This window comes from Micromonospora sp. NPDC047738, from assembly GCF_040642675.1.
Classification (GTDB): domain Bacteria; phylum Actinomycetota; class Actinomycetes; order Mycobacteriales; family Micromonosporaceae; genus Micromonospora.
Genome location: NZ_JBEYSO010000021.1, coordinates 1 through 57671, shown reverse-complemented (window position 1 = coordinate 57671; position 57671 = coordinate 1). Strand labels below are relative to the sequence as shown.

48 protein-coding genes (1 of these 48 running past the window's edge) are annotated in these 57671 nt (G+C 72.6%); 6 read left to right on the top strand and 42 right to left on the bottom strand.

Features of this window, described 5'->3' with window-relative positions; genetic code table 11:
• The 3 genes in view from ABZ783_RS26765 to pyrR are tightly spaced (each overlapping or abutting the next) and all read right to left on the bottom strand, a layout consistent with a single transcriptional unit that may run on beyond the window.
• Positions 1-206: the 5' end (the start) of a dihydroorotase gene (locus tag ABZ783_RS26765; RefSeq protein WP_357442649.1), read on the bottom strand. 1126 nt of this gene lie to the left of the window's left edge; the window shows 206 of its 1332 coding nt (coding positions 1-206); the start codon lies at positions 204-206; its stop codon lies beyond the left edge, outside the window.
• Positions 203-1129 carry an aspartate carbamoyltransferase catalytic subunit gene (locus ABZ783_RS26760; RefSeq protein ID WP_357442647.1) on the bottom strand — a complete coding sequence of 309 codons (927 nt, stop codon included), beginning with the start codon at positions 1127-1129 and terminating at the stop codon, positions 203-205. The genes ABZ783_RS26765 and ABZ783_RS26760 overlap by 4 nt, the downstream gene beginning before the upstream one ends.
• Positions 1126-1710 (bottom strand): bifunctional pyr operon transcriptional regulator/uracil phosphoribosyltransferase PyrR, encoded by a 585-nt coding sequence (gene pyrR / locus ABZ783_RS26755; protein ID WP_357442645.1) that lies wholly within the window; start codon positions 1708-1710, stop codon positions 1126-1128. The genes ABZ783_RS26760 and pyrR overlap by 4 nt, the downstream gene beginning before the upstream one ends.
• Before the next feature lie 283 nt (positions 1711-1993).
• Here pyrR and ABZ783_RS26750 point away from each other — a divergent pair, with 283 nt between their 5' ends.
• Positions 1994-2482, top strand: a complete 489-nt coding sequence (locus ABZ783_RS26750) for a helix-turn-helix domain-containing protein (protein ID WP_013285505.1) — start codon at positions 1994-1996, stop codon at positions 2480-2482.
• Positions 2483-2553: 71 nt separating this feature from the next.
• Here the strand turns inward: ABZ783_RS26750 and nusB are convergent, their stop codons facing one another.
• The 28 genes from nusB to ABZ783_RS26610 all read right to left on the bottom strand — a co-directional run bounded on the left by nusB (position 2554) and on the right by ABZ783_RS26610 (position 39874).
• A complete protein-coding gene (gene nusB / locus ABZ783_RS26745) occupies positions 2554-2964 on the bottom strand; it encodes a transcription antitermination factor NusB (RefSeq protein ID WP_357442783.1) in 411 nt (136 codons plus the stop codon).
• Between the two features lie 23 nt (positions 2965-2987).
• Positions 2988-3545, bottom strand: a complete 558-nt coding sequence (gene efp / locus ABZ783_RS26740) for an elongation factor P (protein ID WP_357442643.1) — start codon at positions 3543-3545, stop codon at positions 2988-2990.
• Between the two features lie 472 nt (positions 3546-4017).
• A complete protein-coding gene (gene aroQ, locus ABZ783_RS26735; RefSeq protein WP_357442641.1) occupies positions 4018-4458 on the bottom strand; it encodes a type II 3-dehydroquinate dehydratase in 441 nt (146 codons plus the stop codon).
• The gene (gene aroB, locus ABZ783_RS26730) at positions 4455-5534 is read right to left on the bottom strand and encodes a 3-dehydroquinate synthase (RefSeq protein ID WP_357442639.1); all 1080 of its coding nucleotides are present in this window, start codon (positions 5532-5534) and stop codon (positions 4455-4457) included. The genes aroQ and aroB overlap by 4 nt, the downstream gene beginning before the upstream one ends.
• The gene (locus ABZ783_RS26725; protein ID WP_073835332.1) at positions 5531-6052 is read right to left on the bottom strand and encodes a shikimate kinase; all 522 of its coding nucleotides are present in this window, start codon (positions 6050-6052) and stop codon (positions 5531-5533) included. The genes aroB and ABZ783_RS26725 overlap by 4 nt, the downstream gene beginning before the upstream one ends.
• Entirely contained in the window at positions 6052-7230 is a 1179-nt protein-coding gene (gene aroC / locus ABZ783_RS26720; protein ID WP_357442637.1) for a chorismate synthase, read from the bottom strand. Before aroC ends, ABZ783_RS26725 begins: the two co-directional genes overlap by 1 nt.
• Before the next feature lie 122 nt (positions 7231-7352).
• Positions 7353-8258 (bottom strand): hypothetical protein, encoded by a 906-nt coding sequence (locus ABZ783_RS26715; protein ID WP_357442635.1) that lies wholly within the window; start codon positions 8256-8258, stop codon positions 7353-7355.
• Between the two features lie 134 nt (positions 8259-8392).
• Positions 8393-14362 carry an RHS repeat-associated core domain-containing protein gene (locus ABZ783_RS26710; RefSeq protein WP_357442633.1) on the bottom strand — a complete coding sequence of 1990 codons (5970 nt, stop codon included), beginning with the start codon at positions 14360-14362 and terminating at the stop codon, positions 8393-8395.
• A 341-nt stretch (positions 14363-14703) separates the two neighbouring features.
• Positions 14704-15597 carry a sulfotransferase domain-containing protein gene (locus ABZ783_RS26705; protein WP_357442631.1) on the bottom strand — a complete coding sequence of 298 codons (894 nt, stop codon included), beginning with the start codon at positions 15595-15597 and terminating at the stop codon, positions 14704-14706.
• A 13-nt stretch (positions 15598-15610) separates the two neighbouring features.
• Entirely contained in the window at positions 15611-17149 is a 1539-nt protein-coding gene (locus ABZ783_RS26700; protein WP_357442629.1) for a polysaccharide biosynthesis C-terminal domain-containing protein, read from the bottom strand.
• A complete protein-coding gene (locus ABZ783_RS26695; RefSeq protein ID WP_357442627.1) occupies positions 17146-18687 on the bottom strand; it encodes an O-antigen ligase family protein in 1542 nt (513 codons plus the stop codon). Before ABZ783_RS26695 ends, ABZ783_RS26700 begins: the two co-directional genes overlap by 4 nt.
• A 73-nt stretch (positions 18688-18760) precedes the next feature.
• The gene (locus ABZ783_RS26690) at positions 18761-19708 is read right to left on the bottom strand and encodes a glycosyltransferase family A protein (protein WP_357442625.1); all 948 of its coding nucleotides are present in this window, start codon (positions 19706-19708) and stop codon (positions 18761-18763) included.
• Positions 19701-21329 carry a lipopolysaccharide biosynthesis protein gene (locus ABZ783_RS26685; protein WP_357442623.1) on the bottom strand — a complete coding sequence of 543 codons (1629 nt, stop codon included), beginning with the start codon at positions 21327-21329 and terminating at the stop codon, positions 19701-19703. The genes ABZ783_RS26690 and ABZ783_RS26685 overlap by 8 nt, the downstream gene beginning before the upstream one ends.
• 175 nt (positions 21330-21504) lie before the next feature.
• Positions 21505-23418 (bottom strand): delta-60 repeat domain-containing protein, encoded by a 1914-nt coding sequence (locus tag ABZ783_RS26680; RefSeq protein ID WP_357442621.1) that lies wholly within the window; start codon positions 23416-23418, stop codon positions 21505-21507.
• A 220-nt stretch (positions 23419-23638) separates the two neighbouring features.
• A complete protein-coding gene (locus tag ABZ783_RS26675; RefSeq protein WP_357442619.1) occupies positions 23639-24586 on the bottom strand; it encodes a glycosyltransferase in 948 nt (315 codons plus the stop codon).
• Positions 24587-24671: 85 nt separating this feature from the next.
• Positions 24672-25505, bottom strand: coding sequence for a phosphatase PAP2 family protein (locus ABZ783_RS26670; RefSeq protein ID WP_357442617.1), 834 nt, complete (start codon positions 25503-25505; stop codon positions 24672-24674).
• Positions 25506-25804: 299 nt separating this feature from the next.
• Positions 25805-27040 (bottom strand): hypothetical protein, encoded by a 1236-nt coding sequence (locus ABZ783_RS26665; protein ID WP_357442615.1) that lies wholly within the window; start codon positions 27038-27040, stop codon positions 25805-25807.
• A 105-nt stretch (positions 27041-27145) separates the two neighbouring features.
• Positions 27146-28048, bottom strand: coding sequence for a glycoside hydrolase family 16 protein (locus ABZ783_RS26660; RefSeq protein ID WP_357442613.1), 903 nt, complete (start codon positions 28046-28048; stop codon positions 27146-27148).
• A gap of 87 nt (positions 28049-28135) precedes the next feature.
• A complete protein-coding gene (locus ABZ783_RS26655; RefSeq protein ID WP_357442611.1) occupies positions 28136-28945 on the bottom strand; it encodes a shikimate dehydrogenase in 810 nt (269 codons plus the stop codon).
• Positions 28942-30165 (bottom strand): endolytic transglycosylase MltG, encoded by a 1224-nt coding sequence (mltG, locus tag ABZ783_RS26650; RefSeq protein WP_357442609.1) that lies wholly within the window; start codon positions 30163-30165, stop codon positions 28942-28944. Before mltG ends, ABZ783_RS26655 begins: the two co-directional genes overlap by 4 nt.
• Positions 30162-30623 (bottom strand): Holliday junction resolvase RuvX, encoded by a 462-nt coding sequence (ruvX, locus tag ABZ783_RS26645; protein WP_357442607.1) that lies wholly within the window; start codon positions 30621-30623, stop codon positions 30162-30164. The genes mltG and ruvX overlap by 4 nt, the downstream gene beginning before the upstream one ends.
• A 74-nt stretch (positions 30624-30697) precedes the next feature.
• Complete coding sequence (gene alaS / locus ABZ783_RS26640) at positions 30698-33376, bottom strand: alanine--tRNA ligase (RefSeq protein ID WP_357442605.1); 2679 nt, start codon at positions 33374-33376, stop codon at positions 30698-30700.
• The gene (locus tag ABZ783_RS26635; protein WP_073835241.1) at positions 33373-33678 is read right to left on the bottom strand and encodes a hypothetical protein; all 306 of its coding nucleotides are present in this window, start codon (positions 33676-33678) and stop codon (positions 33373-33375) included. The genes alaS and ABZ783_RS26635 overlap by 4 nt, the downstream gene beginning before the upstream one ends.
• Positions 33679-33702: 24 nt before the next feature.
• The gene (locus ABZ783_RS26630) at positions 33703-34164 is read right to left on the bottom strand and encodes a DUF948 domain-containing protein (RefSeq protein ID WP_073835240.1); all 462 of its coding nucleotides are present in this window, start codon (positions 34162-34164) and stop codon (positions 33703-33705) included.
• A 147-nt stretch (positions 34165-34311) separates the two neighbouring features.
• The gene (locus ABZ783_RS26625; protein ID WP_357442781.1) at positions 34312-34941 is read right to left on the bottom strand and encodes a hypothetical protein; all 630 of its coding nucleotides are present in this window, start codon (positions 34939-34941) and stop codon (positions 34312-34314) included.
• Between the two features lie 2507 nt (positions 34942-37448).
• Positions 37449-38939: a replication-associated recombination protein A gene (locus tag ABZ783_RS26620; protein WP_357442603.1), complete on the bottom strand. Its 1491-nt coding sequence runs from the start codon at positions 38937-38939 to the stop codon at positions 37449-37451.
• 75 nt (positions 38940-39014) lie between these two features.
• Positions 39015-39218, bottom strand: coding sequence for a hypothetical protein (locus tag ABZ783_RS26615; protein WP_357442601.1), 204 nt, complete (start codon positions 39216-39218; stop codon positions 39015-39017).
• Positions 39219-39307: 89 nt separating this feature from the next.
• Positions 39308-39874: a GNAT family protein gene (locus tag ABZ783_RS26610; RefSeq protein ID WP_357442599.1), complete on the bottom strand. Its 567-nt coding sequence runs from the start codon at positions 39872-39874 to the stop codon at positions 39308-39310.
• A 26-nt stretch (positions 39875-39900) separates the two neighbouring features.
• Here ABZ783_RS26610 and ABZ783_RS26605 point away from each other — a divergent pair, with 26 nt between their 5' ends.
• A complete protein-coding gene (locus ABZ783_RS26605; RefSeq protein ID WP_357442597.1) occupies positions 39901-40641 on the top strand; it encodes a GNAT family N-acetyltransferase in 741 nt (246 codons plus the stop codon).
• Positions 40642-40873: 232 nt separating this feature from the next.
• Here ABZ783_RS26605 and ABZ783_RS26600 read toward each other — a convergent pair whose 3' ends face one another.
• The 5 genes from ABZ783_RS26600 to ABZ783_RS26580 all read right to left on the bottom strand — a co-directional run bounded on the left by ABZ783_RS26600 (position 40874) and on the right by ABZ783_RS26580 (position 46946).
• On the bottom strand, positions 40874-42271 hold the full coding sequence (locus ABZ783_RS26600) for an MFS transporter (protein ID WP_357442595.1): 1398 nt from the start codon (positions 42269-42271) through the stop codon (positions 40874-40876).
• Entirely contained in the window at positions 42268-42888 is a 621-nt protein-coding gene (locus ABZ783_RS26595; RefSeq protein ID WP_357442593.1) for a helix-turn-helix domain-containing protein, read from the bottom strand. Before ABZ783_RS26595 ends, ABZ783_RS26600 begins: the two co-directional genes overlap by 4 nt.
• Before the next feature lie 87 nt (positions 42889-42975).
• Positions 42976-43785, bottom strand: a complete 810-nt coding sequence (locus ABZ783_RS26590; RefSeq protein ID WP_357442591.1) for a sugar nucleotide-binding protein — start codon at positions 43783-43785, stop codon at positions 42976-42978.
• A 98-nt stretch (positions 43786-43883) separates the two neighbouring features.
• Positions 43884-45689, bottom strand: coding sequence for an aspartate--tRNA ligase (gene aspS / locus ABZ783_RS26585; RefSeq protein ID WP_357442589.1), 1806 nt, complete (start codon positions 45687-45689; stop codon positions 43884-43886).
• Between the two features lie 201 nt (positions 45690-45890).
• The gene (locus ABZ783_RS26580) at positions 45891-46946 is read right to left on the bottom strand and encodes a S1 family peptidase (RefSeq protein WP_357442587.1); all 1056 of its coding nucleotides are present in this window, start codon (positions 46944-46946) and stop codon (positions 45891-45893) included.
• A gap of 246 nt (positions 46947-47192) precedes the next feature.
• Between ABZ783_RS26580 and ABZ783_RS26575 the strand changes: the two genes are divergently transcribed.
• Positions 47193-48020, top strand: a complete 828-nt coding sequence (locus ABZ783_RS26575; RefSeq protein WP_357442585.1) for a GDSL-type esterase/lipase family protein — start codon at positions 47193-47195, stop codon at positions 48018-48020.
• A gap of 57 nt (positions 48021-48077) precedes the next feature.
• Here the strand turns inward: ABZ783_RS26575 and ABZ783_RS26570 are convergent, their stop codons facing one another.
• On the bottom strand, positions 48078-48551 hold the full coding sequence (locus ABZ783_RS26570; protein WP_357442583.1) for a helix-turn-helix domain-containing protein: 474 nt from the start codon (positions 48549-48551) through the stop codon (positions 48078-48080).
• Positions 48552-48607: 56 nt separating this feature from the next.
• Here ABZ783_RS26570 and ABZ783_RS26565 point away from each other — a divergent pair, with 56 nt between their 5' ends.
• A complete protein-coding gene (locus ABZ783_RS26565) occupies positions 48608-49117 on the top strand; it encodes a PaaI family thioesterase (RefSeq protein ID WP_357442581.1) in 510 nt (169 codons plus the stop codon).
• Between the two features lie 187 nt (positions 49118-49304).
• Here the strand turns inward: ABZ783_RS26565 and ABZ783_RS26560 are convergent, their stop codons facing one another.
• The 3 genes from ABZ783_RS26560 to ABZ783_RS26550 are packed head-to-tail and all read right to left on the bottom strand — an operon-like array spanning position 49305 to position 52408.
• Positions 49305-50240: an acyl-ACP desaturase gene (locus ABZ783_RS26560; protein WP_357442579.1), complete on the bottom strand. Its 936-nt coding sequence runs from the start codon at positions 50238-50240 to the stop codon at positions 49305-49307.
• Positions 50241-50291: 51 nt separating this feature from the next.
• Positions 50292-51632, bottom strand: a complete 1341-nt coding sequence (gene hisS, locus ABZ783_RS26555) for a histidine--tRNA ligase (protein WP_357442577.1) — start codon at positions 51630-51632, stop codon at positions 50292-50294.
• Between the two features lie 56 nt (positions 51633-51688).
• A complete protein-coding gene (locus tag ABZ783_RS26550; protein WP_357442575.1) occupies positions 51689-52408 on the bottom strand; it encodes an MBL fold metallo-hydrolase in 720 nt (239 codons plus the stop codon).
• Positions 52409-52669: 261 nt separating this feature from the next.
• Between ABZ783_RS26550 and ABZ783_RS26545 the strand changes: the two genes are divergently transcribed.
• Positions 52670-53521 carry a peptidylprolyl isomerase gene (locus ABZ783_RS26545; RefSeq protein ID WP_357442573.1) on the top strand — a complete coding sequence of 284 codons (852 nt, stop codon included), beginning with the start codon at positions 52670-52672 and terminating at the stop codon, positions 53519-53521.
• 60 nt (positions 53522-53581) lie between these two features.
• The gene (locus ABZ783_RS26540; RefSeq protein WP_357442571.1) at positions 53582-54421 is read left to right on the top strand and encodes a peptidylprolyl isomerase; all 840 of its coding nucleotides are present in this window, start codon (positions 53582-53584) and stop codon (positions 54419-54421) included.
• Positions 54422-54487: 66 nt separating this feature from the next.
• Here the strand turns inward: ABZ783_RS26540 and ABZ783_RS26535 are convergent, their stop codons facing one another.
• Positions 54488-56941, bottom strand: a complete 2454-nt coding sequence (locus ABZ783_RS26535) for a bifunctional (p)ppGpp synthetase/guanosine-3',5'-bis(diphosphate) 3'-pyrophosphohydrolase (protein WP_357442779.1) — start codon at positions 56939-56941, stop codon at positions 54488-54490.
• Between the two features lie 217 nt (positions 56942-57158).
• Complete coding sequence (locus ABZ783_RS26530) at positions 57159-57668, bottom strand: adenine phosphoribosyltransferase (protein WP_357442776.1); 510 nt, start codon at positions 57666-57668, stop codon at positions 57159-57161.
• Between the last annotated feature and the right edge of the window lie 3 nt (positions 57669-57671).

Here is a 57671-nt window from a genome sequence, read left to right as displayed (position 1 = left end):
GTCTCGGCGTCCTCCCGGCCGGGCTCGCGCAGGTGGGTGTGCAGGTCGACCAGGCCGGGCAGGGCGACCAGGCCGGTGGCGTCGACCACCGTGGCGTCCGGCGCGGTCAGCCCCGCGCCGGTCTCCGCCACAACGCCGTCGCGGATCAGCAGGTCGGTCGGCGCGCCGCCGACCACACTCACGTTCCGGATCAGGTACGCGGTCACCGGTTGTTCCCTCCGAGCAGCAGGTAGAGGACGGCCATCCGCACGGAGACCCCGTTGGCGACCTGTTCGACGATGGTGGAGCGGGGTGAGTCGGCGACCTCGGGCGTGATCTCCATGCCCCGGTTCATCGGGCCGGGGTGCATGACGATCGCGTGCTCGGGCAGCCGGCGCAGGCGCGGCCCGTCGAGCCCGTAACGGCGGGCGTACTCGCGGGCCGAGGGGAAGTAGGAGTCGTTCATCCGCTCCCGCTGCACCCGCAGCATCATCACCACGTCCACACCGGGTAGAACGGCGTCGAGGTCGTAGGAGACGTCGGTGCCCGGCGCGAGTGCCGGCGAGATGTCGACCGGGATGAGGGTGGGCGGGCCGACCAGGGTGACCTTGGCACCGAGGGTGGAGAGCAGCAGCACGTTGGAGCGGGCCACCCGGGAGTGCAGCACGTCGCCGACGATCGCCACGTGCAGGCCGGCGAGCCGGCCCAGCCGGGCGCGCATCGTGTACGCGTCGAGCAGCGCCTGGGTGGGGTGCTCGTGGGTGCCGTCGCCGGCGTTGACCACCGACCCGTCCACCCAGTTCGCCAGCCGGTGCGGGGCGCCGGAGGCCGGGTGCCGGACGACCACCGCGTCGGCCCCCATGGCCTGCAGGGTGAGGGCGGTGTCCTTCAGGCTCTCGCCCTTGGTGACGCTGGAACCCTTCGCGGAAAAGTTGATCACATCGGCGCTGAGCCGCTTGGCGGCCGCCTCGAACGAGATCCGGGTCCGGGTGGAGTCCTCGTAGAAGAGGTTCACCACGGTCCGGCCGCGCAGCGCGGGCAGCTTCTTGACCTCGCGACCGGCGACGGTGGCCATCTCGGCCGCGGTGTCCAGGATCTGGGTGGCGGTGGCCGCGTCCAGGTCGCCGCCGGAGAGCAGGTGCCTGATCATGACGGGCTACCCCCGTAGAGCTTGACCTCGTCGGCGCCGTCGGTCTCGGCGAGGGTGACCTTGACGCTCTCGGCGAGCGCGGTCGGGATGTTCTTGCCGACGTAGTCGGCCCGGATCGGCAACTGCCGGTGGCCGCGGTCGACCAGGACGGCGAGCTGCACGGAGGCCGGGCGGCCGACGTCGCTCAGCGCGTCGAGGGCGGCCCGCACGGTACGGCCGGAGAAGAGCACGTCGTCGACGAGGATCACCCGCCTGCCGTCGATCCCGCCCGCGGGCAGGTCGGTCGGGCCGACCGCGCGGGTGGCATGCCGGCGCAGGTCGTCGCGGTAGAGCGTGATGTCGAGCACGCCGACCGGGACGGTCACGTCCTCGAAGGTGCTGATCCGGGCGGCGAGGCGCCTCGCCAGCGGGACGCCGCGGGTGGGAATGCCCAGCAGCACGGTCTCGGCGGCGCCCTGGGTCTTCTCCAGGATCTGGTGGGCGATGCGGTCGACCACCCGCGACACGTCGGCGGCGGTGAGGATGACCTTCACCGAGGGTTGTCGTGGCGGCGACGTACGGGCAGCCGGTGGGTAGGCCACGGCGGACCTCCTTCCCCGCCTCACGGGACGGGTCGTTAAAGGATGTCTGGTCTTCCGGCGGGCCGCAGGCGGCCCGGACCGGGGCTTCACGCCACGTTACCAGCGGTCACCGGGCCGACCGTCGGCGGTACTGACCCCCGGGTCAGGCCGGCGAAACCGGGACAAGTCCCCCGCCTGCCCCAACGGTAACGTCACGAGCACTTGACCCGGTGTCCCAATCCCCGTACCGTCACGCTCCGTAGCGATAGCTGGGAGAACCCCGAGCAGCACTGGGAGTGTCCGAATGCCCTCTGAATACGCCAAGTCGCTGGGCGCCCGCCTGCGCTCCATCCGCCAGCAGCAGGGCCTGTCCCTGCAGGGGGTGGAGGAGAAGTCGAACGGGCGGTGGAAGGCTGTGGTGGTCGGCTCGTACGAGCGTGGCGACCGGGCCGTCACCGTGTCCCGCCTGGCGGAGCTGGCCGACTTCTACCGCGTTCCCGTCTCGGAGCTGCTGCCCGACGGCAGCGGGGTGCGCCACGAACCCACCAGCAAGATCGTCCTGGACCTGGAGCGGCTCTACGACGAGGCCTCCGAGGACCTCGCGTACGTCGCCCGGTACGCCCGCGCCATCCAGCAGCAGCGCGGCGACTACAACGGCCGGGTGCTCTCCATCCGCGCCGACGACCTGCGGGCCCTCGCGATCGTCTACGACGCCTCGCCGTCGGGTCTGATCGAGCGGCTCACCGAGCACGGCGTGCTGGTCGCCGACCCGCGCGCGTTCTTCGCGTCCTGACCCGCTGTCGCCACGACGAGGGCCCGTGCCGGACGGCACGGGCCCTTCGTCGTTCGTGGTGACGCCGCCGGTCAGCGGGTGGCGTACTCGGCGATCCGGCCGAGGATGCCGTTGAGGAAGCGCGGCGAGTCGTCGGTCGACATCTGCCGGGCCAGCTCGACGGCCTCGCTGATCGCCACCGCGTCGTCGATCTCGTCGACGTAGAGCAGCTCGTAGACCGCGATCCGGGCCAGGTTACGGTCGACCACCGGCATCCGGTCGAGCGTCCAGCCCTCGGCGTAGCTGGCGATCAGCTCGTCGATCCGGTCGAGGTGCGCCGCGACGCCCTCGACCAGGCCCACCGCGTAGCCCAGGTGCTCGGGGCGCGGCTTCTCGATCCGCTCGAGGTACCCGGCCAGCACCTCGACCGGCGGGCGGTCCCGCAGGTCGGCCTCGAAGAGCACGTCCAGCGCCCGCTTGCGCGCCTTGCGGCGCGCCGGCATCTGCTGCTTGGGAGCCTCGGCCATCAGGCGCGGCCGAGGTAACGGCCGTCGCGGGTGTCGACCTTGATCTTCTCGCCGGTGGTGATGAAGAGCGGCACCTGGACGGTCGCGCCGGTCTCGACGGTGGCCGGCTTGTTGCCGCCGGTCGACCGGTCGCCCTGCAGACCCGGCTCGGTGTAGGTGACCTCGAGCACGACCGAGGTCGGCAGCTCGATGTACAGCGGCACACCCTCGTGGGTGGCGACGGTCGCCTCGGCCTCGGGGAGGAGGTAGTTGGCGGCCTCGCCGACGGTGCCGCCGGGGACGCTGATCTGGTCGAACGTCTCCAGGTCCATGAAGACGTAGTCCTCGCCGTCGGCGTACAGGTACTGCATGTTGCGCTTGTCGACGGTCGCGGTGTCGACCTTGGTGCCCGCGTTGAAGGTCTTGTCGACCACCTTGCCGGACAGCACGTTCTTCAGCGTGGTACGCACGAACGCACCGCCCTTACCGGGCTTGACGTGCTGGAACTCGACGACGGCCCACAGCTCGCCGTCGAGGTTGAGTACCAGGCCGTTCTTGAGGTCGTTGGTGGTGGCCATTTCCTGCCTTGATCATCAATTGGCGGACAGACCCAAGAAGTCTACAAGCTGTGTCGAACCGGGTCCGCCGCGCTGCGCGCGGGGCCGGCCGGGTGCCCGCCGGGCGAGCGGCCGAACGTGCCGGACATCACCCAGAGCGACAGTCATGGCCACCGGAGGCACCGACCGCACCCGCCTTTGCTCTGCAGCCATCGGCGCAACACGCACGCTCCGTGACGAAGCCGGGCGACGATCCGGGCGGGGGCGGAGCCGGTCGTTGCAGCTCAACCGGGTGATGCGTGGATGGCTGCAGAGCAAAGGGCAGTGACCACCCCACGCCGGGGCGGCAGACCCGGCAACGGAACGTGACGAAGATGACGAACACGGAGAGCCACAGCCGGCGGCACGGGCGCGGGCCGATCGTGCTCGGGGCGGGCGGACCGCGCGGAGGGTGCGCCGGCGCGGGCGGCAGGGGGCGAGCCGCCGGGACGGGTCAGGCGTCGCCGGCCAGCCGGGCGGCCAGGTGGCGCAGGGCGAGCCGGTAGCCGTCCACGCCCAGGCCGCAGATCACCCCGGTCGCCACCGCGGAGACCACCGAGTGGTGCCGGAACTCCTCGCGGGCGTGGATGTTGGAGATGTGCACCTCGACCAGGGGGCCGCGGAGCATGGCGCAGGCATCCCGGACCGCGATGGAGTAGTGCGACCAGGCGGCCGGGTTGAGCACCACCGCTGCCCCCTCGTCGGCCGCCGCGTGCAGCCAACCCAGCAGCTCGTGCTCGGCGTCGGTCTGCCGGACGACCACGTCCAGCCCCAGCTCCCGGCCGGTGTCCACGCACAGGGTCACCAGGTCGGCGTAGCTGGTGACGCCGTACACGTCGACCTGGCGGGTGCCGAGCCGCCCCAGGTTAGGCCCGTTGAGCACGTACACCCTCATGAGCTGATCTCCCGGTAGGCGTCGTGCAGCAGCTCGTCGTCCGGGCCCTCCAGGATCGCCGGGCGGGCCGGCCCGTCCAGCACCACGAAGCGCAGCGTGTTCCCGCGGGCCTTCTTGTCCACCCGCATGGTGGCCAGCAGGCGCTGCCAGGCGTCGGCCCGGTAGGTGGTGGGCAGACCGAGCAGGCCCAGCACCGCGCGGTGCCGCTCGGCGGTGGCCGGGTCCAGCCGGCCGGCGAGCCGGGCCAGGGTGGCCGCGTAGACCAGGCCCACCGCAACGGCGTGACCGTGCCGCCAGCGGTAGCCCTCGACCTTCTCGATCGCGTGGGCCAGGGTGTGCCCGTAGTTGAGCACCTCGCGTACCCCGGACTCGCGCAGGTCCCCGGAGACCACGTCGGCCTTGACCCGAATCGCCCGTTCGATCAGCTCACGGGCCACCGATCCGGCCGGGTCGACGGCGGCTGCCGGGTCCCGCTCGACCAGGTCGAGGATCACCGGGTCGGCGATGAAACCACACTTGACCACCTCGGCCATCCCGGCGGCCACGTCGACCGGGGGCAGGGTGTCCAGGGTCGCCAGATCGCAGATCACCCCGGCGGGCGGATGGAAGGCGCCGACCAGATTCTTGCCGACCGCGGTGTTGATCCCGGTCTTGCCGCCCACCGCGGCGTCGACCATGCCCAGCAGCGAGGTCGCCACGGGCACCCAGCGCACCCCGCGCAGCCAGCAGGCCGCCACGAAACCGGCCAGGTCGGTGACGGCGCCGCCGCCCACCCCCACCACGGCGTCGGTACGGGTGAAGCCGGCCTCGCCGAGCCGGTCCCAGCAGGCGGCGGCCACGTCGATGTGCTTGCCCGCCTCGGCGTCCGGCACCTCGATCAGCAGCGGCGCGACACCGGCCGCCCGCACCTGTTCGGCGATCCCCTCGGCCAGGCCCTTCAACGCCGGCGCGTGCAGGAAGGCCACCCGTTCCGCGCCGGGCAGCAGCCGCGGCGGCGGGGTGAGCAGGTCACGACCCACGAGCACCTCGTACGGCCGCTCGCCGCCGACCGGGATCCGCGTCACCTCGTCGGTCATCGCGCCGCCCGCCCGTCGGCCGTGAGCAGGGCGGCGAGTTCGACGGCGAGCTCCTCCGGGGTACGCCCGTCGGTGACCACGGTGGCAGTCGCCACCTCCGCGTAAAGCGGCCGACGCTGCTCCATCAGGTGTTTCAGTGTGGCCCGGGGGTTGAGCGCCAGCAGTGGCCGGCCGGCGCCCAGGCCGACCCGCTTCACCGCGTCGGGCAGCTCCACCGACAGGTGCACGACGGTGTGCCCGATCAGCGCGGCGCGGTTCTCCTCGGCGAGGACCGCGCCCCCGCCGAGGGCGAGCACCCCGGGGTGCGAGGCCAGCGCCGCCGCCACCGCCGCCCGTTCGAGGGTACGGAAGTGGTCCTCCCCCTCGTCGACGAAGATCTCCGGGATCGGCTTTCCGGCGAGCTGCTCGATGTCGGTGTCGGTGTCCCGGAACGCCACGCCGAGCGCGGCGGCGAGCGCCAGCCCCACCGTGGTCTTGCCGGACCCGGGCGCCCCGACCAGCACGCAGACCGGCCGGATCACCGGATCACCAGGGCGTCGAGGTAGCCGGCCAGGTTGCGGCGCATCTCGGCGACCGAGTCGCCGCCGAACTTCTCCACCGCGGCCTCGGCGAGCACCAGGGCCACCATCGCCTCGGCCACCACCGCCGCGGCCGGCACCGCGCAGACGTCGGAGCGCTGGTTGATCGCGGTGGCCGGCTCCCCGGTGGCGACGTCGACCGTGGACAGGGCCCGGTTCAGCGAGGAGATCGGCTTCATCGCGGCCTTCACCCGCAGCGGTTCACCGGTGGTGATGCCGCCCTCCAGGCCGCCGGCCCGGTCGGTCACCCGGCGTACCCCGGCGGCCGTGGGCAGGATCTCGTCGTGCGCCTCCGAGCCGCGCGAGCGGGCCTGCTGCCAGCCGTCGCCGATCTCCACGCCCTTGATGGCCTGGATGGACATCAGCGCGGTGGCCAGCCGGGCGTCGAGCTTCCGGTCCCACTGCACGTGGCTGCCCAGGCCCGGCGGCACCCCGTACGCGAGCACCTCGACCACGCCGCCCAGGGTGTCGGCGTCCTTCTTCGCGGCGTCGACCTCGGCGACCATCCGGGCGCTGGCCTCCGGATCGAGGCAGCGCAGCGGGTCGGCGTCGATCCGCGCGGCATCCTCCGGGGTCGGACGCAGGCCGGGCTTCACAGCGACCGGGCCGAGCTCCACCACGTGGGAGACGATCTCCACGCCGAGCGCCTGCTTCACCAGAGCCTTGGCGACCGTGCCCACGGCGACCCGGGCGGCGGTCTCCCGGGCGCTGGCCCGCTCCAGGATCGGCCGGGCGTCGACGTGGCCGTACTTCTGCATCCCGGCCAGGTCGGCGTGGCCCGGGCGGGGACGGGTGAGCGGGGCGTTGCGGGCCTGCCCGGCCAGCTCCACCGGGTCGACCGGGTCGGCGGCCATCACGGTGCGCCATTTCGGCCACTCCGAGTTGCCGACCCGGATCGCCACCGGGCTACCCAGCGTCACGCCGTGCCGCAGGCCGCCGATGATCTCGACCTCGTCCTGCTCGAACGACATCCGCGCGCCCCGGCCATAGCCGAGCCGGCGGCGGGCCAGCTCACCGGAGATCTCCGCGGTGGTCAGCTCGACGCCGGCGGGCACCCCGTCCAGCATCGCGACGAGGGCGGGTCCGTGCGATTCACCTGCAGTCAGCCAGCGCAACACAGCGGTCAGTCTGTCACGCCCGGTGTCCGCCCCGATGCTCCGCCCACCGCGTCCCGCCCTGCGGACGGGCTGAGCACCCGGGGCTGAACCTGGTCGGACCCCGCGCAGCTCGTGGTTTCCAGTTAGCCGGCCAGCGGACGTCGGCGCACCGCTCTAGGTACGGCCGCCAGGAGAAGTCCGAGAACGACGGCGATCCCGCCGAGATACGCCAGCGGCCGCAGCCCGAAGAAGGTATAACCGAGCCAACCGGGGGTCGGACCTGTCGGGTCGAGGTAGGCCGTGAGGATCGCTGCCCCGCTGAGCAGCGTCGCGGGGAGCACCGCCAGGAGGCCACCGCCGCACAGCAATGCGACAACCTTCCGCCGGCCGGGGTGCAACCGGTGCGCCCGCTGAAATACGTAGGCGGCCAGCAGCCAGCCGGCCGGTCCACCGACAACGAGTCCGACACCGGTCAGCGAAAGAGCGTCGGCGGGCGTCGTACGAGTGAGGGCGACCTGCAGCCCGTAATGAGACTCGTCCAGGTCCCCCTCGGAAAAGATCTCGACCAACCAGCCTTCCTTGATGGCCGCTACCTCCGGGCAGCATCCGCTCAGGTCGCTGCTCCGCAGTTTCCAGCCGGCCTCCTGCATACGACGGCCAGCCGCCTCAACCATGTCCCGCCGAGGCTGGTCGTCCGAATACGTGAACTGGAAGAAGACCTTTCCTGCCCGATATTCGTCCGTCCCTCCCAACAAATAGAACCAGCGCGGATCGAGATACTCCGGATTCTGATCGAAGGTGAAGTCCCACCGTTGCGGCTCTACCGGCGCTCCTGGCGGTAGTGCCCGGCCGACCAGTTGACGCACTTCGACGTCTCGGGGCAAGGGTGGGGCGCTGCGCCAGCCAAGAAAGTTGCCGAAAGCTCCCAACGCCACCGCGGCGGTCACGGCCGCACTCACGGCGAGGGTGACGCCGAGAGCCCCCCAGACACGGAAGCGGTATTGAATAGCTCCTAGAAGAAGGCTCGGAGCCTTCATCGTCTGTGGCATTGGTTCTCCTTGTCTGGTTCCCGCATGGCCACGACAGATGTAGCCATGAACGACACATTGCCCTGCCCGGAGAGGGCCGCAGCGTGCTCGCTGCGGCCCTCTCCGCCGGCATCGCCGGAGCGGTCAACTGCCGGTCAGGACCACCACACGCTCACCGTGAGCCGTTCCCAGCCGTAGATGGGGCGCCACCATCCGTACAGCCGGACTGCGTCGGTGTCCTTCCAGTAGCGACGAGAGGAGTTCCACGGGTAGAGCCACTGCAGCGGAGTCCTCGAGCAGAGCTTGTACGCCCCACAGCGGTCACGTGCGATCCGCACCTTCGCCGGACCGAGGTTGTAGACCGCGCCGCAGAACCAGGTGCAGTCGGTGGACCCCTCACCGCTGGCGTCGTAGCAGGTCAGCGGATCGGCAGAGCAGTACTCGTAAATGTTGGCGCTGCCCTGATAGACGGGATCGACCTGGAGGAAGCGACCCGTCGCGGGGTTGTAGAGCCGTACACCCATCAGGATCAGACCTGCCGGCGTATCGCTGGCGCGGAGCTCGGAGCCCAACCACCCGTATCTCCGCGCACCTGCGTCAGCACTGTTGCGAGGCAGCCCGTACTCGGTCTGTTCGCTCGTGAAGGACAGCCCGGACCCGCTGCCCGACATCCCGGCGACCACGTCACCATGCAGGTTCAGCAGGGTCCACGTGGTGCCACTGGCGCTGCTGACGGTACCGGCCACACCGGTCAGGCTGATGACCGGACGGGACACGTTTGTGCCACCCTCGTCGGTCCAGGCCGGATTGTCGCCGTCTCCGCTGTAGTGATGCTTCTTCGTCTCACCGGAGGCGGTGTCGGTCCATGACCGGAGCCTGGTCGCCATGACGTCCAGGTCGTAGCTTGCCGTACGGGTGCCCTGGGTGATCGTTCTCACCATGTCGTTGACGTGGTACGTGAGCTGTGCGGCGCCTCCGGCTACCGCAGAGTCCCCGGCCGGCTGGCTGAGGACCCGCCCGAGAGCGTCGTACGTGTAGCCAGCGCCATCAGTCCGGGCAGCGCTGTCGTACGTCCACGAGCGCGTCGTGGTCGCAGTCGCGGTTTGACAGGCACCGCTCGCGTCCGGGCCGTACTCTACAAGGCCGGTCCGGTTGGTTCCCTCGTCAAGGTCGTACGCACGAACGACGCACCGACCACCGGCCGTGTCGCTGACCTTGACCAGTCGGCCGGCCCCGTCGTACGTGTTGGCCTGCGCGGAAAGGGTCCCGGCCCGCTTGAGCCAGTCACCGTGAGCGCCGCGCTGCACGCTCTCGGTGTAGAGGGTGCAGGTGGTCTGACCACACCCGGGCAGCGTGTAGGTGATGCTGCTGGGATCTCCGGTCTCATTGATCACGTAGTCGACCACGACCCCGTTCGGCCAGCTCTGGCTGACGACCTTGCCGTCGGCGTCGTACGCGGCGTTGAAGGTGCCGGCCTGGCTGTCCACAACCGTCCCCGGCAGCCCTCGGCGCTCGCTACCGACGTCGTATGTATAGGTCCGGGTGGCCTTGCCGTCGTCGACCGTCGCCGGCCTGCTGGCGATGTCGTACGTATTCACCGTGGTGTTGCCGTCTGCGTCAGTGTAGGAGGTGGCGCGACCCAGCGAATCGAAACCACGGGCGACCTCTGCCGTCACCGCTCCCGAGCCGTTGATCGACTGAGTGCGCAGAAGATGGCCGGTGGCAACGTCGTACACGCTGCGACGCTTCTCCACGGGCTCACCGAGGCCGGACGCCGAGACCGTCTCCTCGTACCGGCGACCGGCTGAGTCGTAAGTCGCCTCCCGGCTCCTGACCTGGCCCGACGAGGTCTTCTCGATCGTCAACCGGACCTGGCCGTACATGTCGTACGTGGTTTCCGTGGCGGGAATCTCCTGGCCGGACTCGGGCTGGCCACCGACCTGAACCCGGCAGACCAGGCCTGCCCACTCGGGTCGCCCACCACACCCTGGGTAGGTGCCGTTGGCCGCCGAGGTGTAGTAGATCGTCAACCGGGTGGCCGGGGTGGTCTCGACACTGCCGCCAGCCGCCGTGGTGTTGCTCGTCACCCGCCCGGCGGCGTCGTAGCCGGTCCGGGTCGTGAGATCGAGTCCACCCGGGTCGACCGTGATCTTCGTCGGCTCCCGCAGCGTCCAGTCGTACTGGGTAGTGGTGGTACGGGTGTCGGCGTCAGCGGTGGTGCCTGCGTTCACGTAGCTGATCGAGACCCGCTCCGTGGTCGGCAGGTTGAACGGCCCGCCGGTTGCCGGGGCCCCCTCGTCGTAGATCCAGCGGGTGTGCGTCCGGCCCCGGATGACTACGCCGCTAGTCAGCACGGCCTCATGCTCAGGCCCGAAGCTCTCCAGCAACTCATGGCCATCCGTGGCGTACACCTTGGTCGTGGCCAGCCCGGCCGCGAGTGACGCTTCGGCTGCCGCGTCATCGCTCCCGGACTGGTCGAGTGCCCGCTTTCGGTTTCCCGGCGTCAGCTCACGAACGACGTTGCCGAACGCGTCGTACCAGGTGGCGGCGAGTGCGCCGCCGGGTACTGCGGTGTTGACCGCACGAGCATTGGCATCCAGGTAGGTGACCGTGGCCCGCTCGTAGGACGCGGGCAGGATACCGGCCGCCTGATCGCCGGTCGGCACCTGCGTCACCGGAAAGACCGCCGTGGCATCCGTCGGCGGCTCGTCCTGCCCCCAGCGCCTGGTCTGCGTAGCGGAGAGGTCATATGGAGCGCCGCTGCCGGAGGTGGGAACCCGGTAGACGACGGTCTGTACGGCGGTCCCCGCCGTCAGGGCCGTACGGGTCACTGCGGACAGCCGCCCCTTGCCTGGGTCGGTGGGCAACGTCGTGTACGAGAATTGCCACGGCTGCAGGCCAGGAGGGGTCATCGACACGATGACTCCAGCGGTGTCGTAGGAGTACACCGTCCGGACCGAACGCACACCGTTGTCGTCGGTGTAGTCCAGGCGAGGATCCCACACAGCTCTCAGCCGCCCGGTGTTGTCGTAGGAGTAGCGGGCCACGACGACGCTCCGCATGGCAGGCGTGACGAGGTCCGGGTCCCAGGCGGTGTACGACACCTCGTCGAGTCGCCCTGTGTAGCTGCCCCAGGTCCCGTCGGCGACGCCGGTCGCGGTCGTCGAGGTAGCGTAGGAGAAGGTCAAGGCCCGGCAACCGCGCACCAACGTCGTGCAGGACACCCCCGCCGCCACCGGCGCCAGCATTCTGGTCGGCCGCATGACGTCGGACGACCCGAGCGTCACCTTCTGCCAGGAGTAGGTCGACGTGTTCTCGGACCCAGGCGAGCTCACCGAGGTCGGGGTGTAGACGCCGGCAGGGTCGGTCGACGTACGGGTGAAGCTGGTCGCCTGGCCATCACTGTCGGTCAAGACGAAGGTGTCGCTGGTCGCCTGGTATGTCAACTTCTGCGACTCCGCGCCAACCTGCGACTGATAGTCCACCCCGGTGCTGTCGGCCTTCGTAAAGCCGAGCACCGACCCGTCAGGCAACTTCACCTGTACGAGGCTGCCGTAAGTCGTGAGCTCGTTGTAGGACCCCGTCGACTCCGTCGCGGCGAAACCCGATACCCAGCCCGATCCGAACAGCGGATCCACGGCGTCGGGCTGCCGGCTGTTGAAGGCCCGGGACAGGGACAACCCCGACACTGCCACATCGGACTGGTTCAGCTGCAGATTGCCGGTGATGAGGTTGACCGAGCCGGGACCGATGTCCGCGCTCTCGGCGCTGGCGCGGTTGCGGTCGAACGTGATCCGGATGGGCGGCTCGCCCACATTGTCGAACTGACCCCGGAACTCCAGCGGGCCATCCCGCGGAATGCCCTGGGCATCTGCGGCGGCGAGGGTGGCCTCCACGTTCCAGATGACCTTTGGGATGGCGCCGTTCGATGCCTTGAGCGGCCATCCGGCCACCGTGCCACTACCGTCCGCGTAGGCCACATCTGCCTTCGGCAGGACGGTCCAGGTGTCGGCACCGGCCCGGCGCCATTGGTAGCGCACGCCGGTGATGGTCGACGAGATCACCGAGGTGATCTCGACCTTGGCGGCGGTGACGTCACCGACCTCCGGCGACGTCACCGCCGCCGAACCCACCTTGAACGGGTACCCGCGCACGTTGGACAGGTTGCCCGCCGAGTCCCGGCTGCGGACGTAGATGGTGTGGAAGCCGGCGGTGGGCGGGGTCAGCGTCACCGACGCCTGCGCCCCGAGGCTGGGGGCGTTGACCACCTTGTCCGGCGGGTTGACGTCCATCGCGTACACGTAGGCGGCCACATCACTGGCGCCGTTGGGGTCGAAAGTGAACACACCGGGGACTCCGGCGTCGCCGCCCCACTCGTTCTTCGGGTAGGTGGTGGAGCTGGTCCACGGCGGGCTGGCGTGCGTGGTGTCCACGGAGAACTCGCAGAACGACGACCAGGTGCCGTCGACCGCGCCGTCGTTGCCGCGCACCCGCCACTTGTAGGAGGAGCCGTTGGCCAACACGCCGGACGGGATCGTGGCGCTCAACGTGGAACCGGAAGCCGCGGTGCCGGTGACCGTGCTGCCGAGCTTGGTGGAGCCGGTCAAGCTCCACCACTCGAACTCCGCCTTGACCGGCGACGCCTCACCGTCGGAGATCACAGCCCGCAGCTGTGGGGTCAAGCTGTTGATCTGCGGACGGCCGCTGCCGGTCGCGCAAGCCGACTCAGGCACCGTCGAACGCGTGCCGACGGTCGGGTACGAGTTGTAGCTCACCACCGCGTACGGCACCTGAGAGCTGTCGACCGCGTTGCGGGAACGGAACTGCTTGAAACTGTTGCCGGTCGTCTCGTCCGTGCCCCGCACACCCATATACGCGGTGGACTGCCCGGCCGTGGCGGCCCGCTGGAAGAAGCTGGTGCCACTGATGCTCACCCAGCCGTCGTCGCAAGCCGACGAGTAGCCCTTGGTCTGAGTCGAGGTCGCCTCCTTCTGGATCCAGGCCGGCTGCGTGCCCCACCGGGTCGCCGAGGAAGCCTGGCCAGTGGTCCAGATCTCCCAGGAGTTCGCGGTGCAGGTGTTCGACCAGAAGTTCCAGAAATAGACCGTCGCCGACGTGACCTGCTTACCGGCCAGCGCGGAGGTAGGCCAGTGCACGAAGGCGCGTGCCTTGACGCTCGGCGAGCCGGCCAGCAGGCCCAGCTGCAGGTCATTCATCCCGCTGCGGTCGACCGCGTCACCCTCCTTCACGTACGTGTCGAAGGACGTGTATAGCGGGTTGATCTGCGGATCGATGGTCACCGGGTACTGGGTGGCGGGATCCTTCAGCCACTTCAGGTCCGGGGTGAGCCGCATGGTCAGGCCGCCGCCGGCAGCCTTGGCGTTCTTGGCGGGCCGCTCGGCCCGGGTGGGGATGACCGCCCGACGGGTCGGCTCCTCGGAGCCCGGCGCCCGCTGCGCGTCCCACATCTCCGGTGCCGGGATGCCCGCGATCGGCCTGCCCTTGGCGTTCGTGAGAATGAGCCCACCGGTGGGGTCCTGGGTGAAGGAGGAAAGCCCCTTGCCGGTGACCGGCAGCGCCAGCGACGGGATCCGGTCGACGGCCGATCGGTCCTTGACCGTCAGGTATTCGGAGAAGCCGGTCCGGGTGGCCTCGACGACCAGGTCGATGCCCGGCACGACGTTCCGGTAGGTGGCCCGGTTCTCCTCGAGGGCCGGCGCCGGCAGGGCGCCCGGCCAGCCGAGGGCGAGCCGCCCGTCACCCTTGCCGACCGCCGCCAACTCCCCGGCGGCCGACCGGGCTCCCGAGATCCACAGGTCGAGTGGGTGCGCGGCAGCGCGCACCGAGCCGTCGGCTTCCGGCCGAAGGGTGAGGTCGATAGGCACCCAGCGGTTGTCCCGCCGCACTCGCACCGGACCGGCGTGGACAGTCGCCTCGACCTGCCCGTCGGGATGGGCGATGTACTCGGTCGAATCACTGGTCATGCCCGTGATCCGGACCCGCTTGCCGGTCATCCGGGCGGTGATCAGGGCGGCGATCTCGTCCGGCCGCTCCAGCACCTGATCCGGTACCGTCTGCGGTGCCGCCTGCGCCTTCTGCGCCGGAATCTCGTTGGCGACGGTCACCGCCAATACCGCCGCCATCCCAGCGGTGAGCAGTCTGCCCCACCGGGCGGTCGTCAGCCTCGCACAGCCGATGATCGAGCCGGCTGTTCGTACCCGTGCAGGAGCCATTAATGGCCCTCCCCCGTGTCGTTGGACCAAAACGAGGCACAGGCTACGATGCGACGAGATCGAAGGTCAACGATAACTCTGGGTTGCCGAAATGGGCCTCCGCCCGGAAGAGAATCCGCAGCCTGTAACACCACCTTCGGCGGAGCGGCTACCCACCGTCACAGCCGGACCGACCACTGGAGACGCTCCACAAAGGACCGGAGGACGGGAGATGATCGACTTGCCCTTTCCACTCAAGGTCCCCAGTGGAAGGCCATGCCAAGCCGGTCGGCGAGGGCCGCGTTGTACGGCGCGTAGTACCGGGTCAGTTCGTCGCGCACCGCGGCGTCCATGGCGCTGCTGCGCCGGTCGTTGAACACCTCGTACCGGTCGAGCTGGTACGGCGGCAGCCCGAGGAAGTCCAGCACCCGCGCGTACGCGGCGGCCGGCTCCCGGTAGAACGTCTCGCTGGGCAGGATGAGCAACTGCTCCCGGTCGAACCGGTCCAGCCACGGCTCCAGGTGCTCCAGGTACCGGCCCCGGGCCCGATAGCTGTACCAGTCGTAGGCGTTGCTGACGTACGTCGGGTCGGCGATCAGCTTCTCCCGCTCCCCCGCCGTGCGCTCCTCCTCGGCCGCGAGGGCCGCGGCGAAGCCGAGCGGCTCCACGCCCTCGGTGCGCCGCTCCTTCCAGTGCGAGTACGCCCGCTCCACCGGGTCACGCAGGAGCACGATGAGCTTCACCGCCGGGATCAGCTCGGCCACCCGGGCCGGAGCGAGGGGGTGGAACATGTACAGCGGCGCGGCCTCCCCCACCCGGGTCGGCCCGCCGTGCCGGCGTTCCAGGGCCCGTCGCTGCCGCTCGGTCGGGAAGTGCGAGCGGTACCAGGCCTCGCCCCGGGAGTAGGTGTCCTCGAAGTAGTGCGAGGTCTTGGTGTTCCAGGCCGGGAAGAGGCGCGGCACCAGGGGGTGCTCCAGCAGGTACCGCCAGAGCGACGTCGTCCCGCCGCGCTTGGTGCCGATGACCAGGAAGTCCGGCAGCGGCCTCCGGTCGCTGGTCCGTTCCCCGTAGCGCACCAGCGAGCTGCGCACCCCGCTCAGCACCGGGGCGGGCACCAGCGTCTTCACCCGGTCCCGCAGCGTCGTCATCCTGTCCTCCTCGTCATCGGGGTGGCCGCCCCAACAGGGTGGGCACGGTGGTGCGCATCCGCCGGCGTACCTTGGGGTGCAGCAGCAGCGCGACCGCGAGCAGCGCCACCACCCCGAGGGTGAGGAACAGGCCGGCCACGCCCCGACCGGCGACCGCCGCCCCCGTCCCGGCCACGACGGCGGTGCCCGGCGCGGCGACGACCGCCGCGCGCAGCACCTCCCGCGTGATCAGCGGCTCACCGACGACCCGGCGGGCGGCCGCCGTGGCGATCACGTTCTCCACCACGATGCCGGCCGTCCAGGCCGCCGCCGCGCCAAGCGCACCGTGGGGCGGAATCAGCACCAGGGCCAGCCCGACGTTGAACACCAGGCCGGCTGCAGCGGCGAGCAGGTGCCGCCGGCTGCTGCCGCTCATCAGCAGCAGGGTCTGCACGATGCCGGTGCCGGAGTTGACCATCATGGCGCCCGCGAGGACCGCCATGGCGGACGCGCCGGCGGTGAACTCCGCGCCGAACAGCCACAGGAAACCCGGGGCGAATATCGCCAGCAGCAGGTACCCCGGCCAGGACAGCGCGATGATCCAGCTGGTGATCCGCCGGTAGACCAGGACCGCCTCGACCCGGCGGCCCTGCCCGAGCAACCGGGACAGCTGCGGCGCGACGGCCACCCGCAGGCCCTGCATGACGAGCAGCCCGGCGAGGGCGTACCGGCCGACCGCGCCGATCACGCCGGCCTCGGCCTGGTCGGCGAGGGCGGCGGTGAGCAGCACGGTGAGCCACATGCTGCTGGCGTCGATGGCCGCCGACGCAGCCCGGGGCAGGGCGAATCCCCAGAGCGTGCGCCAGTCCTCGCCGACCGGGCGCAGCGCAGCACCGGCAGCGAGGCCGAGCGGGCGGACCAGCAGCGCCGCGCCGACCAGCCCGGCCAGCAGCACCGGGGCGAGCCAGCCGGCGAAGACGGCGGTCACCCCCGCCCCGGCGGCGACCGCGGCGAGCACCAGCGCGGGACGGGCGGCGGGCAGCAGGACGTACTGCACGGCGACCAGGGCCGCGACCGGGCGGACCGCGCGGACGGCGGCGAGCAGCAGGGTCATCGCCACCACGAACGGCAGGCCGGCGAAGGCCAGCCGGAGCAACTCCTCGCCCCCGGTCGTGCCGGGATCGAAGAACACCGGCGCGAGCAGCCCGGACAGGGCGACGCCGGCCGCCGCCACACCGACGGTGAACAGCAGCGCCGGCGACAGCGCGACCGGCAACAGGCGGGCCGCGTCGCCGGTTCGGCCCGCCGTGCGCCGGGGCAGGGCCCAGACCAGCGCCGTGTCCGCGCCCGCACAGCAGAGCGCACCCAGGACGGTGACGATGCCGATCGCGGTGAACATCGCACCGGAGCCGGCGGGTCCGAGTCCGCGGACGATCACCACGGTCAGCACGAAACCGAGCAGGCCGTTGACGGCGGCCCCGGCCAGTCCGACCATCCCGCTGCGCGTGCCGCGGCGGACCTCCCGCTCGCCGACGGTCGCGGGCGCGCCCGGCACGGCCGTCGTACCGGTCACGGCGTCCCTCCCTGCCGTGGCGCCTCGGGCGCCGGACGATCCGCGACGGTGGTGGGCGGTGGCGAAACGACCGGGTCGGCCGGCGCCCGGGGCTCTGGCACGACCGGCGCCGGCGCGTGTTCGGCCACCGGGTCGGGCGCGCCGGTTGCCGGGCCGGGCACCGAGGCGGCGGTACGCAGCGGCACGGTGGCCACCCCGGCCCGTGCGGACGGCTTCCGCCGGCCTGGCACCGCCGCCCGGCCGAAGCCCCTGGTCCGCCACGACCGCAACGGCACCGGGCGGGACATGGCGGACGGGCCGAGCGCGGCCCGGTTGACCGGCCCGGCGACCGCGGCCAGCCCGGCGCCGACGGCGAAGAAGATCACAGACAGGTTCGGGTCGATGTACGCGTACACCGGAATGACCACCAGGGCGATTACCGGGACCGTGCTCAGCCAGAAGCCGGCCGGCGACACCGCAGCGGCCAGCCGCCGGGCGGCCAGCAGCAGCCAGGACAGGAAGACGAACAGCGCCGGGATGCCGTGGCTGTAGAGGATCTGCCAGATCAGCCCCTGGGTGCCGAGTGGCTCCTCGGCCAGCGTGGTGTCGACGCTCTTCGGCGCGCCGTAGCCGAGCAGCGGCGAACGCTCGACCGCCTGCCAGGTACGCAGGTACAGGTCCATCCGGTCGACGTTGGTGTCGGTGGTGCTGACCCGTGCGTTGATCATGTCCTGGACCGGGACCACGAGGCTGACGATCCAGACCAGCAACACCAGCCCGGCGATGGAGAGGATGAGGCGGGCGTTGCCCCGGAGCAGCGCACGCAGGGCGAGGTAGAGCAGGCCGGCGCCGAGGCCGAGGAACATGCCGCGGTTGAGCGTCAGGAACGCCGGCACCACCGACAGCGGCAGCGAGAGCCAGAGCGCCCGCCGGAACCGGCCGGTGCGCACCGAGGTCAGGTACGCCAGCACGCACGGCACCAGCAGGGCGTACGCGGTGCCCCAGTTGTTCGTGTACGGGTACGGCGCGGCCGTGCGGTAGATCGGTGCCCGGGAGACCGGGTTGAACTCGTTGAGCCGCACGTGGGTCAGCGCCTGGATGTACCGCTGCCCGCTGACGGCGTGCGGCAGCGCCAGCTCCACCGGGGTGGTCAGCGCGAAGGTGGGGGCCAGCACGGCCAGCCAGCCCAGCGCCACGATGCCGAGCCAGTACCAGCCCAGCGGGCGCAGCACCCGCTCCCAGGCGGCGCCCTCCCGCACCAGGGTGTGCACGTACACGCCGACGATCAGGGCGGTCACCAGGAAGCCGAAGCGCAGCCCGAAGGTGAGGTAGGCGGTGGCCCGGTCCAGCCGGCTGGCGCTGAGCAGCACCAGGGCGAGGAACAGCAGCCAGCAGGCGGTGCCGGCGGGCAGCGGGACGCGACCGCGCGCGACGAGCAGGGCGAGCAGCACCACGCCGAGCACCGACCAGCCGAGATAGAACGCGCCGAGCGCCCACCACAGCGGCATCAGGGCGAACATCAGGGTCAGCGGCCAGACCGGCAGCGGCGCGGCAGGCATAAGCCGCGACCCGGACGCGCCGCCGCCCGCCGGTCGCGAGGCGCTCACCGGCGGGAGGGTCCCGGCCGCCCGGTCAGACACCCCGTCCCGTCCGCTGGGCCAGCCGGAGGACCCGCTCGCCGGACAGCAGGCCGAGCACCACGGGGACGGTCACCAGGACTCGCTTCTCGCGCGGGTTGAGCCGGAGCACCCGGCCCAACTCCCGGACCGCCTCCCGGCGGCACCGCCCGGAGGCGAGGGCGAAGGCGATCTGCCCGTGCAGCCGGGCCAGCCCGGTCCGGCTGCGGGCCAGTTCGGGGTGCTTGTCGATGAGGTATCGGGTCGCCTCGACGATCATCGCCCAGCGGCCGAAGAAGAACGAACCCCCATGCCAGTCCACCACCACCAGGACCTCAGGCACGATGACCACCGGACCGTGCGCGGCGATCCGCAACAGCCACTCGTAGTCCTCGCCGTAGCCGCCGGGCAGGTCCTCGTCGACCGGGCCGACGGCGTCCCAGGTGGAGCGCGGCAGCAGGATGGTGCTGGAGTGCACCTCCATGATCCGGTCCTCGACGAAGTCGGACAGGGTCACCTCGGTGGCGTCGAGCCGCCGTTCCTTGGCGATGCCCGGGCCGTCCAGCCGGATGCCGCAGCTGATCGCGGCGGCGTCCGGCCGGACGGCCAGCAGCTCCGCCTGGCGGCGCAGCTTGCCCGGCAGCCAGTGGTCGTCGTCGTCGCAGAAGGCCAGCAGGTCGTGGGCCGCCTCCTCCGCGCCGGTGTTGCGGCCACCCGGCAGGCCCCGCGAGTGGGTGTTGTTGACGTAGCGAAGTGCCCGGCCGCCCGGCACCGGCAGGTCCAGCGGGCGGATGTCGGTGTGGTCGTAGACGACCAGGCATTCCACCGGCCCGGGATAGTCCTGTTCGAGCACCGCACGGACGGCTCGCTCCAACAGCCCCGGGCGGTCCCGGGTGGCCACCACCACGGTCACCGGCGGGTACACCCCGCCCGCCCGGACGGCCGGCTGGTCGTGGTCAGTCACGCCCATCTCCCGTCAGTACGAATCCGAACGGCTCCACGCCCACCGCACGCAGCCGCTCGACCAGGCGGACCAGCTCGGCGATGCGGGTCCGGTCCCGGGCCGCCACCACCACCGCGCGGCCCTCCCGGGCGGCCCGCACGCCCCGCTCGTCGTGCAGCGCGGGCGGTGCGTCGAGCACCGTGAGGCCGTCCCCGGGCAGGGCGTGCAACTCGACCAGCCGGACCGTGCCGGAGCCGATCCGCAGCTCCTGCCCGTCGTTCCGGCTGCCCGCGCCGGCCGCCGCGGGCCGGCTGGCGGGGATGGCCTGGGTCTTCTCCTCGTTGGTGGCGGACCTGTACACCCCGCTGTTCGGCCCGTCCGCGGTCGGGTAGGGGCGCGGCTTCCGCACGGCGGGGATGACGGCCGTGTCGTCGGGTCCGGCGGTGCCGCCGGCAGCCGCCGCCGGTGCGGTCGCCGGCTGCCGCTGCCGGATGACGCGCGCCGGCTCCACCGGCGGATTGCGGCGCTGTGCGTCCAGCATCAACGGCCGGATCCGGTCCAGGCTCTCCGGCGTGACGCCGAGCTGCACCTCGTGTCCGGCGCCGGCGAGCGTGGCGGCCAGCCCACCGGTCACCTGCTCGCGTCCGTCGTTCGCCGACGAGGACAGCAGCACCAGCGGGCCGCGGTGCGGGCCGTCCACCCAGCGGGCCAGCGCGAGCGCGAGGTACCGCAGGTCCGACTCGTCGGGCTGCCCGCCGCGGTTGCGGCGGACCGTGCCCAGCAGCGGCGCACCGATCGCCGCCACCGCCTCGGCCGTGGTGCGCAGCCGTCGGTCCAGGGATTCCCGCGCGAAGGCCACCAGCGCGCCGAGCAGCAAGCCGCCGAGCAGGCCCGCGACGAGGATCACCGGCGCGGCGTCCCGGCTGGACGGGATCGGCTCGCGGGCCGCGCTCGTGATCGACCCGGGGCTGAGGTCCGCAGAGGCGATCTTGGACCGCTGCTCGGCGAGCGTGGCGAGCTGGTCGTTCAGCGCCCGCAGCTGGTCCAGCAGGGCGCTGGTGCGCGGCGACGGGCTGTCCGCGGCCTGGCTCGGCAGGGATCGCTGCGTGGTGGTGCGCTGCGCCGTGACCACCGCGATCGTGTCGTCGTACGACTTCAGCACCGCCGCGCGCTGGTTCTCGTAGATGCCCCGGCGCAGGTCCAGGTACGCCTGGCCCGCCCCATTGGCACCCTGGACCGCCTCCCGCTCGCTGTGCGCGGCGTAGTTGAAGCGCATCACCTGGCCGCCGACCGGGGTCTCCACCTCCAGCGCATCGGCCACCTCCTTGGTGTCCCGGCCGGTGATGGCGGCGACCTTGTCGATGACGTCGTTGCTGGTCGCGATGCCGCTCTCGGCCGTCATGTTCACCGCGCGATCGGCGCCACCGGAGGGCACCGAGAACGGGTCGGTGACCACCGGGCGGATCACCACGGCCGTCGTCGCGGTGTACGTCGCCGGCAGCACGAACAGGTAGAGCAGCACGGCCAGCTGCACCGCCGCCGCCACGCCGAGCATGGTCCGCCACCGCCGGAGCGGAACCCGGGCCAGCTCGACGAGGCCGACCGGGTTCTGTCGGGCGGGAGCGACGTCGGTCACGTCCATCAGTCAGGTCCTTGCGCGATGAGGAATGGGTAACCGCCTCGGGCCGGAGCGGGACCACCCGGGTGACCGTCTCATTGTCACCGGCCGGGTGCCGGTTGCGGCAGTGCGGCCCGAGCCGCCCCGGGCGGTCCGCCATCCCACGAGGGTGGCGGGACCGCCCGGTCGGATCGGACCGTCAGGAGGTGGCGAAAAAGAGCGTCCTGCTCGACCAGTTCACGCCGCCGCCCGCCGCCGCGAGCTGGACCGAGGCGGCGCCGTCGACGGCCGTCCCGTCGAACGGCACCGCGCGCAGCGAGCCGTCCTGATTGCCGTAGACGAGCTTGCCGCTGACCCAGGCCAGGCCGCGCACCCCACCCCAGGACAGGCCGGTGCTGGGCAGGGTGAACTCGGTGCAGCCGACGATGTAGCCGTCCGGCTCCAGATACCGGTAGAACAGCCGGTTCGTACCGGACTTGGTGTAGTACATCCGGCCGTCGAGATAGAACGCCCCGGTCATCGCCGCCGCGTTGAACCAGTCGTTGTATCCGCTGCTCACCCAAGGCGCGCCCACCGCACCGCCCGAGAAGATCGACACCTCGAGGTAGCTGCCGCTCGGCGCGCTCGCATCGGTCTTCGACCAGTAGACCTTGTTGCCGATCGAGAAGGACGCGCCGGCAGCGGTGAGGTTCGGCTGGCTGGCGCTGACCGGGGTGCCGAGCGTGGTGCCGTCGAACGGGACCTTGGTCGCCTGCCCGTTGGCGGAGGAGACGTAGAGGAAGCCCGACGCGGCGGACGGGGCGTTGACCGCCGCCACCGTACGCCCGCCGGCCAGCGGGAACAGGCCCATCCGGCCGTGGTACTCGTTGCCGACGCCGTCGGAGTCGAAGCCGGCGTACAGGCCGGTGCTGCCGCGCCACAGCTCCCACATGATCGGGCCCCAGGTGGTGGTGCCCGCCGGGGCGCCCGAGCGGCCCGGGTTCCAGACCAGCGGCATGCCGTTGATCGGGTCCAGCGCGCCCAGGCCGAACCGGTTGATCGCGCCGGCACCGGCCGAGTCGTTGCCGTTGGCGTTGTTCAGCCAGCGGAAGTGCCCGCCCACGTAGACCACGTTGTCGGTGACCTCGACCGAGGTCACCGAGTCGGTGCCGGTGTAGTTGACCCAGGTGGCGTCGATGCCGGCGCCCCGATCCACGGTCTCGAACCGGGCGATCGCGTCGCAGTACGCCCCGTCGCCCCGTCCGCCGTCGGCGATGATGACGAAGTACGTGCCGTCGTCGGAGAAGTCGACGTCCCGGGCGTAGAACGGGAACGACCAGTCGTAGCAGGGCGCCACGTACCGCTGGGTGCTCCAGTTCGCCACGGCCGGGGTGCCGGCCAGGTCGACCACCACGACCTGGTTACGGGCCTGCCCGTTGACCTGGGTGAAGTTGCCGACCGCCACCAGGGTCCGGCCGTCCGGCGACACCGCCAGGCCCCAGACCAGCTCGCTGCTGGCCCGGGCCACGCTGGCGTCGATCTGGAAGGTCGGGTCGATCGCGCCGGTGGTGGCGTCCAGTCGGGCGAGCAGCGAGTGCTGGGTGCCGTTGACCCAGTGGAACGCGCCGGCGATGTAGAGCTTGGTGCCGACCACAATGGTGCGCCGGACGAGACCGCCGTCGCTGCGCCCGGCCCAGCTGGCCACGGTCGCGCCGCTGGTCGGGTCCAGCTCGACCAGGTTCTTGCGGCTGACCCCGTTCACGTTCACGAAGGCGCCGCCGACGATGAGCTTGCCGTCGGGGCTGACCGCCAGGGCGTGCACGGCGCCGTCCAGCACCGGGTTGAAGCCGGTCTTCAGCGCGCCCGTGGTGCGGTCGTACGCGAAGAGGTAGTTGCGGGTGGTCCATGCGCCGCCCGCCGCCTTCACGGAGGTGAACGATCCGCCGACGTACACGGTGGTGCCGATCTCGGCGAACGCCTTGGTGTCGCCGTTCTGGGCGTGCGGGGTTTCGTCCGCCGGATTCGCCGACGTGAGCGTGCTGGTGACCGGCGTGAGGCCCGCCGCGCGGGCTGGCGCGGCGAGCAGCCCGACGGCGAGCACCGGCGCGGCGAGCACGGCGAGCCACCGCCACACCGGTCGAGACGTTCTGTGAAGCACTGGCGCCCCCAATGAGGTAGTGAGAACACGACTAGCTTGCTGGAAACGGACATTCGGCACCATCAACCGACCGGTCCGCCCGGTCACCGGCTCGGTCCGGTTCCGACGTACGAGTCGCGTCCCGGATCTCCGGTGTGGACGTGGCTCGGTTGTCGACCGGCGGAGGCGGACACGAGGTGGTCCGGCCAAAGTGGCCTCACGCCGGGTCCGTCCACTGAAACGGCGCGACGGCACCGCTCGCCTCGACCGTCCACGATGCCGCCTCCGTCAGGTCCTCGAACGTCACGGCGTCGGCTTCCCGGGCCAGGACCAGGCCGCGGCGGTCCAGATCCCAGGCCAGCTCGACCTGATGGTCGTCGACGTGCTCGTCGTGGCAGCGCCGGCGCGGCACGTAGACGGCCCGGCGGCCGGCCCGCATCGCGGCCAGCGCCGAGCCCACCCCAGCGTGGGTCACCACCACGTCGGCCTCCCGCATCGCCTGCTGCATCTCCGCGTACGGGACCTGCGGGCGCGCACCGGCCGGCAGCTGGGGGATCCGGGTGGACCCGACCTGCCACAGCACCTCCACCTCCGGCGGCAGCACCTCGACCAGTCGGGCCAGTAGCCGGGGGAAGCCGAAGTGCTGGTGAGTGCCGAGGGCGACGACCACCCGGGACACCGGCCGCGGGGTGGCGAGGCGACTGGTGCGGTAGCCGTCGAAGACGGTGCCGCCGTACCGCCACCGCTCGTCCGCCCAGCCCGGGTACTGGGTGTAGAGCCGGGTGCGGGGCACCCAGGCGACCAACTGGCCGGTGAGCGAGGGGCCTTCCGTGCGGGTCGCGCTCTCGATGTAGTGGCAGGCGAGCCCGCGCCGGCTGGCGGGCACGAAGAAGGACATGGCCACGCTGGCGCCGGTGCTGACCACCCGGGTGAACCGGCCGCCGCGCAGCACCCGTCGGGCGGCCAGCAGGTTGCGCGCCGCTCCCATGGCGTCCCGGGTGGTCGCGGGCGGGATGTGGATGACCTCCTGATCCTCCAGGAGGGAACGGCTCTGCGGCGAGTCGAAGGTCGCCCAGACGCAGTCCTCCCGCAGGCCCAGCCTCGGCCGCAGGTCGTACAGCTCGGCGAGATGCCCACCGGTGGAGGCGACGAGAAGGGTGGTCACGTCTTGCCCAACTTCCGTTCGAAGGGTCGCGGCAGGGCGGTTCCGGGCCACCGCGGGAGGAGGTCACGGGCGGCCCGGGCTCGGGTCAGGTGCCGATCGTGACGTCGTGGCGCGGGGCCGGGGCGGTGGACCGCTCCGGGGACCGGAACCGCCCTTCCGCCACCAGGACGGCGAGCACCATCACGCCGGTGAGCAGAGAGCCGAAGATCCAGCCGCCGACGACGTCCGTGAGCCAGTGCTTCTCGGCGTAGACGCGGGTGTAGCCCTCCACGGTGACCAGCATCGCCAGCGCGGTGGCCAGGGTGACGCGGACCCGGCGGGGCATCCGCCAGGTGAGCGCGGCCAGCACCAGGATCGTGCCGAAGGTCATCAGCACCCGCGCGCAACCGCCGGACGGATAGGTGCCCAGGTCGGTCGGCGGGTGGCCCCGGTCGACCACCAGCTTGAGGATCTCCTGGGTGTACTGCTCCACGACGAACTGCAGCGGCAGCGCGACAAGCGGGATCCACCAGCGCCGACGCCGCCAGGCGACGGCGAGGACGAGGGCGGCGACCACGGTGACCCACTTGAGCGGGTACCGGTCACCGATCGCGGTGACGAACGAGTTGACCTCGGCCCACCCGTCGACCCGCCGCGCGTGCACGTACTCGAACACCGGATGGTCGACGTGGGGTTCGAGCCGGGACAGGGCCTCGCCCAGCGGCCAGCAGACGGCGACGACCGCGGCCGAGCCGGCGAGCAGCACGACCACGGCGGCGCCGAGCCGGCCGAAGGCGGCGGTGAGACCGGCGACGGCGACGCGCAGCCGCCCGGCCGCCCGGCTTCCCGCCACGGCCGGGGCCCAGCGGCTGGCCAGCCACGGAACGAGGATCGCCGGCACGAGTACGGCAAGCACCCCGCAGACGTAGATCAGGATCACCGGCGGTCACCGCCGTCGGGCCGCCGGGCGGGCGAATCGGCGCCCGTCCCGGGCCGCGCGACGCGTGCCCGCCGCCGCACGCCCTCTGCCATGCCAGCCACCGGCCGGACCTCCCCGTGCCCACGGCCCAGGGGCGCCCCACGCCACCCGGGCCGGATCGAACCCGCCACCAAGTGACACGTGGTGATCGAGTGCTGACACCCTAGTGGAGCTTCCTCGCCGGCGGTAGCGAGGGCGACGGCTCTGTGGTGTTTTTTCCCGTATTCCAGTCGCCTCCCCGACAACGGGCACCGACCGGCTCAGTCTCGCGGCAGCCCCAACCGGTCGGCGAGCAGGTGCAGCAGGGTGGGGTGCAGTTTGCTGCTCCAGCCGCCGCCCCCGGCGGCGAGTTCCGCGGTGCGCAGCCACAACTCGACGAGGTAGACGTCGGCGACCAGGCGACGGCGCGCCGGGTCGAGACCAAAGACGGCGCCGTACCGTTCCAGCACCGCTGTCATCTCGCCCGCCGCCTCGGCGACCGGCCGGCCACGCAGCGACAGTGCACTCTGGAACGCCTGGTGGGCGAGGTCGAAGCCGACCGGCCGCCCGGTGCCGCTGTTCTCCCAGTCCCAGGCGAAGAGGCGGCCCCGGTGGGTGCCGAGGTTCCAGGGCACCCAGTCGCCGTGCCAGTGGCCGAACTCCAATGTGGTCGTCCCGTCCCGGTCGGCGAGGGCCGCCAGCGCCGGGACGACCGGCCCGCCGGCGCGTCCGGCACGTGCGGTGAGGTCGGCCAGGAACGGCGAGTCGGCCAGCGGCCGGGGCGCGGCCGGCGGGCCGCCGCGCCGGGCGACCGCGAGCATCGCGGCCACCTCCGGCCGTTCCGGGCGGGCCAGCCGGCGCACGCCGGCGGGCATCGGCTCGACCAGGGTCACCGCCAGGTCACCCCAGGCGAGCTCCCGCAGCAGCCGGGGCACCTCGGGAAACTCACCCGCGCCCCGCGGCAACTCCCGCAGCGCGTCGGCCTCCGCGCGGACCATCGCCCGGGTCGCCTCGTTCCAGCCGACCTTCGCGTACGCCCGCGCGGCGCCCCGGCCGTCGAAGAGCTGCAGCGTCGGCTTGTGGTGCGGATCGGGTGGGCGGATGCCGATCGCGGCGTGCAGGGGGCGGCCCTCGATCCGGGCGAGGTACGCGGTGAGCAGCAGCTCGGCGGGATCGGCGGTGGCCGGGACGGCGACGGTCAGCACCGGCATCCGAGCCAGCTGGGTGGCCCCGAGACCGGCCAGCACGCCGACGGCGAACCGGTTGACGCGGACCCGGGGCGGCCGCAGCGCGTTGTACGCCAGCGTCGACGCCGCCCCGACCCGGCGGGACGGCAACGGCAGCAGGAACTTGGCCCGCTCCATCGAGGGCACCACGGCGTACCGGGCGACGACCCGGTGTCCCGGGGGCGGCACCGCGGAGCCGGGGCCGACCCCGAGCCACAGCCGCGCCTCCCCGAAGATCGCCCGGCTCACCCAGCCGAGGCCGTCCTGGCGGATCCGTGGGTCCTCCACCACGTCATGTCCTCCCCTGTGCCAGCCCTGCGCCCCGGCACGCTGGCGGTCACGATATTGGCGACGGGCAACGGTCCGGCCGACGGGCGGGGCGGCCGGTGTTGACGGTCAGCGCTGCCAGACGCGCACGTAGTCGACCCGGAAGTCGGCCGGAAAACGGGTGGCCGCGTCGGGACGGCCCAGCCAGCCCCCGACCTGGAAGTTCAGCCGCAGGTTGAACGGCTTGTCGAAGGCCTCGTCGAACCACGGCGTGGTGCCGCGGTCCCGCTGCCAGACCTGCCGGCCGTCGATGTACCAGCGGATCACCCCGGGCTCCCACTCGGTGGTGTAGGTGTGGAAGCCATCGCCCGGGTGCCCGCTCGGGAACTCCCAGCGCTGGTCCTGCTTGACCGGGGTGTAGTCGTAGAAGATGGCCTGGGTGGCGGCCCGGTGGTACGCCGCACCGCCGGGCAGCTCGACCACGTCGATCTCACCCTTGCCGCCGTCGTCCGGCCGCAGCCAGAACGCCGGCCACAGCCCCTGCGAGTCGCTCGGCCCGTTCGGGGACTCGGCGCGCACCTCGAAGCGTCCGTAGCGGAACGAGGCCTTGCCGATGGTGTCCAGGTAGCTCTCGGTGTACTGCCGGAGCTGCGAGCCGCACGCCGTGGTCTTCCGCTGCGCCCGGAGGGTCAGCACGCCGCCCGAGACGATCACGTTCTCCGCGTCGTCGACGTTGCAGCCGAGGTCGATGTCGCGCGCCTCGCCGTTCCGGACGTTCCACCTGGCCCGGTCGACCGTCGAACCGTCGAACTCGTCCGACCAGACCAGCCGCCAGCCCGGTACGTCCGTAACGTGGCGGTCAGCCGAGGCCGGCGCGGACGGACGGGCCGCCGGCATCACCTCGGCGGCGACCCGGGGCAGCGCCAGGGCGACGAGGCCAGCGACCAGGGCGGCACCGAGGACGCCGAGCACCACGGGTCGGCGGGATCCGCGGACGGCCGGACGGTCGTGCTGGGGCGGGTGCCCGGTCACAAGCACTCCCTGGTTCGGCGAAGGGTTGCCGCAGCAGCGTATCGACCTGTCGCACTCCGGTCGTGCCGGTCGGGCGCCCGGCCGGAATCAGACGCGTGCCGCAGCCAGCGCCGCACGCATCGCGTCTACCGGCGCTTCGACGCCGGTGAACTGCACGAACTGGTCGACCGCCTGGGCCAGCAACAGGTCCAGCCCGGAGACCACCCGGCAGCCGGCGGCGAGCGCGGCCGTGGCGAGCGGGGTGGGCCAGGGATCGTAGAGCGCGTCGAAGAAGACGGACCCCGGCCGCCAGTCGAAGTGCCCGGCGAGCGGGTCGGCCACCCCCTTCGGCACGGTCGAGATCACCAGATCGGCGCGGGCGTGCGCCGGGGCGCCGTCCCAGTCGGCGCCGGCCAGGGGCACCCCGACCGCGCGGGCCACCGGGCGCAACTCGTCGATCGCCTCCGGCCGGCGGGCCACCACGGTCACGTCGGCCGCGCCGATCCGGGCCGCCGCCGCGATCGCCGCCCGGGCGGTGCCGCCCGCGCCGAGCACGGTCACCGTGGCGCCGGCCGCGCAGCCGGCCGTGGTCAGCACGTCGACCATGCCGGTGACGTCGGTGTTGTCCGCGTACCAGGTGCCGTCGGGGCGGCGTACCAGGGTGTTGGCGGCACCCACGGCGGCGGCGACCGGAGAGGCTTCGTCGGCCACCGCGAGCGCCGCCTCCTTGCCCGGCATGGTCACCGACAGCCCGGCCCACTCCGGGCCCAGGCCCGCGACCAGGCCGGCCAGCTCGTCGGCCGCGCACTCGATCCGGGTGTACGACCACCCGGTCAGCCCGGCCGCCGCGTACCCGGCCTCGTGGATCACCGGGGAGAGCGAATGGGCGATCGGCTTACCGACGACGGCTGCCCTCAAAATCGGCAGTTCTCCCCGGTCAGCACCTTGTTCTGGCACATCGTCTTCTTGAGCTGCACATATTCAGCGTCGTTGGAGCCGTAGCCCATCGTGCCCTCTTTGTCGACGGTCATGAAGTAGATCCAGTCACCCGGCGGCGGGTCCAGCGCGCCCTTGAGCGCCTCCTCGCCGGGGTTGCCGATCGGAGTGATCGTGAGGCCGTCCACGCCGTGGGTGCGGTACGGGTTCTTCGGGTCGTTGATCTCCGACCGCTTGAGGATGTCGGAGTCCTTCGGGTCCTTGCCCTGCAGCCGCAGCCAGTAGTTGATCGCGCTGTCGATTTCCAGGCAGTGGCAGTGGTACTTGTCGGTGTAGACCCGGTTGTAGATCACCCGGGCCACCTTCGGCAGGTCCTTGTTGTGCACCGACTCGGCCTGGGCGATCGAGGCGGTGATCAGCGCCTCGTACGGGGAGATCTGCCGCTCCTTCTGCACCCGATCGACGAAGTCGAGCTTTTGGGTGACGGTGAGGAACTGCTCCACCATCATCGACAGGATCTGCTCGGCGGTGGCCTTCGGCGGGATCTCGTAGGTGGACGGGTAGAGGAAGCCCTCGATGCTCTTCGTACCCTTCTTGCCGTCGCCGCGCTTGAACCAGAAGTCCGGCACGCCCAGCTTGGCCGGGTCCGCCGCGGCCTTCTTGAACTCGGCGACCGGGATCTTGGTCTGCTTCGAGAGCAGGTCGTAGATTGCCAGGCTGATCATGCCCTCGGGGATGGTCACCCCGTTGACCACCCGGCTCTTCGGGTCGAGCAGCAGGGTGACCACGTCGGCGGCCTTCATCTGCTTGCGGACCTTGTAGCTGCCGACCTGGATGTTCTTGCTGCGCGAGTTCGCCTCGGCGGCCTCGATGAACGCCTTGGTGCTCTTCACGACCCCGGCGTCGTAGAGGGTGTTGCCGATGTCGGTGAGCGTGTCGCCGGCCTTGACCTGCACCAGCACCTCGCCGGAGCCCGGGCCGTCGTAGTCGGGGGTGACGAGGTAGCTGCGGATCCGGTCGAAACCGACGTAGGCGCCGCCGCCGATGCCGCCCAGCAGCACGAGCGCCATCAGGAGGGCGAAGACCGTCTTGCCCCGGCCGCCGCGCGAGCCGCCGTTGCGCTTCCGTACCGCGCTGCGCCGGTGCCGGCCCTTCTCCCCCCTCTCCTGCTCGTCGAACACCACGTCAAGGTCGTCGATCATTGCGTCCGCCTCCGCTGTGCGTCCAGCCAGCTCTGCAGAATCTCCACCGCGGCGGCCTGATCGACCACCGCCCGTTGGCGCTTTCCCCGGACGCCCCGTTCGGCCAGCCTACGACTCGCGACCACGGTCGACATCCTCTCGTCCGTCAGCGTCACCGGAATCGGCCCCATTACATCAGCCAAACGGGCAGCGTACGCCGATACGTTCAGCGCCGCCGGGCCATGCTTTCCGGCGAGGTTGACCGGCAGCCCGACGACGATCTCGACCGCCTCGTGCTCCGCGGCGAGCCGGACCAGCTCGGCCATGTCGGTCGGTACCGCGTCCGGCGCCGCGGTCAGGTCACGGGCGAGGGTGACCAGCGGGGTGGCCAGGATGCCGTGCGGATCCGACCGGGCCACCCCCACCCGGACCTGCCCGACATCCACCCCAAGTCGAACCCCCCGGGTCGGTTCAGCCATCTACCGGACACCTTCCCGCCGGTACGGGTCAGGGCGGACCGTTCGGTCCGCCCTGACCTCGATCGATGCGACCATCACGCCTCGGCGATCGCCTTCTCCACCGTCTGGAGCAGGTTCGGCGCCTCCGCGGCGGGCAGGCCACCGCCCTGGGCCAGCTCGTCGCTGCCGCCGCCCCGACCGGAGAAGGCCGCCTTCACCAGGTCCTTCGCGCTCAGGCCCCGAGCCCGGGCGGCCTGGTTGACTGCCACCACCAGGGACGCCTTGCCGTTCGCCCGGGCGGCCACGGCGACCACCGCCGGCCGGGCCGGGTCGATCCGGCCCCGGACCTCCTGGGCCAGGGTCCGCACGTCGTTGGCCGCCGCGCCCTCGGGCGCCTCGGTCCCGACGTACGCGACGCCCCGCACGTCCCGGGCCTGTGCGGCCAGTGCCGCCGCCCCGCCCAGCACCAGCTGGGCGCGGAGCTTCTCCAGCTCCTTCTCCGCGTCGCGGAGCTGCGTGACGGTCTGTTCCACCCGGTCGGCGACCTGGTCGCCCGGGACCCGGAACAGCTCGGCCAGCCGGGAGACCAGCAGGTGCTCGCGAGCCAGGAAGCCGAACGCGTCCATGCCCACCAGGGCCTCGATCCGGCGCACACCGGAACCGACCGACGCCTCGGAGAGGATCTTGACCAGGCCGAGCTGGGCCGAGCGGGCCACGTGGGTGCCGCCGCACAGTTCCCGGGCGTAGTCGCCCACCTCGACGACCCGGACCCGCTCGCCGTACTTCTCGCCGAACAGCGCCATCGCGCCGATCCGGCGCGCCTCCTCCTGGGTGGTGATGAAGGCGTGCACCTCCAGGTCGGCCAGGAGCACCTCGTTGACCTGCTGCTCGACGTCGTGCAGCACGCTCGGCGCCACCCCGGTCGGGGTGTTGAAGTCGAACCGCAGCCGGCCCGGCGCGTTCAGCGAACCCGCCTGGGTGGCCGACTCGCCGAGGAAGTTACGCATGGTCTGGTGCACCAGGTGGGTGGCCGTGTGCGAGCGGGAGATCGCCCGCCGGCGGGACACGTCGATCTCGGCGTACCCGGTCTCCCCGGCGCGCACCTCGCCGCGGACCACCTTGGCCCGGTGCACGATCAACCCCGGCACCGGCTGCTGCACGTCGAAGACCTCGAGCTGGCCGCCGCCGACCGTGATGAGACCCTGGTCGGGCTGCTGGCCGCCGCCCTCGGCGTAGAACGGGGTGGTGTCGAGCACCAGCTCGACGGTGTCCCCCTCGACCGCCGCCGCCACCTCGGCACCGCCGGCGAGCACGGCTCGTACCCGGGACTCCCGGTTCAGCTCGGTGTAGCCGGTGAACTCCACCGGGCCACCACCGTCGAGCACCGACCGGTACGCCGACACGTCGGTGTGGCCGGTCTTTCGCGCCTGCGCGTCCGCCTTGGCCCGGTTGCGCTGGTCGGCCATCAGCCGGCGGAAGCCGTCCGCGTCGACCTGCAGGCCCTGCTCGGCCGCGATCTCCAGGGTCAGGTCGATCGGGAAGCCGTACGTGTCGTGCAGCTGGAACGCCTTGTCACCGGAGATCGAGGTCTGCCCGGCGGACTTGGTGTCCGCGATCGCGGTGTCCAGGATCGTGGTGCCGGCGCGCAGCGTGGCGAGGAAGGCGTCCTCCTCCGCGTACGCGTACTGGGAGATCCGGCCGAACTCCGCGGTCAGCTCCGGGTACGACGGGGCCATGCAGTCCCGGGCCACCGGCAGCAGCTCCGGCAGCGCCTGGTCCTGGTAGCCGAGGAGGCGGACGGCGCGGATGGCGCGGCGCATGATCCGCCGCAGCACGTAGCCGCGCCCCTCGTTGGACGGGGTCACCCCGTCGCCGATCAGCATCAGCGCGGTGCGCACGTGGTCGGCGATCACCCGCAGCCGGACGTCGTCCGGGTGCGACTCGCTGGCCGCGTGGCCGGAGCGGGCGCCGTACCGCTTGCCGGTCAGCTCGGCGGCCTTGTCCAGGATCGGCTTGACCTCGTCGATCTCGTAGAGGTTGTCCACGCCCTGGAGAATGGACGACATCCGCTCCAGGCCCATGCCGGTGTCGATGTTCTTCGCCGGCAGGTCGCCCAGGATCGGGAAGTCCTCCTTGCCGACGCCGGGACCCCGCTCGAACTGCATGAAGACGAGGTTCCAGAACTCCAGGTAGCGGTCCTCGTCGACCTCCGGGCCGCCCTCCCGCCCGTAGGCGGGGCCCCGGTCGTAGTAGAGCTCCGAGCAGGGGCCGCACGGGCCGGGGATGCCCATCGACCAGAAGTTGTCCGCCTTGCCGCGCCGCACGATCCGCTCGACCGGCACGCCGGTCCGCCGCCAGATCTCGTACGCCTCGTCGTCGTCCAGGTAGACCGTGGCCCAGATCCGCTCGGGGTCGAGCCCGAAGCCGCCCTGGTCGACCGGCTTGGTGGCCAGGTCCCAGGCGAACGGGATCGCCCCCTCCTTGAAGTAGTCACCGAACGAGAAGTTGCCGTTCATCTGGAAGAACGTGCCGTGCCGGCTGGTCTTGCCGACCTCGTCGATGTCCGGCGTACGGATGCACTTCTGGACGCTGACCGCGCGGGAGTACGGCGGGGTCTGCTGGCCCAGGAAGTAGGGGACGAACTGCACCATGCCGGCGTTGACGAACAGCAGGTTCGGGTCGCTGATGGCGGGCAGCGGAGCGGACGGCACCACGGCATGGCCGTTCGCCTCGAAGTGGGCGAGGTACCGCCGCTTGATCTCCGCCGTCTTCATCGCTGGTGCTCCTCCGGGAAAATCTCTCGGTCGCCGATCCGCGGGTCCTCCCGCAACTCGGCGAACTGGTCGTCGTACACCTCGCCGCGGGCGAAGGCCTCGTGGATCTCCTGCTCGCGCTCGGCCATCCCGATCCGGACGTCCTCGACGAAGCCGCGGACCGACTCGACGAGGCTGCCGGCGGATTCGGACAGGCCGCTGGCGATGCCGGCCGGCGTGTACGCCTGCGCGGTGCGGGTCGCCTTGCGGACCACCAGCACCCCCACGGCCAGCCCGATGCCGAGCCAGAACAACCGCTTCATGTCACAGCCCTCCCGCTCGCCGGGTCACCGGTTGGCGCGCTTCTCAGCGCGGCGCCGCTGCTTGATGATGTCCCGGGCCTCCCGCTCGTTCTCCGCGTGCCGGCGGGCGGCCGCGGCCCGGCGCACGCCGTAGCCGAAGGCGGCCACCTTGACCAGCGGGTTCGCGGCGGCGGCGGAGACCACGGCGGCGAGGTTCGCCACGTTGGCGGTGACGTTCTGCGCGTGGCTGGTCATGGTGTCCACCTTGGCGAGCTGGAGGTTGACCCCGTCGAGGGAGGTCTGCACCTGCTCGAGGGCGGTGTTGACGTTCTTCACCGTGGTGTTGACGTCACCGAGCAGCGGTGCGGAACGGTCGTTGAGGTCGTTGATCATCCGGGTGGCGGCGTCCACGGTGTGCCGCAGCCGCAGGATGGGCAGCGTCAGGATCAACACGAGCATCGCGAATGCGATTGCCGCGACCAGCGCCGCGACCTCCATAGGTTCCACGCCTGTCCTCCTCGACCAGGGTCCCGGGGCCCGACGCCCCGAGACGCGCGACCGTCCTGTCCACTCCGCCTCGGCCCGGCCCGTCATGACCGACCGCACCGCCGGACCCGCCAGCCCCAGACCCTACCGTCCGTGATGGAGAGGTGCTCACGACGGTGAGGGTGTCAACTCGCCGAGTGGATCGTCGGTGAGCGTCGGGAAGGGATCCTCACCGGTGAGTGACGGATCAGTGCTCGGCTGCGGCCCGGTCCGCTCGTCGTCGATCGCGTTGCGGACCTTCACCGACACCAACGACCCGGTGCACGTCTGCGCTGCGGGCGAGGGGGCCGGAGACGGCGCGGGCGCCCCGTCCACCGGCGGCGGCACACAGGCCGGCTCGCGTACCCAGAGGTCGAGGGTGAGCTCGTCCCGGCGCCAGCAGGTGTAGCTGCCCTTGGCCGGCTGGTCCGGGATCTGCTCCGGGCAACGGGCGACCTTCCAGCGCTGCCAGCCGTCCTTGGCGAGGGCCTGCTCGTACGCCTGCGCGGTCTCCTTCGGCCCCTGCTGCGACTCGATGGTCCGTTCCCGCAGCCGGCAGTCCTGCAGGCACCAACGGCTGCCGCTGACGTTGTCGACGGTCTTCACCGCCGCCCACGAGGGCACGTCCAGCCCGTCAAGGGTGTCGAAGACCGGGTCGTGACTGAGCGTGCGCACCCCGAAGTAGAGCGGGACCGCACCGAGCAGCACCAGGCTGACCAGGACGAGGATGCCCAACCGCAGGCGCCGCCGTTCGCGCATCTGCCGGCGCAGTTCGGAGCGGGCGCCGCGCAGGCCACCGGCGGCGGTGGCCGCCTCGACCGGCTCCGCCTCGCCTCGCCGCAGCGCCGGTCCAGCCCCGTCTCCCGGTCCCGGTCGCGCGGGCTCCTGCGTCGGTACGACCGCGGCCGCCCGGGCCACCGCCGGCTCGCCGGTCCGCCCCGGCGGGGGCACGGCCGGACCGGGCCGGTGCGGCTCGGCCGAGGGCGGGGTCGCCCGCCCGGCCGGGCCCCCGTCCGGGTCGGCGGGCCGGGCCACGGACGCGGCTGCCCGGGCCACCGCCGGACCGCCGGCCGGGCCGGTACGCGGACCGGGCTCGCCGCCCGGCTGCGGCGCGCGCCCGTCATCGCCGGGCGTACGCGGCGGGACGGGACCGTCCGGCCCCGGTCGGGCCGCGCCCCGGGCCGGGCCGGCGGTCCGGGCATCACCGGCGGCCGGCCCTGCTCCGGGCCGCCCGGCCTGGGTAGATACCGGGCCGGGCCGCCGCTCCGGATCGCCACCCGAGGGAATCCCACCGGTCCGCGCCGGGTCACCGGCGACGGGAAAACCGCCGGTCCGACCGGGATCGTTGGTCGGCAGGCCGCCGGTGCGGTCGGGGTCCGGGGTGCGGCCGGCGTCCGGGCCGGCGGGTCGGCCGGCCGGCGCGGCGGGACGCGCGGATCCCCGGGCGGCCCCGGACCGGTCCGGCTTGACCGGAGGCACGGCAGCCGCGCCGGCCCGTCCGGTCGCAGCACGGTCGGGGCCGGCGGAGGTGATCCCCCGGCCCGCCGTCGGCTCGCCCATCGGGGCAGCGGGTCGGCCCGCCGCCGGCATGGCGGCGTCGCTGTGCTGGCCGCGGCCAGCCTGCCGGAGCCAGTCGGCGGATCGGTCGGGACGCTGCGGCCGCGGTTCGTCGGTGTCCTCCCGGGCCGCACGGCGTGGACCCGTCCGCGGTCCGTCCACGGCGGACCGGCGTCCGCCCGGCGTCTCGGGAGCGGCCCGGCGACCGGTCGAGGTCGGCTCGTCGTCCGGCACGGCCCGATGCCCCGACGGCGGCACCCCCTCGTCAAAGGGAGCCGCCCGGCGGCCGGCGGCCGACCCCGCGTCCCCGGGAGCAGCGCGGCGCGCGGTCGGCGTCGACGGATCCACGGCAGCCGCGCGGCGACCGGTCGAGGTCACGGCATCGTCGGGCGCGGCCCGCCGTCCGGCCGGCATGGCTGCGTCATCGGACGCGGCGCGGCGACCCGCCGACGGGACGGCGCTCTCGGGCGCGGCGCGGCGACCGGCCGGCATCGCTCCGTCGTCGGGCGCGGCGCGGCGACCGGTCGGGGCGCTCGGGTCCTCCGGCCGCCGCCCGGCGGGGGGCACGTCGGACGGGACGTTCGGTACCGGCGGGGCGTTCCCGCTGCGCGGTACCACCACCGGCTGGTCCGGTTCGGCGCGGCGCCGGCCGCCAGCCCGCCCGTCACCCGGCTCGGTGGGGGCGTCCACCCGCGACGTGCCGGCGGTCGGGTCGAGCGCCGCCGGGCCCCGGCGGCGCCGCGGCTCGGGGGCGCCCGGCAGCGGAGCGCCGGTCACCGGGTCGACGGCGGGGCGGCCGGCACCGGGGGCAGCCGTGGCACGGGCCGAGCCCACACCGGGCCGCCCGGCGTCGGGCTCGGCGCCCTCGGGCAGGGCGCGACGGCCCCCGCCGGACACCGGTCGGACCGCCGGATCAACGCCACCCGCCCGGCCGGGGGACGGGGCACTCGGTCCGCCGGACCCGTCGGACCCGTGCCGGCCACGCGGCGTGGGTGGGACGGTGGCCCGTGCCCCCTCCGCTGCCGGGGGCTGCCAGCCGGGACCCGGGGGCGGGGCGGCAGGGGTCCGATCCGGGCCGGGTCCCTGGCCGGCCCGGTTCGGGACGGACCCGCCCGCCGGCGCCGTGCGCTGGCCGGGCGGGCCGCTCATCCGGCCAGGCGCCGGGGGCACCGGTCCCTGCTGGCCGGTCGGCTCGTCCCCGCCACGGCGCGGCGGCCGGGACGGCTCGGCCGGGTGCCGGGTGGGCTCCGGCGCGCCGGGCCAGGGGCCCTCGACGGGGCGGCGTCCGGCGGCGGGGCCGCCGGGGCGGACCGGGGGCGTGGCGGGTCCGGCGCCGGCCGCGCCATGCCGGGCGGGCGGGCCGTCGGGCCCGGGCCGGCCGGCGCCGGGCGGCGGCACCGCACCGGGACGGGGACCGTGGGTCGGCTCGGGCGACGGCCCGCCGGGCCGGGGGCCGGTGGCCGCTGGCGGCATCCCGCCGCGCGGGGGCGGCGCCGCGCCGGGGCGGGCACCGGGATCGTCCCCGTCCGGGCCGAGGTCGGCCCGCTGCTGCTTCGCCGTACGCAGGTCGTCGATCCAGCCGAACTCCTCGCCAGCGGTCGCCGCGTCCGGCTCGGCGTCGGCCTTGCCGCGCCCCCACCGGCGGCCCTTGGCACGAGGGTCGCGCCGCTCGTCGGGGCCGTCCTCCGGCCGCTCCGGACCACGCGCCATCACTGCTGACCCTCTCCGACGGCGTCACTGCCGCCCTCATTCGCCACGTTGACCTGCTCGGCGCCGGGCGGGCGACCACCGTTGACGGCGGCCTCCACCCGCGCCGCCGGCGCCGGCAGCCCGCGGACGATCCGGCGGAGCAGCGGCAGCCGACCGGCCACCGCGCGCTCCGCACCGTGCCCGCTGGGCCGGTAGTAGTCGGTCCCGACGAGATCGTCCGGAGCGTACTGCTGGGTGACCACCCCGCGGTGGTCGTCGTGCGGATAGCGGTAGCCGGCGCCGTGCCCGAGCCCCCGGGCACCGGAGTAGTGGGCGTCGCGCAGCCCGCGGGGCACCGGTCCACCACGGCCGGCGCGGACGTCGGCGATGGCCGCGCCGATCGCCGTGGTGGCCGAGTTGGACTTCGGTGCGGTGGCCAGATGGATCACCGCCTGAGCCAGGTTGAGCTGCGCCTCGGGCAGCCCGACGTACTCAACGGCGTGCGCCGCGGCGGTGGCGACGGTCAGCGCCGTGGGGTCGGCCATGCCGACGTCCTCGCTGGCGAAGATGACCATCCGCCGGGCGATGAACCGGGCGTCCTCGCCGGCCACCAGCATCCGGGCCAGCCAGTGCAGCGCCGCGTCCACGTCCGAGCCGCGCATGCTCTTGATGAACGCGCTGGTCACGTCGTAGTGGGCGTCGCCGTCGCGGTCGTACCGGACGGCGGCGACGTCGACGGCCTGCTCGGCGGTGGCCAGGTCGATCCGCCCGGCGCCGAGCGCGGTGGCGGTGGCGGCCGCCGCCTCCAGCGCGGTGAGCGCCTTGCGTACGTCGCCGCCGGCGAGGCGGACCAGATGGTCCTCGGCCTCGGTCTCCAGGGTGAGCGCGCCGGCCAGGCCGCGCTCGTCGGCGACCGCGCGGCGCAGCAGGCCACGCACGGCGTCGTCGTCCAACGGCTGCAGGGTCAGCAGGACGCAGCGGGACAGCAGCGGTGAGATGACCGAGAAGTACGGGTTCTCCGTGGTCGCCGCGAGCAGGGTGACCGTCCGGTCCTCCACCGCGGCGAGCAGCGAGTCCTGCTGGGTCTTGCTGAACCGGTGCACCTCGTCGATGAAGAGCACCGTCTGCGGCCCGCCGGAGCGGCGCTGCCGGCGGGCGGCCTCGATCACCGCGCGGACGTCCTTCACGCCGGCCGTCAGCGCGGACATGGCGACGAAGCGCCGGTCGGTGGCCCGGGCCACCAGATGGGCGATCGTGGTCTTGCCGCTACCGGGCGGCCCCCAGAGGATCACCGACATCGGCGCCGCGCCCTCGACCAACTGGCGCAGCGGCGCGCCCGGGGCGAGCAGGTGGTCCTGCCCGACGAGCTCGTCGATGCTGGCCGGCCGCATCCGAACGGGCAGGGGGGAGTCCGCCCCGACGGTGATGAACCCGTCGATGCCGCCGGAGCCCGCGGGGGCGCTGGGCGCTCCGGCGGGTTCGCCGAGGGTGAAGAGGGCGTCGGACTCCATCACGAGAACAGTACCGGGCCGGCCCGACGACGCTGGAATCGCGCCGCTGGCCCGGCCCGGGTTGATCGGTTCCGGTCAGCCGCGACCCGGGCGCCGGCCCCGGTACCAACGGCCGCCGCGCGCGCCGGAGCCCACCCCGGCCAGGTAGAGGGAGAGCAGCAGGAAGCCGATCAGGCTGAGGGTCTGCGCGTTGAACAGGTCGGGCGCGCCGAGGTTGGTGTTCAGGAAGTCGAGCAGCAACGCGAAGCCGAACACGATGGCCGCGATTATGGCGAGCATGGTCGTTCCTCCGGTGGGGGTCCCAGTAGGTCGGTGACGATGTACCCGATCGGTCGGTTCGCCAATCTCCACCCTGGACGGGGCTCCGTTCAGCCGGCCGACCACGGGTCGGTGGCGAGGACGGCGTAGCGCACGGAGTCCCACCAGGCGCCCCGGACGAAGAAGTGGTCGCGACTGATCCCCTCCTGCCGCATCCCGACCTTCTCCAGCACCCGCCAGGAGGCGGCGTGGTCCGGACGGGTGGTGGCCTCCACCCGGTGCAGGCCCACCTGCTCGAACGCGAGGCGCAGCAGCAGGCCGGCGACCTCGGTGCCGAGGCCCCGGCCCCAGTGATCCGGGTGGATCACGTATCCGATCTCCCCGCGCCGGTGCTCGGGGCTGGTGACGGTGAGGGTGCCGAGACCGACCAGCCGGTCGCCCGAGGCGGCGGCCAGCCGGTACGACAGGCGCGGCGAATCCTGCGCGGCCCGGCGCCACGCCGGCATGGCTGCCCGGATCTCGGCCACCGACGGCGGCGACTCGTCCAGCACCCGCTCGACGACCCGCGGGTCGCCGTACAGCGCGTGCATGGCGACCAGATCGTCGTCGTCCCACTCACGCAGCAGGCAACGGCGGCCGGGCAGGCGTACCGGGTGTACGGAGCGGATGCCGGGCATGAGGTCTCCTCTCGTAGGCTGGGCGCATGATCACTGCCGACCAGGTCCTGGTGGGTCGGGATGCCCTGCTCGCCGCCGCCGGTCACCACCCGTACGCCCGGCACGCCCTGTGCCGGGACCATGAGGCGCGCGGTTGGCGGCGGGACGGTGCGGTGGGCTGGCTGCTGCCGCCGGGCCGGGGCCCGGTCGCTGAGGCGCTCGGGGCGTTGGGTCCGGCGCTGGACGCCTGCACCGGCCTGATGGCGGACGGGACGCTGCGGGCCGGGCAGTGGCTGCACCTGCCCCGCACGTCACCGGAGGAGCTGGCCGGCCGGCTGTCCGTGGCCCGCCTCCACGACTGGGACTTCCTCTGGACCGCCACCCCGCCGCCCCGGCAGGCGGAGGAGGAACGGGTCGTTCGCCTCACCGAGGCCGACCACCCGGCCCTGGCCGCGCTGATCGAGGTGTCCTTCCCCACCACCACCACCCGTCCCGGCGACCCGCGGGTCGTCGACTGGTACGGCATCCGTGACGGTGACCGCCTGGTGGCCTGCGGTGCCGACCGCAGCCGGGGCGACATCGGTTTCCTGGCCGGGCTGACCGTGGCTCCCGACCGCCGGGGCCGTGGCCTCGGCGCGGCGCTCACCGCCGGGATGACCCGCGCCCTCTTCGCCCGGTACGACCACGTGGCGCTCGGCGTCTACCCGGACAACGTCGGGGCGATCCGGCTCTACCGTCGCCTCGGCTACACCGGCACCGAGCCCCGAAGCTCCGTCCAGCTCGGCTGAGGCCGGCCGCACGACCTGCCTGCGCGAGCGCCGCCACGCGCCGTCCCGGCCCCCGGGCACCGCCAGGTTGCCGACCCGGGGGCATCCCCACCGACTCGACACCGCCACCTCGCCGACCGGGCGTCCCGGCCCGCCCGACGCCGGCAGTTCGGCGAGGTGGCGGCGGTCGGGTATGCCGGACACCGCCAGGTCAGCGACCTGGCGGTGTCCCGACCGGGCGGCCTCGGGCACGTCAGCCCGCCCGGACCGGGCCAGCCGTCGGGGCGACCGGCGCGCCGCCGACGGGCGCCGCCGGCACCGGGCCGGCGCCCGGAAGGTCCGGGCCGGTGGCGGGATCGCCCGGGCCGGAGGCGGGATCGTCCGCGCCAGAGGCGGTCTTCTCCGCCAGGGTGCGGGCGGAGCGGCTGGCACGCCAGGCCGGCAGGTAGAGCGGGGCGGCCAGCGCCAGCACCACCGCGCCGACCAGCATGGCGAGGCTGACGCTGCTGCGGTCGGCCAGCGCGGTCAGGATGACCGCGCCGAGCGCGAAGCCCGGTTGGCCCATCATCGAGTTCAGCGAGATGACGCTGGTCCGGTACGGCCCGTCGACCTGGCGGTGCAGCAGGCCCATGTGCAGCGGGTTGGACGCCCCGTGCACGGTGTAGCAGGCCAGGTAGGCGACGAGCACCCCGACCGGGCCGGCGAGCAGGCCCATCCCGACCACGGTCGCGCCCTGGAGCACCCGCATGAGGGCGGCAGCGGGGGCGGCGCCCAGCCGGCGCAGCAGGAACGGGGTGAGCGCGGCGCCGGCCGCGTTGGCCAGCCAGGCCGCCGAGCTGGCCGGGCCGAGCAGGACGGCCGCCCGGTCGGCGTTCCCGACCACCTCGGCGAGGCGGACCGGCAGCAGCGACTCGAAGGTGACCATGCCGAAGCTCCAGAACAGCTCGACGGCGACCAGGGCGAGCAGCACCCGGGACCGGCGCAGCAGGCCGATCGCCTGCCCGACCATCCGGGGCGCCTCGACCACCGAGGCGCGGAGCGCGGCAGCGCCCTTGGCCGGCCGGGTCTCCACCAGCAGGACCAGCAGCGCGACCAGCGACACGGCCTGCAGGACGAGGGCCACCAGCACGGGCAGGGTCAGCGCGCTGACCGGTCCGACCGGGCCAAGGGCGATCAGGCCACCACTGAGCAGCGCGCCGGCGCCGATGGCCAGGCCGCTGACGGTGCCGGCGTGGCCGAGGCCGCGCTCGTACTCGGCGTCCGGGTCGGCGGCCAGGGCGGCGTCGACGTACCAGGACTCCAGGGGGCCGCTGTCCAGCGCCCGGTAGACGCCCTGCAACGCGCAGACCAGGAAGAGGAGCCAGAACGAGTCGGCCACCGCGAAGAGGGCCAGCGAGATCAGGCTGATCACCCAGGCGGTGACGAGCACCGGCTTACGGCCGAGCGCGTCGGCGAACCCGCCGGTGGGCAGCTCCAGCGCGAGGACGACCAGGCCCTGCGCGGTGGCCGCCAGGCCGATCTGGGCGAGCGACAGGCCGCGCTCCTGCATCAGCAGGATCATCACGGGGATCAGCAGGCCGCTGGGCAGCCAGCGCAGCCCGTAGAGAGTGAGGTAGCGGAACCGGACCTGGCGTACGGACAGCGTGCTCATCGCTCCTCCTCGGACGGCGGGTCGGCGAGCCGCAGGTCCGCCAGCAGCGGCAGCGCGGCGAGGAAGATCTGCACCTGCTCGGCACCGGGCTCCGTGGGGTCGGCCTCCGCGCGGTAGCGGTCGAGGATCTGCCACACCTCGGCCTGCAGCGCCGCAAGTCGGGTCGACGGGATGGTCATGAAGATGTCACCCATGCCGAACGCGTCCCGCCAGGCCGGGGACCACTCGTGCTGGACGGCGAGCCACTTCTCGGCGTGCTCGACGAAGTGCCGCACCTGGTTCCCCTGGATCCAGTCGATCGCGGCGCGGGCGTCCGGGTCGTCGTCGAAGTCGGTCGGCTCCCAGTTGGTGACGTCGTGCGCGGCCCGCCAGAACCGCTGCCGGCCGGTGCCGAGATCCGGGTCCTCGGCGACCAGCTCAACCTCGGCGAGCTGGCGCAGGTGGTAGCTGGTCGCCCCGGTGTTGGTGCCGAGCAACTCGGCGAGGCGCGTGGCGGTGGCGGGTCCCTTCACCCGCAGCGCCCCGAGCAGTCGGGTGCGCAGCGGGTGCGCCAGGGCGCGTACCTGCCGGTGATCGAGCCGCACCTCGCGCGGTGCCGGCTTCCTGTCGTTCCCCATGGATGCACAATATCTGTGCACACTTTCTATGCACAAGAGTTGTGCATAGAAAGTGTGCATGATCCGGCAGGTGTCCGGGGACAGGCGTCAGGCGAAGAGTTCGGTGACGCCGCGCAGGCGGGTACCGAGCAGGCCGGCGGCGCGGGAGGAGTCGAGGCGTACCTCGGTGGGGTGCTGCCGGCCGGTGGCGACGCTGGTCGTGGTCTTCAGGCCGGCCGGGTCGAGGCCGAGGTGCCGGGCGACCAGGAGGCCCAGCTCGGCGCGGCTGACCGGGTCCGGCCCGGCCACGTTGAGCAGGCCGGCGTACCCGGAGGGCACCAGCTCCAGCACGGCGGCGGCGAGGTCGACCACGTCCACCGGGCAGCGGAGCTCGTCGGTGAAGAGGGCCGCCCGGCCGGCGAGCGCGTCCCGGCAGAGCTGGATCTGCTTGCTCCCCTCCCCCACGATCAGTGAGGTACGCACCAGCACCGCGCCCGGATCGAGCGCCCGCACCGCAGTCTCCGCGGCCGCCTTCGCGGCCCCGTACGCGTTCACCGGGGTGGGCACGTCGTCGTCCCGGTACGGGGCCGGGCGCCCGCCGTGCAGCGCGTCGCTGGACAGGTGCACGAGCCGGGCGCCCACCTCGGCAGCCGCGGCCGCGACGTGGGCCGCCCCGTCGGCGGTGACCGTCCAGTCGTCGTAGCGGTAGGGGGTGGCGACGACGGCGTCGGGACGTACCTCGGTCAGCAGCGCGCGGACGGCGGACCGGTCGGTGACGTCGAGCCGGCGGGCGGCCACGCCCGGCACCGCGACGGCGGCCGAGTGCCAGGTGCCGACCACCCGCTGTCCCGCCGCCACCGCCTGCCGGCACACCTCGGCGCCGAGGAAGCCGCTGGCCCCCACCACGAGCAGCGTCACGCCGTCCACCTCTCCGACTCGTCGATCATGAGGTTAGCGGGGCGACATGCCGAAGCGGTGCCCCGCCAACCTCATGATCAACGGCCAGGAGCACCGGATCAGGTCGGGTCGGCGACCGGTGCCACCGGGCCGGCGGTGCCGGCGTGCGCACCGGTGGCGGCCTTCGGCTTGGCGTCGACGCCCGCCTCGGCGCGCTGCTGCGCGGTGATCGGCGTGGGTGCGCCGGTCAGCGGGTCGAAGCCACCCCGGGTCTTCGGGAAGGCGATGACCTCGCGGATCGAGTCGGCGCCGGCCAGCAGCATGCAGATCCGGTCCCAACCGAAGGCGATGCCGCCGTGCGGCGGCGGGCCGTACTTGAACGCCTCCAGCAGGAAGCCGAACTTGTCCTGCGCCTCCTCTGGGGTGATGCCGAGCAGGTCGAAGACCCGCTGCTGCACGTCGCCCCGGTGGATACGGACGGAGCCGCCGCCGATCTCGTTGCCGTTGCAGACGATGTCGTACGCGTAGGCCAGGGCCCGGTCGGGGGCCTCCTCGAACCGGTCCACCCAGTCGGCGTTCGGCGAGGTGAACGGGTGGTGCACGGCCGTCCAGCCGCCCTCGTCGGTGCGCTCGAACATCGGCGCGTCGACCACCCAGCAGAACGCCCAGGCGGTCTCGTCGATCAGGTTGGCCCGCTTGGCGATCTCGATCCGGGCGGCGCCCAGCAGCTCCTGCGCCTCGCGGGTGTTGGTGCTGGCGGCGAAGAAGACGGCGTCGCCGGGCTTGGCGCCGACCGCGTCGGCCAGCCCGGCCAGGTGCGCCTCGGAGAGGTTCTTGGCCACCGGGCCGCGCGCCTCGCCGGTCTCCGCGTCGAGCACCACGTACGCGAGGCCGCGGGCGCCGCGCGCCTTGGCCCAGTCCTGCCAGCCGTCCAGCTCCTTGCGGCTCTGCGCCGCGCCACCCGGCATCACCACCGCGCCGACGTAGCCGCCCGCGTCGATGGCGCCGGCGAACACCCGGAACTCGGTGCCGCGCAGGTAGTCGGTCAGCTCGGTCAGCTCGACGCCGTAGCGTAGGTCCGGCTTGTCCGAGCCGTAGCGGGACATGGCGTCGTGCCAGGTGATCCGGGGGATGGGCCGGGGGATCTCGTGGCTGGCCAGGTCCGACCAGAGCGCCGAGACGATCGCCTCGCCGAGCTCGATGACGTCGTCCTCGGTGACGAAGGACATCTCGATGTCGAGCTGGGTGAACTCCGGCTGCCGGTCGGCGCGGAAGTCCTCGTCCCGGTAGCAGCGGGCGATCTGGTAGTACCGCTCCATCCCGCCGACCATGAGCAGCTGCTTGAACAGCTGCGGCGACTGCGGCAGCGCGTACCAGCTGCCGGGCTGGAGGCGGACGGGGACCAGGAAGTCGCGGGCGCCCTCGGGGGTGGAGCGGGTCAGGGTGGGGGTCTCGATCTCCAGGAAGTCCCGCTCGTTCAGCACGGTGCGGGCGAGCTGGTTGGCCCGCGAGCGCAGCCGCATCGCCTTGGCCGGGCCGCTGCGGCGCAGGTCCAGGTAGCGGTACTTGAGCCGGATGTCGTCGCCGGCCTCGATCTGGTCGTCCACCGGCAGCGGCAGCGGGGCGGCCTCGGAGAGCACCTCCAGCTCGCTCGCGGTCACCTCGACCTCGCCGGTGGGCAGGTCCGGGTTCTCGTTGCCCGCGGGGCGGCGGGTCACCTCGCCGGTGACCTTCACGCAGAACTCGTTGCGCAGCGCGTGCGCGTCCTCCTCCCGGAAGACCACCTGGACCACGCCGGAGCCGTCGCGCAGGTCGACGAAGATGACACCGCCGTGGTCGCGCCGGCGGGCCACCCACCCGGCGAGCGTCACCGTCGAGCCGGCGTCCGCGGCACGCAGGCTTCCGGCGTTGTGGGTACGGATCACGGCTTGCGTCTCCTCATCTGCGGTACACGTCTGCTCCCCGCATTCTGTCAGGGTGCCCCGGCCCCCACCGCCACCGGGCGCGGTTGCGGACCGGGGCAGGGCCCTTCCTGACGCGGGTGCCCGGCCCCGCACGTCCGACCGCAGACGCGGAGAGCGGGCCGCCGGAGGCCGGCGACCCGCTCTGCGCGGTGTCGGTCAGGGTCAGATGATGCTGACGCCGTAGACGCTCATCGGCTCGGTGACCGGCTGGAAGTAGGTCGTGCCGCCGGTGCGGCAGTTGCCGCTGCCACCGGAGGTGAGGCCGACGGCGCTGCTGCCGCTGAACAGCGAGCCGCCGCTGTCGCCGGGCTCGGCGCAGACGTTGGTGCGGATCAGGCCGGAGACGCTGCCCTCGGCGTAGTTGACCGTGGCGTTCGTCGCCTGGACGCTGCCGCCCCACAGGCCGGTGGTGCTGCCGGAGCGGGTCACGCTCATGCCGACGTACGCGTTGGCGGCGCCGGTGACGTCCCGGTAGGTGCCGTTCCACAGGTAGACGTTGCCGGCCGCGTTGGCGGAGTTGCTGTGCCGGACGATGCCGTAGTCGTTGCCCGGGAAGCTGGTGCCCGCGCGGGTGCCGAGGACGCTGGTCTGGCCGGAGTTCGAGTACCAGGTCGAGGCGATGTTGGTGCAGTGGCCGGCGGTCAGGAAGTAGGTGGTGCCGGAGCTGCTGCGGACGTTGAAGCCGAGCGAGCAGCGGCCGCCGCCGGCGGCGTAGATCGCCTGGCCGCCGGAGATCCGGGTGCTCAGCACGCCGGGCTCGGCCTCGATCCGGACCGTCCCGCCGGTGCGCGCGGCGGCGGCCTTGACCCGCTCCAGCTTCGCGCCGGTGACGGTGCTGTCCACCGAGACCACGACCTGGTTGGTGGCCGGGTCGACCCACCAGGCGGTGCCCGGGATCTTGGCGGACCGCTCCAGCTCGGCGGTGGCGGCCTTGAGCTTGTCGGCGCCCCGGGTGACGAGCTTCGGGGTGGCGCCGGCGGCGCGGACCTGGCGCGCGGCCGCGGCGTCGGTCACCGCGATGACCATCTTGCCGCTGCCGTCGGCGTACGCGCCGGCGGCGCGGTCACCGAGCTTCTCGGCCAGGGTGGCGGCGGCGTCGGGGGACGCGGGCGATGCGGGGGCCGCCTGGGCGGGTGCGCCGAGCAGCGAGCCCGTGACCAGGGTGCCGGCCACGGCGACGGCAGCGGCGCGAAGGAGCGAGGACCTCGTGGGTCGCATGTAACAACCTCCAAGGAGGGGGTGACGGACGCCGTCATACGGACGCGCCCGAGGACAACCCGGCCGACCTGGGGGAACCGGCCGAGTGACCAAAGTATTCACATATTTAAGATCCTGCGCAAGGCGGCACTTTGCCCGAATTGGCCTCGCCCGAAAAGCAATCAGTACGCAACATTGTGGACACAGAGCGTCATCTATACCATCAGGCCACCGCAGCACGCCGGCACCCGTGATCCGGAGGCCACCATGACCCTCGTCCGACGCGCGCTGGCCACCCTCGCCAGCGCCACCGCCCTCGTCCTGCTCGCCGCCACCCCCGCGGTCGCCGCCGGCCCACCGCCCAACTCGATGGCCAGCCTGGGCGACTCGATCACCCGTGGCTTCAACGCCTGCGGCTGGTACGTCGACTGCACCGCACGGTCGTTCAGCACCGGCACCGACACCGGGGTGAACAGCCACTACCTGCGGATCCGCGCGGTCAACCCGGGCATCCAGGGCCGCAACTACAACGACGCGAAGACGGGCGCCAAGTCCGCCGACATGGACGGCCAGGCGGGCACCGCGGTCAGCCAGGGCGTCGAGTACGTGACCATGCTCATCGGCGCCAACGACGCCTGCACCAGCTCGGAGTCCACCATGACTCCGGTGGCCACCTTCCGGGCCAACATCGACAGCGCCCTCACCCGGATCAAGGCCGGCCTGCCGAACGCCCGGGTCGCCGTGCTCAGCATCCCGGACATCCACCGGCTCTGGTACGTCGGCAAGGACAGCTCCAGCGCCCGTAGCGCCTGGTCGGCCTTCGGCATCTGCCAGTCCATGCTGGCCAACCCGACCTCGACCGCGCAGGCCGACGTGGACCGGCGGGCCCGGGTCCGGCAGCGGGTGATCGACTACAACACCCAGCTCGCCCAGGCCTGCGCCGCGTACGGGGCGAACTGCGACTTCGACGACAACGCGGTGTTCAACTACCCGTTCGTGTTGAGCCAGGTCTCCGGCTGGGACTACTTCCACCCGAACACGAGCGGCCAGGCGGTGCTCGCCAGCGTCTCGTACGCCAACGGCTTCGGCTGGTAGTCCCTCCCCCGGCCCGGCGCGCGGCCCCGTCCGGTGGTCCGCGCGCCGGGTCAGGCCTCAACTCCGGCGGCACGCCCCCGGCCCGGGGCGGGGTAGCACGTCACGCGGTTCGGTCACCTCGTGCCCCTCGGCGCAACGCAGCGCGACCCGGACCTCGGCCCCGCAGTCCCGGTGGGTGACGGTCAGCGGCGAACCGTCCGGATCGGCCAGGTAGCGGTCGCCCCAACCGAGCACCGCCACCAGCACCGGCCACAGGTCGAGCCCCTTGTCGGTAAGCCGGTACTCGTGCCGCATCCGGCTGCCCGGCTCCCGGTACGGCACCCGGCGCAGCACACCCTGCTCGACCAGCATGGCGAGCCGGTTGGTGAGCACCTGCCGGGGAATGCCGGTGCGGACCCGCATGTCGTCGAAGCGGCGTACGCCGTTGAAGACCTCGCGGAGCACGACCAGCGTCCACCGCTCGCCGAGGATGGCCATCGCGCGGGCGATGGTGCAGTTCTCCACCGACCAGTCCAGTGCCGTGGGTCTCATGCCGACCAGGCTAGGTCTGATTGACAGACTCAGCAACGCGCTGCGAGGCTGGGTCCATGACACAGACGCAGGACCGCAGCCGCACCTTCTCCTGGTCCGACCCGCTGGCCGGAGCTGCGCACGTCGGTCGGCGCAGCGGCCTGGAACTGCTGCGCGCGATGATCGCCGGGGAGCTGGCCGCGCCGCCGATCATGCACCTGATCGACATGGCCCGGATGGCGGCGGACGAGGGCCTGGTCACCGTCGAGCTGGTGCCGCAGGAGTTCCACTACAACCCGCTCGGCACGGTGCACGGTGGAGTCATCTCCACCCTCCTCGACACCGCCGCCGGGTGCGCCGTGCACAGCACGCTGCCGGCCGGCGTCGGCTACACCTCGCTCGACCTGAACGTGAAGTTCCTCCGGCCGGTCACGGTCGACAGCGGCCGGCTGCGCTGCGCGGGCACCGTGCTCCAGCGCGGCCGGCGTACCGCCCTGGCCGAGGCGCGCCTGACCGACACGAAGGACCGCCTCATCGCCCACGCCACGTCGTCCTGCCTGCTCTTCCCGCTCGACGCCCCCGCCTGACCCGGCGGACACACCGATGCGCGCCGCCTCGCCCCGCCGCCATGGCCACTCTTTCCCGGAAAGGGTGGCCATGGCCCTCGGCATGAGCCCTCTTCCCCGGAAACTGCGCCCTCGTCGAGGCGAGGCGAGGCGGGTGCGGCAGGGCGAGGCGAGGCGGGCGGGGAAGGGGCAGCGGGCGGGAGTGGGGTCAGCGGGCGAGGGTGAGACGGGCGGCGCGGGCGGCGCGCTTCTCCTCGAAGCGGGCCGCCTGGACCTCCAGGGTGTCGAGGTGGGCGGCGATCTGGTCGCGGGCGGCCTCGCCGTCGGCGTCCAGCCCGGTCGCCTCGAAGAGGTTCCACTGCCGCAGCACCGGAACGACCACCTCGTCCCGGTGCTGGCGCAGGTCGTAGATGCCGGCCAGGGCGATGGCCACTGACTTGCGGGCGAAGCCCTCGATGCCGACGCCCGGCATCTGGAAGTCGGCCAGCACGTCGGCGACCGCCCGCATGGCCTGGCTCGGCGCCAACTCGAAGGCCGCCCCGAGCAGGTTGCGGTAGAAGACCATGTGCAGGTTCTCGTCGGCCGCCACCCGGGCCAGCAGCGCCTCGCAGGTCGGGTCCCCGGTGGCCCGACCGGTGTTGCGGTGCGAGATGCGGGTGGCCAACTCCTGGAACGAGACGTACGCCAGCGAGTGCAGCACCTCGTCGCCGTGCGTGTTGTGGTAGCCCGCCGACATGTGCACCATCCGGGCCCGCTCCAGCGCCACCGGGTCGACCGCCCGGGTCACGGTGAGGTAGTCCCGGATGGCGGTGCCGTGCCGCCCCTCCTCGGCGGTCCACCGGTGCACCCAGGTGCCCCACGCCCCGTCCCGACCGAAGAGGGTGGCGATCTCGTGGTGGTAGGAGGGCAGGTTGTCCTCGGTGAGCAGGTTGACGATCAGCGCGGTCCGCGCCACCTCAGGCAGCGTGGAGTCCGTCTCCGCCCACGGTTCCCCGCCGAGCGGGCCGTCGAAGGTACGCCCCTCGCTCCACGGCACGTACTCGTGCGGGAACCACTCCTTCGCCAGCGACAGGTGGCGGTCGAGGTTCTTCTCGACCACGGGTTCGAGTTCGTGGAGGAGGGCGGTCTGGCTGAGCACGGTCACGACGTTCTCCCTACGGTGGCGTAACTTACGCCACCGTAGGTCCAAACGTCGTCAGGCGCCAGTCGAGGCGGGTCCCACCAGCGGCTTCAGGTCCGCCCGCGGCGGCATCCACTCGCCCGCCGCCGCGGCCACCTGCTCGCCCGAGCGAATGTCCTTCACCTCGTCGCCCTCGGCGCCGGGGAACCAGACGTACGGAATGCCGCGCCGCTCGGCGTACCGGATCTGCTTGCCGAACTTGGCGGCGCTGGGCGACACCTCGGTGGGGACGCCTCGGGAGCGCAGCGCCTCGGCGACCTGGTTGCTCGCTGGCCGCTCCTCCTCGGTGGTGACCGCGACCAGCACGCAGGTCGGCACGCTGCGGGAGACCGGCAGCGCCTCGGCGCCGAAGAGCAGGCCGAGCAGCCGGGTCACCCCGATGGAGATGCCCACCCCCGGGAAGCGGACATTGCCGGAGCTGGCCAGGTTGTCGTACCGGCCGCCGGAGCAGACCGAGCCGAACCGCTCGTAGCCGATCATCTGCGTCTCGTAGACCGTGCCGGTGTAGTAGTCCAGGCCGCGGGCGATGCGCAGGTCGGCGACGCAGAGGTCGGGCGAGTGCGCGGCGGCGGTCTCCACCACCGCGACCAGTTCCGCGATGCCCTCGTCCAGCAGCGGGTCGCTCACCCCGAGGGCGCGCACCGCGTCGGCGAAGGAGGCGTCCGGCGCGGAGATCTCGGCCAGGGCCAGGCACGCCTTGGCCTGCGCCTCGCTCGCCCCGGCGGTCTGCGCCAGCAGCTCGGCCACCCGGGTCGGGCCGATCTTGTCGAGCTTGTCGACCGCGCGCAGCGCCGCCTCCGGGTCGGTCAGCCCGATGCCCCGGTAGAAGCCCTCGCAGATCTTGCGGTTGTTGACCTGGATCCGCACCGGCGGGATCGGCAGCGAGCGCAGCGCGTCACCGATCACCAGCGGCATCTCGGCCTCGTAGTGGGCCGGCAGGGTGTCCCGGTCGACGATGTCGATGTCGGCCTGGAGGAACTCGCGGTAGCGCCCCTCCTGCGGCCGCTCCCCCCGCCACACCTTCTGGATCTGGTAGCGGCGGAACGGGAACTGCAGCTTGCCGGCGTTCTCCAGCACGTAGCGGGCGAACGGCACGGTCAGGTCGAAGTGCAGGCCGAGCGCGTCGTCGCCGGTCGCCCCCTCCGGGTCGGCCTGGAGCCGGCGCAGCACGTAGACCTCCTTGGAGGTCTCCCCCTTGCGCAGGAGCTGGTCCAGCGGCTCGACCGAGCGGGTCTCCAGCGGGGCGAAGCCGTACAGCTCGAAGGTGGCCCGGATCCGGTCGAGGACGAACTGCTCGATCATCCGCTGGGCGGGCGTCCACTCCGGGAAGCCGGAGATGGGCGTGGGCTTGCTCATGGCGTACTCCTTGAATCCGCGCCGACGGCGCGGTGCGGGCGTGGGCCGCGGCGGATCTACAGGCCGCGGGTGGGCGCGGCCGGGCGCGCGCCGCCGGTCCCCGCCACCTCGATGAGGTACGGGTTGGTCGCGCGCTCGCGGCCGATGGTGGTCGCGGGGCCGTGGCCGGGCAGGACGACCGTGTCGTCGGCCAGCGGGAGGACCTTCTCCCGGAGGCTGGCCAGCATGCGGGGCATGCTGCCGCCCGGCAGGTCGGTGCGGCCGATCGAGCCGGCGAAGAGCACGTCACCGGAGAGGCAGATCTGCTCGGCCTCCCAGGGCGAGCCGGCGCCGGGCAGCCGGAACAGCACCGACCCGCCGGTATGGCCGGGCGCGTGGTCGACGGTGATCTCCAGGCCGGCGAGGCTGAGCGTGGCGCCGTCGGTCAGCTCGGCCACGTCCTCCGGCTCGGCGTACGGCAGCCGGCCGCCGAAGAGCTGGGTGAGGTCCATGGAGAGCGCCTTGGCCGGGTCGGCGAGCAACTCCCGGTCGTCCGGGTGGACGTAGGCGGGGATGCCCCGCGCGCCGCAGACCGGCGCCACGGAGAAGGTGTGGTCGAGGTGGCCGTGGGTGAGCAGCACGGCGGCCGGGTGCAGGCGGTGCTCGGCGAGCACGGCGTCGAGCCGGTCGAGCACCCCGATGCCGGGGTCGACCACCACGCACTGCTCCCCCGGCGCGGTCGCCACCACGTAGCAGTTGGTGCCGAAGGCGTCCGCGGGAAAGCCGGCCACGAGCACGTCCGCTCCCCTTCCGTTCGAGTCGTCGTCCCCGTCAGCAGCCTAGTCGCCCCGGCCACCTGGTTCCGTCGACCCACTCGTCCCACCGACCCCGCCGGCCCCACCGACAAACGTCCGATAGACCCCTGCCCCGACCTCGTACACCACTTTCCCAGCCGGTACCCGTACACTCTGGCGGGCGTGTGGCGTGGCGCACCTTCCGCCGGACGGCCGGACGGCGCCCCCGCGGGCGAGGACCAGGGTAGAGGAAGGGGAGCACGGGTGGCTTCCAGCAGGGACCGGCAGCGCAAACTGGCGCGGGCCAAGCTCGACCGGCAGCTCGCCCGGCGGGCCGCCGCCGCGAAGCGCCGCCGGCAGATCCAGGCCGGCGTCGGCACCGCGATCGTGCTCGCGCTGATCGTGGTCGGTTCGGCCTGGGCGCTCGGCGCGTTCGACTCGAAGCCGGAGCCGAAGGCCGCCGAGGACGTCTGCGTCTGGACCCCGCAGGACGCCGGTGCCAACACCAACCTGAAGGACGTCGGCACGCCGGCCACCACCGGGCTGCCGACCGCCGGCACGCGGAGCATGACGGTCACCACCAACCAGGGTGCCCCGATCACCGCCGAGCTCGACCTCACCGCGGCGCCGTGCGCGGCGGCGAGCATCTCGTTCCTGGCCGGCAAGGCGTTCTACGACAACACCAAGTGCCACGAGATCACCGCCGAGGGCGCGCTGCGCTGCGGCGACCCGAGCGGCACCGGCATCGGCGGCCCGGCGTACTCGTTCTACGACGAGAACGTCCCGGCCGCCCCGGAGCCGAGCCCGTCCGCCTCGCCGGCCCCGAACGAGCCGCCGGCATACCCGAAGGGCACGGTCGCCATGATCGCCAGCCCGCCGGGCGCCAACGGCAGCCAGTTCCTGATCTTCTTCAAGGACTTCAACCCGGACAAGCCGGCCTACCCGGTCATCGGCAAGGTCACCGGTGGGCTCGACGTGGTGGAGAAGATCGGTGCCCTGCAGACCGTGGACAATGGGAGTGGGGCCAAGGTCAAGCCCAAGACGGACGTGGTGATCCAGAGCCTCGCCGTCGGCGAGCCGAACGCCGCGCCGGTGGCGAGCCCCAGCGCCGGCTGACCCGGCGCCCCACCCGAACAGCAGCGGCAGCGCCGCACGAAGAGCACCGAAGGAGTGACCGTGACGTCCACGAGGGAGCGGCAGCGCGCGGCGGCGCGGGCCCGACTCGAGCGGGAGATGGCCGAACGCGCCGGCAGGGCCCGCAAGCGCCGGCAGACGCAGGCCATCGTCGGCGCCGCGGCCGTGCTGGTGCTCGTGGTCGCCGGCACCGTCTGGCTGGCCACCTCGCTCGGCGGCGACAAGAAGCAGAACACGGCCGCCAACACCGAGGGCTACGCCCAGTGCGCCTACACCGAGGTGCCCAAGGATGCCCGGTCCAAGCAGATCAAGGATGTCGGGCTGCCCGCGAACCAGCAGGACAACAAGGGCACCCAGACGATGACGATCGACACCAACCAGGGTGCGATCACCGCCAAGATCGACCGGAGCAAGGTGCCCTGCACCGCCGGCAGCTTCACCCACCTGGCCAGCAAGGGCTTCTTCGACAACACCAAGTGCCACCGGCTGGTGACCCAGGGCATCCAGGTGCTGCAGTGCGGCGATCCGAGCGCGACCGGCAACGGCTGGCGGGAGACCGACGGCACCGGCGGCCCGAGCTACAACCTGGCCGAGGAGAACCTGCCCACCGACAAGCGGCCGCCGTACCCGGAGGGCGTCATCGCGATGGCCAACTCGGGCCAGCCCGGCAGCACCGGCAGCCAGTTCTTCATCGTCTACGGCGACTCCCAGCTCGACCCGAACTACACGGTGCTGGGCACCATCACCGGCGGCATGGACGTGGTCAAGCAGGTCGCGGCGGCCGGCGACGACGGCGCCTTCGCCCAGCAGGCCGGTGGCGGCCACCCCAAGAAGGAGGTCGTCATCAACAAGCTGGCGATGAGCGACATCCAGGGCGGCTGACCCCGTACGACGCACACGAAAGCGCCCGCCGGCTGACGCCGGCGGGCGCTTTCGTGTGTCGGTGTCTCAGGCCCCCGACGTCACCCGGTAGGCGTCGAAGACCCCGTCGACCTTGCGGACCGCGGCCAACAGGTGCCCCAGGTGCTTCGGGTCGGCCATCTCGAAGCTGAACCGGCTCACCGCCACCCGGTCCCGGGTGGTGGTGACGGTGGCGGAGAGGATGTTGACCCGCTCGTCGGAGAGCACCCGGGTGACGTCGGCAAGCAGCTTGTGCCGGTCCAGCGCCTCCACCTGGATGGCGACCAGGAACGTCGAGGCGGAGGTGAGCTTCCAGTTCACCTCGACCACCCGCTCGCTCTGGGCCTTGAGGTCCTCGGCGTTGGCGCAGTCGTCGCGGTGCACGCTCACCCCGCCGGAGCGGGTGACGAAGCCGAACACGGCGTCCGGCGGCACCGGCGTGCAGCAACGGGCCAGCTTGATCCATACGTCGCTGACGCCCCGGACCACCACGCCCGGGTCGTGGCTGCTGGATCGGCTGCGCGGCGGCCGGGTGGCGACCGCCGTCTCGGCGATGTCCTCGGCCGCGCCCTCCTCGCCGCCGTACGTGGCCATCAGCTTCTGCACCACCGACTGGGCGGAAACCTGGCTGTCGCCGACCGCGGCATAGAGCGAGGCGACGTCGGCCAGGTGCAGGTCCCGGGCGATCGCCATCAGGTTGTCGGAGGTGAGCATCCGCTGCAACGGCATGCCCTGCTTGCGCATCGCCTTGACGATCGAGTCCTTGCCGGCCTCGATCGCCTCCTCGCGCCGCTCCTTGTTGAAGTACTGGCGGATCTTGGTGCGGGCGCGCGGGCTCTTGACGAAGCCGAGCCAGTCCTGGGTCGGGCCGGCCGTGTCGGACTTCGAGGTGAAGATCTCGATCACGTCGCCGTTGGACAGCGTCGACTCCAGCGGCACCAGCTTGCCGTTGACCCGGGCGCCGATGCACTTGTGCCCGACCTCGGTGTGCACCGCGTACGCGAAGTCCACCGGCGTCGACCCGGTCGGCAGCGGGATGACGTCACCCTTCGGGGTGAAGACGTACACCTCCTGGCTGGACAGGTCGAACCGGAGCGCGTCGAGGAACTCGCTCGGGTCGGCCGCCTCCCGCTGCCAGTCGAGCAGCTGGCGCAGCCAGGTCATCTCGTCGATGTGCGCCGGCGGGCCGACGATCTGGGTGCCCTTGTGCTCCTTGTACTTCCAGTGCGCGGCGATGCCGAACTCGGCGGTGCGGTGCATCGCGTACGTGCGGATCTGCATCTCCACCGGCTTGCCGGTGGGCCCGATGACCGTCGTGTGCAACGACTGGTACATGTTGAACTTGGGCATGGCGATGTAGTCCTTGAACCGGCCCGGCACCGGCTGCCAGTTGGCGTGGATGACCCCCAGCGCCGCGTAGCAGTCCCGCACCGTGTCGACCAGGATCCGCACGCCGACCAGGTCGTAGATGTCGTTGAAGTCGCGACCCCGCACGATCATCTTCTGGTAGATCGAGTAGAGGTGCTTCGGCCGCCCGGTGACCTCCGCCTTGATCTTGGCGGCCTTCAGGTCGGTGCCGACCTTCTGGGTCACCTGGCGCAGCAGCGCCTCCCGCTGCGGCTGGTGCTCCCCGATCAGACGGTTGATCTCCTCGTACCGCTTCGGGAACAGCGTGCCGAAGGCGAGGTCCTCCAGCTCCCACTTGATGGTGTTCATACCGAGGCGGTGCGCCAGGGGGGCCAGGATCTCCAGCGTCTCCTTCGCCTTCTGCTCCTGCTTGGGCCGGGGCAGGAAGGTGAGGGTACGCATGTTGTGCAGCCGGTCGGCCAGCTTGATCACCAGGACCCGGGGGTCCTTGGCCATGGCGACGACCATCTTGCGGATCGTCTCCGCCTTGGCCGCGTCGCCGAGCTTGACCTTGTCGAGCTTGGTCACGCCGTCGACCAGCAGGGTGACCTCGGGACCGAAGTCGGCCCGCATCTGGTCGAGGGTGTATTCCGTGTCCTCGATCGTGTCGTGCAGCAGTGCCGCCACCAGGGTGGTGGTGTCCATCCCGAGGTTGGCCAGGATGGTCGCCACCGCCAGGGGATGGGTGATGTACGGGTCGCCGGACTTGCGGTACTGACCCGAGTGCCAGCGCGCGGCGGTGTCGAACGCCCGTTGGAGCAGCCGAGCGTCGGCCTTCGGGTGATTCTCCCGGTGCGTGGCGATCAGCGGCTCGAGCACCTCGCTGACCTGCGAGGTCTGCCATGGCGCGTTGAACCGGGCCAGCCGGGCGCGCACCCGGCGGCCGGTCGGGGCGTTGGAGAGCGCGAAGCCACCGCCGGGGGACGGTTCACCCGCGTCGGTCCGCAACGGCACCACGACCGCCCCGGACGACGCACCGCCGTCCGTCCTGGCGTCGGGCCCGCCGCTGGAGCCGGTCACCCGGGCCGGCGGGTTGCCGCTCCGCTCGGTCACCGAGCCGTCCGCGTCGCCTGTCGGGTGCACCGTGCCCTCCACCGGAGGGACGACATCGTGGGACACCGGCCTCCTCACCGCTCGCCGGGATGCGCCGACCGTCCGGCCGACGTCCTGTACAACCGGCCCGGGGGCCGGCGTTGTTCCGCGCCGGCCTGCCACCCCGCCCGGTCGGCAAAGGGCAATGCTACCCGTACGCAGGGTCCCCCGCCCCTCCGCCGGACGGACCGCGCCGGGGTGGCCCGGCCGGTCCAGGGGGTCAAACGGTCAGCAGGGCATGGACCGGACGCGGGGCGAGCCGCTCCCGGCCCTTGAGAAAACCCAGCTCCAGCAGCACGGTGAAGCCGGCGACCGTGCCGCCGGCCCGCTCGACCAGGTCGAGGGTGGCCTCGGCGGTCCCGCCGGTGGCGAGCACGTCGTCCACCACCAGGACCCGGTGGCCGGCGGTGAAGGCGTCCTGGTGCACCTCCAGGGTCGCCTCGCCGTACTCCAGCGCGTACGAGGCGGCGTGCGTCGCGCGGGGCAGCTTGCCGGCCTTGCGCACCGGCACCACGCCCACCCCGGACGCGTACGCGATGGCCGCGGCGAGCACGAACCCACGCGCCTCGATGCCGGCCACGGAGTCAAACGAGTCCCGCCCGTGGTACGCGATGATCCCGTCGATCACCTCGCGGAAGACGGCACCGTCGGCGAACAGCGGCATCAGGTCCTTGAACATGACCCCGGGCTGGGGGAAGTCCGGCACGTCCAGCACCCGGCTGGCGACCAGCTG

Excerpts from the sequence above, each read along its gene's own strand:
- ABZ783_RS26570 (WP_357442583.1), bottom strand. The coding sequence starts at position 48,551 with ATGAGACCCACGGCACTGGACTGGTCGGTGGAGAACTGCACCATCGCC.
- ABZ783_RS26635 (WP_073835241.1), bottom strand. The coding sequence starts at position 33,678 with ATGAAGCGGTTGTTCTGGCTCGGCATCGGGCTGGCCGTGGGGGTGCTG.
- ABZ783_RS26760 (WP_357442647.1), bottom strand. The coding sequence starts at position 1,129 with ATGATCAGGCACCTGCTCTCCGGCGGCGACCTGGACGCGGCCACCGCC.
- ABZ783_RS26610 (WP_357442599.1), bottom strand. The coding sequence starts at position 39,874 with ATGCCCGGCATCCGCTCCGTACACCCGGTACGCCTGCCCGGCCGCCGT.
- ABZ783_RS26715 (WP_357442635.1), bottom strand. The coding sequence starts at position 8,258 with ATGCCACAGACGATGAAGGCTCCGAGCCTTCTTCTAGGAGCTATTCAA.
- hisS (WP_357442577.1), bottom strand. The coding sequence starts at position 51,632 with ATGAGCAAGCCCACGCCCATCTCCGGCTTCCCGGAGTGGACGCCCGCC.
- ABZ783_RS26565 (WP_357442581.1), top strand. The coding sequence starts at position 48,608 with ATGACACAGACGCAGGACCGCAGCCGCACCTTCTCCTGGTCCGACCCG.
- aroQ (WP_357442641.1), bottom strand. The coding sequence starts at position 4,458 with ATGAGGGTGTACGTGCTCAACGGGCCTAACCTGGGGCGGCTCGGCACC.
- ABZ783_RS26750 (WP_013285505.1), top strand. The coding sequence starts at position 1,994 with ATGCCCTCTGAATACGCCAAGTCGCTGGGCGCCCGCCTGCGCTCCATC.
- ruvX (WP_357442607.1), bottom strand. The coding sequence starts at position 30,623 with ATGGCTGAACCGACCCGGGGGGTTCGACTTGGGGTGGATGTCGGGCAG.
- ABZ783_RS26580 (WP_357442587.1), bottom strand. The coding sequence starts at position 46,946 with ATGCGACCCACGAGGTCCTCGCTCCTTCGCGCCGCTGCCGTCGCCGTG.
- ABZ783_RS26705 (WP_357442631.1), bottom strand. The coding sequence starts at position 15,597 with ATGACGACGCTGCGGGACCGGGTGAAGACGCTGGTGCCCGCCCCGGTG.
- ABZ783_RS26600 (WP_357442595.1), bottom strand. The coding sequence starts at position 42,271 with ATGAGCACGCTGTCCGTACGCCAGGTCCGGTTCCGCTACCTCACTCTC.
- ABZ783_RS26620 (WP_357442603.1), bottom strand. The coding sequence starts at position 38,939 with ATGGAGTCCGACGCCCTCTTCACCCTCGGCGAACCCGCCGGAGCGCCC.
- ABZ783_RS26595 (WP_357442593.1), bottom strand. The coding sequence starts at position 42,888 with ATGGGGAACGACAGGAAGCCGGCACCGCGCGAGGTGCGGCTCGATCAC.
- efp (WP_357442643.1), bottom strand. The coding sequence starts at position 3,545 with ATGGCCACCACCAACGACCTCAAGAACGGCCTGGTACTCAACCTCGAC.
- mltG (WP_357442609.1), bottom strand. The coding sequence starts at position 30,165 with ATGATCGACGACCTTGACGTGGTGTTCGACGAGCAGGAGAGGGGGGAG.
- aroB (WP_357442639.1), bottom strand. The coding sequence starts at position 5,534 with ATGACCGACGAGGTGACGCGGATCCCGGTCGGCGGCGAGCGGCCGTAC.
- alaS (WP_357442605.1), bottom strand. The coding sequence starts at position 33,376 with ATGAAGACGGCGGAGATCAAGCGGCGGTACCTCGCCCACTTCGAGGCG.
- ABZ783_RS26685 (WP_357442623.1), bottom strand. The coding sequence starts at position 21,329 with ATGGACGTGACCGACGTCGCTCCCGCCCGACAGAACCCGGTCGGCCTC.
- ABZ783_RS26575 (WP_357442585.1), top strand. The coding sequence starts at position 47,193 with ATGACCCTCGTCCGACGCGCGCTGGCCACCCTCGCCAGCGCCACCGCC.
- ABZ783_RS26695 (WP_357442627.1), bottom strand. The coding sequence starts at position 18,687 with ATGCCTGCCGCGCCGCTGCCGGTCTGGCCGCTGACCCTGATGTTCGCC.
- ABZ783_RS26605 (WP_357442597.1), top strand. The coding sequence starts at position 39,901 with ATGATCACTGCCGACCAGGTCCTGGTGGGTCGGGATGCCCTGCTCGCC.
- ABZ783_RS26615 (WP_357442601.1), bottom strand. The coding sequence starts at position 39,218 with ATGCTCGCCATAATCGCGGCCATCGTGTTCGGCTTCGCGTTGCTGCTC.
- nusB (WP_357442783.1), bottom strand. The coding sequence starts at position 2,964 with ATGCCGGCGCGCCGCAAGGCGCGCAAGCGGGCGCTGGACGTGCTCTTC.
- ABZ783_RS26625 (WP_357442781.1), bottom strand. The coding sequence starts at position 34,941 with ATGCGCGAACGGCGGCGCCTGCGGTTGGGCATCCTCGTCCTGGTCAGC.